At 36.6% G+C, this 57671-nt stretch carries 53 protein-coding genes (2 of these 53 running past the window's edge); 6 read left to right on the top strand and 47 right to left on the bottom strand.

The window, feature by feature from the left end; all coding sequences use genetic code 11:
* The 5 genes from QBE53_11145 to QBE53_11165 form a co-directional block, all read right to left on the bottom strand.
* A protein-coding gene (locus tag QBE53_11145; protein ID WZL80360.1) for an HD-GYP domain-containing protein crosses the window boundary here: on the bottom strand, window positions 1–827 show its 5' portion. Its footprint begins 256 nt before the window's first position; 827 of the gene's 1083 nt are visible here — the first part of the coding sequence; its start codon is at window positions 825–827; its stop codon lies off the left edge, out of view.
* A gap of 22 nt (window positions 828–849) precedes the next feature.
* Window positions 850–1368: a DUF6106 family protein gene (locus tag QBE53_11150; GenBank protein WZL80361.1), complete on the bottom strand. Its 519-nt coding sequence runs from the start codon at window positions 1366–1368 to the stop codon at window positions 850–852.
* A 121-nt stretch (window positions 1369–1489) separates the two neighbouring features.
* Entirely contained in the window at window positions 1490–3124 is a 1635-nt protein-coding gene (gene groL, locus QBE53_11155) for a chaperonin GroEL (GenBank protein WZL80362.1), read from the bottom strand.
* Between the two features lie 52 nt (window positions 3125–3176).
* Entirely contained in the window at window positions 3177–3461 is a 285-nt protein-coding gene (groES, locus tag QBE53_11160) for a co-chaperone GroES (protein WZL80363.1), read from the bottom strand.
* Between the two features lie 120 nt (window positions 3462–3581).
* The gene (locus QBE53_11165; protein WZL80364.1) at window positions 3582–4439 is read right to left on the bottom strand and encodes a DNA glycosylase; all 858 of its coding nucleotides are present in this window, start codon (window positions 4437–4439) and stop codon (window positions 3582–3584) included.
* 80 nt (window positions 4440–4519) lie between these two features.
* Here QBE53_11165 and QBE53_11170 point away from each other — a divergent pair, with 80 nt between their 5' ends.
* Window positions 4520–5239, top strand: a complete 720-nt coding sequence (locus tag QBE53_11170) for a DUF6062 family protein (protein WZL80365.1) — start codon at window positions 4520–4522, stop codon at window positions 5237–5239.
* Between the two features lie 16 nt (window positions 5240–5255).
* On the opposite strand, the gene QBE53_11175 is transcribed toward QBE53_11170, so the two are convergent.
* From QBE53_11175 to QBE53_11215, 9 genes are all read right to left on the bottom strand, one after another.
* A complete protein-coding gene (locus QBE53_11175; protein WZL80366.1) occupies window positions 5256–6119 on the bottom strand; it encodes a DUF2225 domain-containing protein in 864 nt (287 codons plus the stop codon).
* A 10-nt stretch (window positions 6120–6129) separates the two neighbouring features.
* Window positions 6130–7779, bottom strand: coding sequence for a glutamine--tRNA ligase/YqeY domain fusion protein (locus tag QBE53_11180; protein ID WZL80367.1), 1650 nt, complete (start codon window positions 7777–7779; stop codon window positions 6130–6132).
* Window positions 7780–7937: 158 nt separating this feature from the next.
* Window positions 7938–8171: a polya polymerase gene (locus tag QBE53_11185; protein WZL80368.1), complete on the bottom strand. Its 234-nt coding sequence runs from the start codon at window positions 8169–8171 to the stop codon at window positions 7938–7940.
* A 45-nt stretch (window positions 8172–8216) separates the two neighbouring features.
* Window positions 8217–9182, bottom strand: a complete 966-nt coding sequence (locus tag QBE53_11190) for a carbohydrate kinase (GenBank protein ID WZL80369.1) — start codon at window positions 9180–9182, stop codon at window positions 8217–8219.
* Between the two features lie 23 nt (window positions 9183–9205).
* Window positions 9206–10393: an MBL fold metallo-hydrolase gene (locus QBE53_11195; GenBank protein ID WZL80370.1), complete on the bottom strand. Its 1188-nt coding sequence runs from the start codon at window positions 10391–10393 to the stop codon at window positions 9206–9208.
* 66 nt (window positions 10394–10459) lie between these two features.
* A complete protein-coding gene (locus QBE53_11200) occupies window positions 10460–11944 on the bottom strand; it encodes a glycoside hydrolase family 32 protein (GenBank protein ID WZL80371.1) in 1485 nt (494 codons plus the stop codon).
* A 25-nt stretch (window positions 11945–11969) separates the two neighbouring features.
* Window positions 11970–12809, bottom strand: coding sequence for a carbohydrate ABC transporter permease (locus QBE53_11205; GenBank protein ID WZL80372.1), 840 nt, complete (start codon window positions 12807–12809; stop codon window positions 11970–11972).
* A gap of 2 nt (window positions 12810–12811) precedes the next feature.
* Window positions 12812–13702, bottom strand: coding sequence for a sugar ABC transporter permease (locus tag QBE53_11210; GenBank protein WZL80373.1), 891 nt, complete (start codon window positions 13700–13702; stop codon window positions 12812–12814).
* A gap of 68 nt (window positions 13703–13770) precedes the next feature.
* On the bottom strand, window positions 13771–15195 hold the full coding sequence (locus tag QBE53_11215) for an extracellular solute-binding protein (protein WZL80374.1): 1425 nt from the start codon (window positions 15193–15195) through the stop codon (window positions 13771–13773).
* 266 nt (window positions 15196–15461) lie between these two features.
* Here QBE53_11215 and QBE53_11220 point away from each other — a divergent pair, with 266 nt between their 5' ends.
* The gene (locus QBE53_11220; GenBank protein WZL80375.1) at window positions 15462–16448 is read left to right on the top strand and encodes a LacI family DNA-binding transcriptional regulator; all 987 of its coding nucleotides are present in this window, start codon (window positions 15462–15464) and stop codon (window positions 16446–16448) included.
* Between the two features lie 67 nt (window positions 16449–16515).
* Here QBE53_11220 and truA (QBE53_11225) read toward each other — a convergent pair whose 3' ends face one another.
* The 6 genes from truA (QBE53_11225) to QBE53_11250 all read right to left on the bottom strand — a co-directional run bounded on the left by truA (QBE53_11225) (window position 16516) and on the right by QBE53_11250 (window position 20213).
* Window positions 16516–17256 (bottom strand): tRNA pseudouridine(38-40) synthase TruA, encoded by a 741-nt coding sequence (gene truA, locus QBE53_11225; GenBank protein WZL80376.1) that lies wholly within the window; start codon window positions 17254–17256, stop codon window positions 16516–16518.
* Window positions 17257–17265: 9 nt separating this feature from the next.
* Window positions 17266–17715: a hypothetical protein gene (locus QBE53_11230; GenBank protein WZL80377.1), complete on the bottom strand. Its 450-nt coding sequence runs from the start codon at window positions 17713–17715 to the stop codon at window positions 17266–17268.
* Between the two features lie 138 nt (window positions 17716–17853).
* A complete protein-coding gene (locus tag QBE53_11235; protein WZL80378.1) occupies window positions 17854–18126 on the bottom strand; it encodes an HPr family phosphocarrier protein in 273 nt (90 codons plus the stop codon).
* Window positions 18127–18153: 27 nt separating this feature from the next.
* Complete coding sequence (locus QBE53_11240; GenBank protein ID WZL80379.1) at window positions 18154–19425, bottom strand: PTS ascorbate transporter subunit IIC; 1272 nt, start codon at window positions 19423–19425, stop codon at window positions 18154–18156.
* 28 nt (window positions 19426–19453) lie between these two features.
* Entirely contained in the window at window positions 19454–19735 is a 282-nt protein-coding gene (locus tag QBE53_11245) for a PTS sugar transporter subunit IIB (GenBank protein ID WZL80380.1), read from the bottom strand.
* A 28-nt stretch (window positions 19736–19763) separates the two neighbouring features.
* Complete coding sequence (locus tag QBE53_11250; protein WZL80381.1) at window positions 19764–20213, bottom strand: PTS sugar transporter subunit IIA; 450 nt, start codon at window positions 20211–20213, stop codon at window positions 19764–19766.
* A gap of 206 nt (window positions 20214–20419) precedes the next feature.
* On the opposite strand from QBE53_11250, the gene QBE53_11255 reads away from it, so the two are divergent.
* Both QBE53_11255 and QBE53_11260 read left to right on the top strand, forming a co-directional pair.
* A complete protein-coding gene (locus QBE53_11255) occupies window positions 20420–22513 on the top strand; it encodes a BglG family transcription antiterminator (protein ID WZL80382.1) in 2094 nt (697 codons plus the stop codon).
* Window positions 22514–22601: 88 nt separating this feature from the next.
* Window positions 22602–23123, top strand: coding sequence for a hypothetical protein (locus tag QBE53_11260; protein WZL80383.1), 522 nt, complete (start codon window positions 22602–22604; stop codon window positions 23121–23123).
* On the opposite strand, the gene QBE53_11265 is transcribed toward QBE53_11260, so the two are convergent.
* From QBE53_11265 to QBE53_11315, 11 genes are all read right to left on the bottom strand, one after another.
* Complete coding sequence (locus tag QBE53_11265; GenBank protein ID WZL80384.1) at window positions 23120–25114, bottom strand: HAMP domain-containing sensor histidine kinase; 1995 nt, start codon at window positions 25112–25114, stop codon at window positions 23120–23122. The two genes, QBE53_11260 and QBE53_11265, sit on opposite strands and share 4 nt — an antisense overlap.
* Window positions 25083–25775: a response regulator transcription factor gene (locus tag QBE53_11270; GenBank protein WZL83300.1), complete on the bottom strand. Its 693-nt coding sequence runs from the start codon at window positions 25773–25775 to the stop codon at window positions 25083–25085. The genes QBE53_11265 and QBE53_11270 overlap by 32 nt, the downstream gene beginning before the upstream one ends.
* 230 nt (window positions 25776–26005) lie before the next feature.
* Window positions 26006–26839 carry a carbohydrate ABC transporter permease gene (locus QBE53_11275; protein ID WZL80385.1) on the bottom strand — a complete coding sequence of 278 codons (834 nt, stop codon included), beginning with the start codon at window positions 26837–26839 and terminating at the stop codon, window positions 26006–26008.
* Window positions 26832–27734 (bottom strand): sugar ABC transporter permease, encoded by a 903-nt coding sequence (locus QBE53_11280; GenBank protein ID WZL80386.1) that lies wholly within the window; start codon window positions 27732–27734, stop codon window positions 26832–26834. The genes QBE53_11275 and QBE53_11280 overlap by 8 nt, the downstream gene beginning before the upstream one ends.
* 58 nt (window positions 27735–27792) lie before the next feature.
* Entirely contained in the window at window positions 27793–29100 is a 1308-nt protein-coding gene (locus QBE53_11285; protein WZL83301.1) for an ABC transporter substrate-binding protein, read from the bottom strand.
* Window positions 29101–29375: 275 nt separating this feature from the next.
* Complete coding sequence (locus tag QBE53_11290; GenBank protein WZL80387.1) at window positions 29376–31640, bottom strand: helix-turn-helix domain-containing protein; 2265 nt, start codon at window positions 31638–31640, stop codon at window positions 29376–29378.
* 19 nt (window positions 31641–31659) lie between these two features.
* Complete coding sequence (gene truA / locus QBE53_11295) at window positions 31660–32412, bottom strand: tRNA pseudouridine(38-40) synthase TruA (GenBank protein WZL80388.1); 753 nt, start codon at window positions 32410–32412, stop codon at window positions 31660–31662.
* Between the two features lie 124 nt (window positions 32413–32536).
* Window positions 32537–36010: a 5'-nucleotidase C-terminal domain-containing protein gene (locus tag QBE53_11300; protein WZL80389.1), complete on the bottom strand. Its 3474-nt coding sequence runs from the start codon at window positions 36008–36010 to the stop codon at window positions 32537–32539.
* Between the two features lie 233 nt (window positions 36011–36243).
* Entirely contained in the window at window positions 36244–37326 is a 1083-nt protein-coding gene (locus QBE53_11305; GenBank protein WZL80390.1) for a beta-eliminating lyase-related protein, read from the bottom strand.
* Complete coding sequence (locus tag QBE53_11310) at window positions 37314–38228, bottom strand: Gfo/Idh/MocA family oxidoreductase (GenBank protein ID WZL80391.1); 915 nt, start codon at window positions 38226–38228, stop codon at window positions 37314–37316. The genes QBE53_11305 and QBE53_11310 overlap by 13 nt, the downstream gene beginning before the upstream one ends.
* Before the next feature lie 23 nt (window positions 38229–38251).
* The gene (locus QBE53_11315) at window positions 38252–39142 is read right to left on the bottom strand and encodes an MYG1 family protein (protein ID WZL80392.1); all 891 of its coding nucleotides are present in this window, start codon (window positions 39140–39142) and stop codon (window positions 38252–38254) included.
* A 134-nt stretch (window positions 39143–39276) separates the two neighbouring features.
* Between QBE53_11315 and QBE53_11320 the strand changes: the two genes are divergently transcribed.
* Window positions 39277–40134, top strand: coding sequence for a DMT family transporter (locus QBE53_11320; protein ID WZL80393.1), 858 nt, complete (start codon window positions 39277–39279; stop codon window positions 40132–40134).
* Here QBE53_11320 and QBE53_11325 read toward each other — a convergent pair.
* The 10 genes from QBE53_11325 to QBE53_11370 all read right to left on the bottom strand — a co-directional run bounded on the left by QBE53_11325 (window position 40126) and on the right by QBE53_11370 (window position 49142).
* Complete coding sequence (locus QBE53_11325; GenBank protein ID WZL80394.1) at window positions 40126–40467, bottom strand: arsenate reductase family protein; 342 nt, start codon at window positions 40465–40467, stop codon at window positions 40126–40128. The two genes, QBE53_11320 and QBE53_11325, sit on opposite strands and share 9 nt — an antisense overlap.
* A gap of 26 nt (window positions 40468–40493) precedes the next feature.
* Window positions 40494–41045 (bottom strand): hypothetical protein, encoded by a 552-nt coding sequence (locus QBE53_11330; GenBank protein ID WZL80395.1) that lies wholly within the window; start codon window positions 41043–41045, stop codon window positions 40494–40496.
* 157 nt (window positions 41046–41202) lie between these two features.
* Window positions 41203–42144 carry a dihydrodipicolinate synthase family protein gene (locus QBE53_11335; GenBank protein ID WZL80396.1) on the bottom strand — a complete coding sequence of 314 codons (942 nt, stop codon included), beginning with the start codon at window positions 42142–42144 and terminating at the stop codon, window positions 41203–41205.
* A gap of 18 nt (window positions 42145–42162) precedes the next feature.
* Window positions 42163–43089, bottom strand: coding sequence for an ROK family protein (locus QBE53_11340; GenBank protein WZL80397.1), 927 nt, complete (start codon window positions 43087–43089; stop codon window positions 42163–42165).
* Between the two features lie 4 nt (window positions 43090–43093).
* Window positions 43094–43813: an N-acetylmannosamine-6-phosphate 2-epimerase gene (locus tag QBE53_11345; protein ID WZL80398.1), complete on the bottom strand. Its 720-nt coding sequence runs from the start codon at window positions 43811–43813 to the stop codon at window positions 43094–43096.
* Window positions 43806–44915: a Gfo/Idh/MocA family oxidoreductase gene (locus QBE53_11350; GenBank protein WZL80399.1), complete on the bottom strand. Its 1110-nt coding sequence runs from the start codon at window positions 44913–44915 to the stop codon at window positions 43806–43808. Before QBE53_11350 ends, QBE53_11345 begins: the two co-directional genes overlap by 8 nt.
* A 44-nt stretch (window positions 44916–44959) precedes the next feature.
* Window positions 44960–45796, bottom strand: a complete 837-nt coding sequence (locus QBE53_11355; protein ID WZL80400.1) for a carbohydrate ABC transporter permease — start codon at window positions 45794–45796, stop codon at window positions 44960–44962.
* 1 nt (window position 45797) lies between these two features.
* Window positions 45798–46685: a sugar ABC transporter permease gene (locus QBE53_11360; protein WZL80401.1), complete on the bottom strand. Its 888-nt coding sequence runs from the start codon at window positions 46683–46685 to the stop codon at window positions 45798–45800.
* A 64-nt stretch (window positions 46686–46749) separates the two neighbouring features.
* Window positions 46750–48132 carry a sugar ABC transporter substrate-binding protein gene (locus QBE53_11365; GenBank protein WZL80402.1) on the bottom strand — a complete coding sequence of 461 codons (1383 nt, stop codon included), beginning with the start codon at window positions 48130–48132 and terminating at the stop codon, window positions 46750–46752.
* A 128-nt stretch (window positions 48133–48260) separates the two neighbouring features.
* Window positions 48261–49142, bottom strand: coding sequence for an AraC family transcriptional regulator (locus QBE53_11370; protein WZL80403.1), 882 nt, complete (start codon window positions 49140–49142; stop codon window positions 48261–48263).
* A gap of 159 nt (window positions 49143–49301) precedes the next feature.
* Between QBE53_11370 and QBE53_11375 the strand changes: the two genes are divergently transcribed.
* Entirely contained in the window at window positions 49302–49751 is a 450-nt protein-coding gene (locus QBE53_11375; GenBank protein WZL80404.1) for a YhcH/YjgK/YiaL family protein, read from the top strand.
* A gap of 90 nt (window positions 49752–49841) precedes the next feature.
* On the opposite strand, the gene mglC is transcribed toward QBE53_11375, so the two are convergent.
* The 6 genes from mglC to QBE53_11405 all read right to left on the bottom strand — a co-directional run.
* A complete protein-coding gene (gene mglC / locus QBE53_11380; GenBank protein WZL80405.1) occupies window positions 49842–50936 on the bottom strand; it encodes a galactose/methyl galactoside ABC transporter permease MglC in 1095 nt (364 codons plus the stop codon).
* A gap of 15 nt (window positions 50937–50951) precedes the next feature.
* Complete coding sequence (locus QBE53_11385) at window positions 50952–52454, bottom strand: ATP-binding cassette domain-containing protein (GenBank protein WZL80406.1); 1503 nt, start codon at window positions 52452–52454, stop codon at window positions 50952–50954.
* A gap of 109 nt (window positions 52455–52563) precedes the next feature.
* The gene (gene mglB / locus QBE53_11390) at window positions 52564–53652 is read right to left on the bottom strand and encodes a galactose/glucose ABC transporter substrate-binding protein MglB (GenBank protein WZL80407.1); all 1089 of its coding nucleotides are present in this window, start codon (window positions 53650–53652) and stop codon (window positions 52564–52566) included.
* A gap of 177 nt (window positions 53653–53829) precedes the next feature.
* Window positions 53830–54834, bottom strand: coding sequence for a galactose ABC transporter substrate-binding protein (locus QBE53_11395; protein ID WZL80408.1), 1005 nt, complete (start codon window positions 54832–54834; stop codon window positions 53830–53832).
* Window positions 54831–56561: a sensor histidine kinase gene (locus QBE53_11400; protein WZL80409.1), complete on the bottom strand. Its 1731-nt coding sequence runs from the start codon at window positions 56559–56561 to the stop codon at window positions 54831–54833. Before QBE53_11400 ends, QBE53_11395 begins: the two co-directional genes overlap by 4 nt.
* 5 nt (window positions 56562–56566) lie before the next feature.
* On the bottom strand, window positions 56567–57671 hold the 3' portion of the coding sequence (locus QBE53_11405; GenBank protein WZL80410.1) for a response regulator. The gene runs 449 nt beyond the window's last position; the window shows 1105 of its 1554 coding nt (coding positions 450–1554); the start codon falls outside the window, past its right edge; the stop codon is at window positions 56567–56569.

A 57671-nucleotide genomic window follows, 5' to 3' on the forward strand; every position in this document is an offset into this window, starting at 1 on the left:
GTATATGCTCGTGAGACGATTAACTCAATAATCTCATAATGCTTCATACGTTGTGTTAACGAATTATTATATAATAAGTTATCATATTCATTTGCGATAGCAACAATTCTCGAAAATTCATGAATGTTCTCATTTTTTTTGCCTAATGGAAATCCGGTTCCATCAAACATCTCATGATGCGTTAATGCAACATTCGCCGCCAAAAGAGAGCTTCCCGGAATAGACTTTATCAGTTCATATCCTAACCGAACATGATCGCGGTAAAGGGCTAATTCTTGAGGCGTATATTGCTCTCGATATCTCGTGGCGTCAAACTCTTTAATCTGAGTTTTTCCTAAGTCATGTAAAAGGGCTCCTAGAGCCAAATGTTTGAGTTGTGTATTATTATAGCCCTTTTTTTTGGCAATAAACAACGCAATAATACATACATTGATTGAATGCATGTATAAATAATCACTTTTGTTGCGGATTTCTTGTAAACTAATCATTACCCTTGGATTTTCCAGGACTTCTGTAATAATTGTTTCAACATTATTTACGATCATTTCATTAACTGAAAAATGACCGTCTTCAATTTTTCGAATACTCTCTTGTAAGACACGTTTTGTTTCTGCTTTTGTTTCTTCAGATACAAGTTCATCAATCTCGATACCTTGAGATATCTCATCTTGAATATAAATGTATGCTAAATCAAGCTGTTTTATCTTTTCGATATAGTTTTGTGTCAGATTCGTCCCATCTCTTAATAAAATCACACCATTATTAGCATAGATAGGCTTTGCCAACTCCATGCCTGCTTTTAATCTGGAAACATTTATTCTTCTCATACGAATCTTCCTCTAAACCAATTTATTTTTTCACTTTACGAGGTATATACATTTTTATGCCATCAATCAAAGTGTCATTTGGTTCCATTAGTAGCATCGTTCGCTTACCTTCATGATCAAGTATGGCTGCATATAACTGGTCGCTTTCGACACCTGAACTAAAGTCTAACACTTTTTGTACATTGCTTGTCTCTTGCTTGTAGTCCGGATGCTTTGCATGAATCATTACATGAATAGAACGTACTTCAATTGAAATTGCACGTTTTCTTTTACTTTTATTAAATATTCGATCAATATCAAGTTCACCATTTGTAAAAATATATTCATATTCTAAGTTCAAGCGTCGAACCAAAACGATGGCTACCCATCCTATAAGAACAATTAGTGGTAACAATAATCCCAGGCCTGTTATAATCGGAATCATTGATGCGATAAACACAAGAACAATCGCACCTGCAATAATTCCTATTTTTTTCATCATATCTTTCCCATTATTTTCTCTCTTTACCAGTTGTTCCTTAAACACGTCATTATAAGCCATTCTTTTCCTCCTGTAGTATATTACCAAAACTTTAACTCTATTATAACGAATATCCTACGTTTAAACAAGTAAAAAAGAAGTTGTTGTATACAACAACTTCTTTTTATATATAATATTTGTCTTACATCATACCCATGCCAGGTGCGCCGCCCATACCTGCAGCTCCCATTGCCGGTTCAGCTTCTGGAATATCTGCTACAACAGATTCTGTTGTTAATAGTGTTGATGCTACAGAGTTTGCATTTTGAAGTGCGCTACGTGTTACTTTTGATGGGTCAATAATTCCAACTTCAACCATATCCACGTATTTTTCTGTTAGTGCATCAAAGCCTACTCCATTTTCAGATTCTTTGACTTTGTTAACAATAACCGAGCCTTCTAAACCTGCATTTGACACAATTTGACGTAACGGAGATTCAAGGGCTTTTAAAATCAATTTTGCTCCTGTACGTTCGTCTCCTTCTAAAGTTTCAATTAAGTTTTCTACTTCTTTAGATGCATGAACATAAGCTGTACCACCACCAGCGATAATTCCTTCTTCAACTGCCGCTCGCGTTGCAGCCAATGCATCTTCCATACGAAGCTTTTTCTCTTTCATTTCTGTCTCTGTTGCCGCTCCTACTTTAATGACAGCAACTCCACCAGCAAGTTTTGCTAGGCGTTCTTGTAGTTTTTCTTGGTCAAATTCTGACGTTGTTTCTTCAATTTGGCCTTTGATTTGAGCAATGCGGGCATCAATATCTGCTTTGTTACCTGCTCCATTGACAATTACTGTATTTTCTTTTTGTACTTTAACTGTTTTTGCTCGTCCAAGTTGTTCCATTGTTGTTTCTTTAAGGTCTAAGCCTAGTTCATCTGATATAACTGTTCCGCCAGTAAGCGTTGCAATATCCTCAAGCATTGCTTTACGACGATCGCCAAATCCTGGTGCTTTGACAGCAACACAGTTAAAGGTTCCACGAAGTTTGTTAACGATTAATGTTGTTAATGCTTCGCCTTCTACATCTTCTGCAATGATAAGAAGCTTTTCACCGGATTGAACAATTTGTTCAAGAATAGGTAGTATTTCTTGGATATTTGATATTTTCTTGTCAGTAATAAGAATATATGGATTTTCTAGGTTTGCTTCCATTTTTTCCATATCTGTTGACATATATGCGGATAAATATCCACGGTCAAACTGCATGCCTTCAACAACTTCAAGTTCTGTCATCATTGTTTTTGACTCTTCAATCGTAATAACACCATCTGTTGATGCTTTTTCCATTGCTTCCGCAATTAATTGACCAACTTCTTCATCACCTGCAGAAATTGCAGCAACTTTTGCAATTTGATCTTTTCCGTTGAGCGTTCGACTCATTGCCTTAATTGCATCTACAGTTACAGCTGTAGCTTTTTGCATACCTCGTCTTAAGATGATAGGGTTTGCTCCGGCTGCAACGTTTTTCATACCTTCTTGAATCATTGCTTGTGCTAAAACTGTTGCTGTCGTCGTACCGTCTCCTGCTACATCATTGGTTTTAGTTGCAACTTCTTTAACAAGTTGAGCACCCATATTTTCAAATGCATCTTCTAACTCAATATCTTTTGCAATTGTTACACCATCATTGGTGATTAATGGTGATCCAAATTTTTTGTCTAGTACCACATTACGTCCTTTTGGACCTAAGGTTACTTTTACAGTGTCCGCTAATTGGTCAACACCTTTTTCAAGTGCACTTCTTGCTTCAGCACCAAATAAAATTTGCTTTGCCATGTTATCTACCTCCATATATCGATTAATTAATCACATAAAATGTTATTAAATATTATTCTACAATAGCTAATATATCGTTTTGTCGAACGATAATATATTCTTCTCCTTGAAGTTTGACTTCTGTTCCAGCATACTTCGAATAGATAATCTTATCTCCGACTTTAACTTGCATTTGAACTTCTTTTCCATCAACAATTCCGCCTGGACCTACTGATACAACCTCTGCTTCTTGAGGTTTTTCTTTTGCAGCACCAGGTAATACAATTCCTGATTTTGTCGTTTCTTCTGCCTCCAATTGCTTAATAACCACTCTGTCTCCTAATGGCACCAATTTCATAATTAAACCTCCTTAATCATTAACAAATATTTTCTTTTGTTAGCACTCATCAAGTTTGAGTGCTAATCTATATATATAATATACGATTCTTTTTTATTTTGCAAGTCCATTTTTACATTTTTATAGAATTTTTATCATTTGTCGTCCATATTCAAAAATGTATTGTTGAGCTATGCCTGCATATACTCCAAACAGCTTTTCACCAAATTGCTGTATGTGGATATCCTTGGTTTTTGCATCAAGCGTGTCATACAAGTACACCATTGTTTTTCGCATCCATACATCCACCGGAAAAGCTTCCATATAGCCCAATCCAAATAATGCGACACACGATGCCACTTTATCGCCTACACCTTTAATCTGCTTTAACATTTCCATGGTTTGATTGGCGTCTAAACTTGCATTCAAATCAAGCACCACTTTACCTTCACATACCTGCTTAATGGCATCAACAAGATATGGCGCTCTATAGCCAAACTTCATAGCACGAAACTGTTCTTGTGTAATCTCTTGCAATGCATGGCTGGTTGGAAAAGCATATATCGGTCTAGATTCGACTTCACCTAGGTACTGTCCATATTGATCTGAGAGCGCATTAACGAGCTTACGAATCTGAGGAATCGCCTTTGATTGGGATATAATAAAGGTCAAAAGCATCTCAAATGGATCTTGGCGAAGGATTCTTAAGCCTTTTTGCTCCTGTATAACCGCTTCTAAACGTGGGTCGGCCTTAATAATTGCTTGATTAATCTCTTGATAATTTAAATCAAGCGCCAAATATAGCGACCATACTGTATAAAATTCTTGTTCCTCACAATAAAAGTGATAACCACCTTCGACTTTTTTTACATGCACATAATGATTTTGATAAATTAAGACATAGTCTTTTTCTGATATGACCTCATAACGAAAGACTTGACCGCTTTGCAAAATTTTATATATATCCAACTCCTCATAAGGAATTTTTAACACATACATTTTGGCCTCCTTATGTTATAATACTCATGACGCATGATAATCATAACATACATTAGACTTAAAATATAGAAGGAGTTCTTATGGCAAAGGAAGAAATATATACGATACCCTTATGGGACGCAGTTAAAGATGACGGCGAATGCCCTTTTTGTTTTCTTGAAAAAAAGCTAGAAAAAGATTTAATTGATTTTTGTTTAAGTGATGCTTATATGCAAAAAGATTTTCGTCAAACGACCAACAAGATTGGTTTTTGCCGCAACCACTTCACGCAGCTTTTCCAATCCCCAAATCGTCTTGGCTTGACCCTTGTAAATCAAAGCCATACAATGGAGATGCTAGAAACATTTAAGCAAGCTACTGAAAATTTGAAAAGCACAAAAAAACTATTCAAGAAAAAAGCAGACACGAATACATCTTTACACCATTTATACGATTTACTTACAAAAGATTGTTATATTTGCGGACGCATCGAGGAAACAATGACACGCTATTATGAAACCTTTTTTTATCTCTATAAAAAGGACGATTCTTTTAAAGCATTTATTCCCAACACAAAAAGTTTTTGTATGCCGCATTATATTAAGCTAATTGAAACTGGACAGGCAAGTATTTCTGCTTCTGTTTTTGAAGAGTTCATTAACGATACGCGCCCACATTTTATAAAAAATATGGAGCGTGTCCTTGACGATATGCAATGGTTTGTCAATAAATATGATTATCGTTATGAAAAAGAACCTTGGAAAGATGCAAAGGATGCTCCAAAGCGTTCTATACAAAAAATCAACGGAACCGTTCTATAAAGCAAAAATCACAGCACTAACTTGGCTGTGATTTTTTTTCTACTTGTTTTATATGTTCATTAATTAATTCTTTTACATCATATACTTTATCGCGTAATCGTTTAGACACATCTGGATGTCCTATAACTTTACCCAACCATTGCTTCGCTATTCGCACATCGCCTAAGCGCCGCGCAAGTTCTGCAATAATATACTCCATCGTCATATCATCAATGCCCATAATCGGAAGTGTTTCATTTGAATAAGCCAACTTAAAACCTTCATAAGCCTTTTCAACAAAAACAATTTCGTAGGTTTTAAGTTTTTTTAGCAGCGCTTCATTTTGATTCTCAGACGCTTTGATTGATTCTTGCCATCCTCGATATAACCAGCTTATCTTAAGACAGATATACGCTTTAATCCCATTACCATCTCCACCGACTGCACTGTTAAGCAACACCAGCTTGTAGCGTTCAACCGCCTCTTCATAGGTAAGAATTTCATTGTACTTATGTCCAATATAATTACGTGTAATATTTTCAATGATGGCTCTTTTCTTAGCGTCACTTACGGTTTTAAAATATTTATTAATCGCAGCATATCCACAATAGTTACATACTGTTACTTCATAAGGTATCGGATCAAATCCCATATATAACGGACGCAAATCTAACTCTGTTCCTTGAAATCTTACACGTCCGGTACGTACCGTTGATGTTTGAAAAGAATGCTTGCAGATAGGGCAGTCAACTTTACGTTGATAAATGTACATTTGCGTTGTTGATGCTTTTACTTTCTCTTTTTTTTCTATGCTCTTCTTTTTTGTCTCGTCTTTGAACAAGTCTGCATCCGAAATATTCTTGAAGCCTAAGCCTTCAAGATCCTTAAAAATATTATCCATTCTTTCCACCTTATTTGTAAGAACTTTTTAATGAAACCGCTAGATTTAGCACATATTTCTCGTCAGTTGTCTCTTTTGGATCAATATTAAAATATCCATGTCGAACAAATTGAAACTTGTCTTCCACGTTATATTCACGAATAATTGGCTCAACATACGCCTTTGGATAGATCACTTTTGAAAGCTCGTTAAACACAAGTGTATTCTCACCGTCGTTGTCTTGTTCAACAAATAATCGATCATACATATGAACTTCTGTTGCTACACCTTCTGTTGCAGAAACCCAATGAATAGTTCCTTTTGGTTTGCGTTCATTAAAGCCGCTTCCACTCTTGGTTGCCGGATCATAAGTACACTTTAATTCAATGACTTCGCCATTTTCATCTTTGACAATTTCTTCACATCGAATAAAATACGCATGCATCAGACGAACCTCAACTCCTGGAGAAAGGCGTCGATATTTTTTATTTGGAGGTGTCTCCATAAAGTCTTCACGTTCAATATATATCTCACGTGTGAACGGAATCTCATGCGAACCTAATTCTTCATTTTCTGTATTATTAACCGCCGGCAAGTATTCTACCTTACCTTCTTCATAATTGGTAATCGTAATCTTTAATGGATTGATGACAGCCATAATTCGAGGCACTTTAAGTTTCAAGTCTTCTCGAAGTGCATGTTCAAGCATTGCAATATCAACCTTTGACTTACTCTTAGACAATCCTACCATTTCAAAAAACTTGCGAATAGACTCCTTGGTATAACCACGACGTCTTAATCCTCTAATTGTTGCCAAACGGGGATCATCCCAACCATCAATTAATCCTTCTTCAACGAGTGGACGGATACGGCGCTTTCCAAGAATGGTATGAGATAAACTCAACTCAGCAAACTCCACTTGTCGTGGTGGGTTTTTCCATTCAAGAGCTTCAAGTACCCAATCATATAGCGGACGATGATCTTCAAATTCCAATCCACATAGAGAATGGCTTACGCCTTCAATCGCATCCTCAATTGGATGTGCAAAGTCATACAAAGGATAAACGCACCATTTATCTCCCGCTGCATAATGTTCCATATGGGATATACGGTATATACCCGGATCACGCATATTCATATTTGGTGAAGCCATATCAATTTTTGCACGTAGAATCTTGCTTCCATCTGGAAATTCACCATTTTTCATTCGCTCAAACAGATCTAGATTTTCTTCAACACTGCGGTTGCGATAGGGGCTCTCTTTACCTGCTTCTGTAAGGGTTCCTCGATACTCACGCATTTGTTCAGGCGTCAAGTCACATACATAGGCTTTACCCCTTTTAATTAATTCAATGGCTGCATCATATAATTGCTCGAAATAGCTAGACGCAAAAAAGATTCGATCTTCATAGTCTGCACCTAACCATGCCACATCTTCTTTTATACTTTCTACAAATTCGATTTTTTCTTTTGATGGATCCGTATCATCAAAACGAAGATTAAACTTTCCATTATATTTTTCTGCTATTGTATAATTAGTTGTAATCGCTTTTGCATGTCCAATATGCAAATAACCATTGGGTTCTGGCGGAAACCGCGTTATGACCGTAGAAGTTCTGCCCTCTTCAATATCTTTATCAATAATATGTTCAATAAAACTTTTTGAAATTGTTTCTTCCATTAAAGGCCTCCTAAGTTTAGTATACACTGTATACAAAGTAAGAATAATTGTATCACAGAGTTTGTTCGATATCAAGGTTTCTCCCACTCTTAAAAAAAGGATATATACATTTTGTATACATCCTTAGTCTTTTTTAATTGATTGTACTCGCCTGTCTGTTATCCTTGAACAAGATATTGCAATAATAACGCGATATCTTCCGGTTCTGACACAAGCAACTCAATTTCTTCTATTTTAGGATCTGAGAACATATTGGTCAGCGAAACATATTGAGACAATTTGGATTTTAAATTCAATCGGTCTCCTTGTTTTGTTACCAGTTCAACACGTCCTTTACATTGGTCAACAGTTTCAAAAAAACGATCTACATTTTTGATATTTTTTATAATCATAGCGCTCTTCCTTTCCTCATATATTTTATTGATTTAATGGTACACCTAATTAAGCTTTTCTGTCAAGCTGTAAATTTCTTGTACTTTTGCATAACTTGGCATGATAGCGGCACTTCCATATTGGGTTGTCACATAGGCTGCCATTGTATTTGCAAAACGTACAAATTCCTTGATTTTATCAAACTCAATATCCTCCGGGCGTCGACCATCTTCAATAATATGGTAAAGCATTGCACCTAAATGACTATCGCCTGCACCTGTGGTATCGACAGCTTGAACTTTTATACCAGCAATTACAGAAAATCTATCCGCTTGACGCACACCACAACCATTGGGTCCTAGTGTAACCAAGATAAGCGGTATCCTGTATTGTTCATACAGAAGCTTCGAACCCTGTTCAATATCTTGTTCTCCCGTTAAAAACAACAGTTCTTCCTCAGAAATTTTAAGGATATCCACTTGGTCCATAACCGATAGAATCGTTGTCTTTGCCACGTCCAACGATGACCATAATGGCGGACGTAGATTAGGGTCATAACTAATAATCATCTTCTTTTGCTTTGCCAGTTCAAGGCTCTTAAGCGTAGCCCCGCGAACAGGTTCATCCGTCAAGGAAAGGGAACCGAAATGAAAAATCGAAGCGTCCTCAAATATCTGGACATCTATATCTTCCTTGGAAAGCATTAAATCGGCGCCTGGGTTTCGATAAAAACTAAAGTCTCTATCACCATCATCTTTTAAGGCAACAAAGGCAAGTGTTGTTGGATATTCTGATGTCATCTTTAAGTACTGACTATCAATGTTACATGTCTCCAAAAAGCTTTTTAAATATGTACCAAACATATCTTGTCCGACACACCCTACAAATCGACTGCTGCGTCCTAGGCGTGTCACTGCTGCTAAAACATTTGCCGGTGCTCCTCCTGCATTGCGTTCAAAGGCTACCTTATCTGTCGCTTTAAGCGGCGTAAAATCTATAAGTAATTCTCCTAATGCTACAATATCTGCCATCATAACCTCCATCTTTTGAGCATTTATTTTAATAAACTTTCGACAAGATCTTTTGCCTTGACAAAATCATCTTCATCCGGATTCCAAAACGACTGAATTGATGCTTCTACGACTTCAAAACCAGCATCTGCCATACGTTCTTTGAGGACTTTAACCCCTTCTCCACTCCATCCATAACATCCAAAAGTGGCAGCTTTTTTATTTTTAAACTTTAGCGTTTTCAAAAAATGAATCCATCCATCCACACTTGATAGAATATCGTTCCCCATGGTTGGCGATCCGACAGCTACCGCACGGGACTTAAACACTTCGGTCATAATTTCATTTTTGTCTGCTTTGGCACAGTTAAATACTTTAACCACGGTATCTGGACTTAAATCTCTAGCGGCTTCGGCTATTTTATGGGCAATCTTTGTCGTTCCTTCCCACATGGTATCATAGACAATGGTCAATTGATTTTCTTGGTAATTATCCGACCACGCAACGTATTTTTCAACAATTTGCATCGGGTTGTCACGCCATATCGCACCATGACTAGGCGCAATAATATCAATAGGTATATTTAATGCCACAATTTCTTCTATTTTTCTAGCTACCAACGGGGAAAAAGGATTTAAAATATTGGCATAGTATTTCATTGCCTCTTTTTCCAATAAACACTGGTCAGCTCGATCATTAAACAGCTCTTCTACTGCAAAGTGTTGTCCAAAGGCATCATTGGAAAATAAAATATTATCCCCTGTCATGTATGTAGCCATACTATCTGGCCAGTGCAGCATGCGCATTTCAACAAAAATTAATTGCTTTCCATTACCTATATCAACAGAATCCCCCGTTTTAACGATATTTAAGTTCCAATCATGCTTACCATACTGTCCTTCCAAACTTTTAACCGCATTGGCTGTACAATAAATCGGAGTATCTGGTATTTCTTTCATTAAATCCACAAGAGCCCCTGAATGGTCTACCTCTCCATGATTAACCACAATAAAATCTATCTCCGACAAGTCAATCTCTTTTTTTAAGTTGTCAATAAACTCAAAGCGATGGGGAGCCCATACCGTATCAATAAGAACCGTTTTTTCCTCTTGAATCAAATATGCGTTTTGACTTGATCCATTATAAATCGAATAATCATCTCCATGAAAAGATTCAAGTTCCCAGTCGATATAACCAAGCCAGCTCACATTATTTTTCACCAATTGCTTCATAACGTCACTCCTTATTTACTCATCCTAAGTCATGCATCAAAAAAATGCTGTAACGCCTTTATTATATCATATCAAACTATAAAACTCTACATTGTACAGCGTGGATTTGCCTCGGCTTGAAAACACAATATTTTCTCCATCTTCGTGAGGATCTATCAATGCTGTAAAGACACGTCTACCTCCATCAGCAAATATCTCTACACTATATCTATCCATTAGCACACGAACGTCCATGGTTTTTATAACACGCTCTTGACGGATTGTTCTTAGTCCATACCACTGGTTGTTGGCCGTCATGGGCAACATGTTTTTTTCTCCATTATTACGACGGTCAAATATCCATTCTTGTCCTACCACATCATAAGTCAACGATGTCGTGCAGGCTTTTCCTTTGGCTATCTCTATACAAAATTCTCTAGCTTCGCTTATATCTACGGTAAAACTCAAATCAAAGTGTTGGCCGTTCATTGTGTCAAATGCTTTGGATTCATTATAAAGCATTGCTTCTTGAATCCGAATTCCATCATCCTTACGAAGGTCCTTGATTGCTTCAACCGGCTGTTGTATCAACCATCCTTGATCTACACTTAATACTCTTGGAATAGACATTAATCCAGCCCATCCATTGTCAATACGAACCTCTTCGTCGCCGTCCCATGGACTAATCCAACCAATCATAATACGTTCTCCTGACGGATCAACAAAGGTTTGAGGTGCATAAAAATTAAAACCACAGTCTAAGTCTCTTGTTGTATGCCAATCACCATGCGCCTCTTCCAAGTCCACTTTTCCAAGCTTGTATTCGGTCGGATGCATATTGGGGCGAACTGTTTTCCCATCATCCTTGGCCAATTCAATAATTGAATAGATAAGAACCTCTTCTTGATTTAACGTCATTAAATCCGGACACTCCCATATCTCTTGCTTTCCTTGGTCACTTTTGGCAAGAACTCCTACATAGTCCCAATGTAACATATCTTCGGAGCGATAGAGTAAAACAGCGCCTCCGACTTCTTCGGGTCGCCCAACAATCACCGACCAATAGGTATCCTTATATTTGAAGACTTTGGGGTCTCTAAAATCTTGAGCCAAAGCACCCTGAGGCAAATCCTTGGCATCTAAGACCGGATTGTCCGTATGTTTTTCAAAGGTTATTCCATCGTGACTGATGGCGATGTTTTGATTTTGTAAGACCACACCCTCTCGGTCTAAGTGCCCTGTATACATAAGATATAGCTTATCGTCAATCTCGATTGCACTTCCGGAAAAACATCCATCCAGCTCATATGCTTCCTCTGGTGCCAAAGCCACCGGGTGGTCTTGCCACTGAAGAAGGTCTCGAGACGTTGCATGTCCCCAATACATAAGGTCCCAATGAATTTTATAAGGATTATGTTGATAGTATAGATGATATTCTCCATTGTAGTAACAAAGACCATTGGGGTCATTCATCCATCCAATAGGTGGGCTATAGTGAAATTTGGGATGGTTTTTTGTTCTGTCCTTGTTTTTTTGTATATATGCATTCGCATTATCTAGTAACTTACTCATGATAATTCCTTTCTCGTACGTTTATTTATTTTATACCTGAACGCGCAACACCTTCGACAATCTGTTTTTGGAAAAACATATATAAGATGACAACCGGTAAGGTAACCAATGTTAAGGCAGCCATCGTATGGCTTGTGAATATATTGTAGGTATCACTAAAAATCGCATTAAGTGCCACTTGAACCGGCATCAATTCTGAATTGGACAACGCCATGACCGGCCATAAAAAGTCATTCCATGATGCTAAAAAGGTAATAATCCCAATGGTTACATATATGGGCTTGCTAATAGGAAAGACAATCTTATAGAACAATTTGAAGTGTCCCAACCCATCAATTCGAGCTGCTTCAGATAGTTCTTCAGGAAATGACAAGAAATATTGTCGAAACAAGAAAATATTCATCACATTCGCAATAAAGGGTAATAAATATCCTGCGATGGTATTAATCAGTTTTATTCGAAAGACAACCATATATAAAGGTAAGATAGTTGCCTCTACCGGTACAATCATTAGCGCGATAATCAACATCAACACTGCATTTTTAAACGGAAATTCAAACTTGGCTAAAGCATAACCTGCAAGGGAATTGACCATCAGGCCAAAAATGACTGTTAAGCTTGCATAGATCAGGCTGTTACCCATGTTTTTAAAGACATTGTACATACTTAGAAGCTCTCTATAGGGCTTTAAAGTCATATCACCCATTCGAGGTATAAAGGCAAAGATGGTCCCTATATCTCGATAAATATGCTCATCGATTTTAAAAGACGATACAATCATCCACAACATTGGGAATATAAAAAGTAAGGACACGCAAGTAATAAGTATATAAAAAAGTAGCCTTGTTATTTTTTTCTTCGCCATGATTATTCCTCCTTAAGTACTTTTTTTATGAGTATGGATACAACGACCAAAAACAGGGTAAAAACAAGCGTAATGGCACTTACATAACCGACATTACGGTGCCTAAATCCATATTCATAAATGTATTGTAAAATTGTCATTGTCGAATAATCCGGACCGCCTCCAGTCATAACCATAGGTTGTACGATAAGTTTAAACGCTTGAATTGTTGTCGTAATAATCAAAAACATCGTCACCGGTCGTAATGAAGGTATGGTAATATGTAAAAATTTACTCCAATTATTGGCACCGTCGATTTCTGCTGCTTCATACAAACTATGCTCAATGTTTTTTAGCCCTGCCAAGAAGATAAGCATCTGATATCCGCATCCTGACCATGCTGAGATGGCCACAATTGTTGGCATCGCTTGGGTGGTACTGGTTAAGAATTTTTGTCTGGGTATCCCAATCATTGTTAATAGTTCGTTGGCAAGTCCCGAAGATGGATTTAAAAGCACTGACCACAGAATCGAGATAACAACAAGTGACAAGACCGCTGGCGCAAAATAGGCCATACGAAAATATCCGTTAAACTTTAATTTTTTGTTGACGATAAGTGCCAACACCAAGGCCATTCCCAGCTGAAGTGGAACAACAAGGACCACAAAATAAACTGTGTTTTTAAAAGTCTTTAATAGCAATGTATCTGATGTCATTCGAACAAAATTATCAATTCCAATGAACGTTTTTTCATCTGGTTTTAATAGGTAGTAATCTGTAAATCCGTTAATAAATGCTGAAAATATCGGCAAAATGACAAATGTAAAGGCAAGAATTAATGCAGGCAATAAAAACGCATAGGCAGTTATGGATTCTTTGAATGAATATTTAGGTTTTTGTTTTACTATTTCCATAGGTTTCACTTCCTTGTCTAAATAATCAGCTGCTGCAGCTATACTACAGCAGCTATTTTATTTATAGTTTATTTTCTATATTTTTCAAATTCAAAATCAATTTTTTTCATTGCATCATCGACATATTGTTCGATGGTCTCTGTATCGTTGATTTGGTTTTGAGCGATGCGCATAATAATATCTCGGGCAAAGGTCTCTGAAAGATATGGATAGCCTACACTTATCGGACGCGCTTTATTGGTATTTTCCACTTGATATTTTAATACATGCCACGCTTCGTTATGATATGGATTGTCTGTGTTCGTATCAATAACAGATACAGCATCGGTACGCCCTGGGATGGCGCCAATTGCATGATAATATTCCTTCGCCGCTTCATCATTAGTTAACCATGCCAAGACCTCTCCTACTTGCTCTGCTTTTTCGCTGCCAGCTTCTACCGTATCAGATGCAACAAAAGCCCAACTTCCTGATGGTGTATAGTTCCCTTCAAATTCTGCATCTATTTTTGGATAGCGCACGGAACGGAATTTTGTATTTGGATAGTTGCTGGTTAAATCATTAATAAACCAAAATCCACCAATCGCCATCGCTGCTTTTCCTGTATGAAAGCTTTTTTCAGGTTCTATGGCAAGAGCCAGTTCATCGGCGAAAAAGTCACCGAATACTTTTAAGGATTCTATTGTCTCTGGACTATTCATATAACCATCGAGTGTCAAACCGTCCTCTGCAACAACATTTGCTCCATTAGACCAAAGCATTGGCAACAAGAAATACATAGCAATCTCATACGCACCTTTTGGAATATCACTGGTTAAAAAGTCTACTGTCAATTCAAGCTTACTGATATGCTCATTATCTTCAAGACTAGGATCATCGCGAAGCGCATCTATTGCTTGTGCGACTTGATAGAATTCAGCCCATGTCCAGTCTTCATCTGGTCCAGGAATCAAAGCCTTCACCTCGTCATCCAGTTCATTAATGACGTCTTCGTTATACATAACGACAACACCGGAGTCTTGATAACCTAGCGCATATAACTTTCCATCAACTGTTCCTTGACCTAACATAGCATCTGTAAATCCATTAATAAACTCTTCGTCTAAGATATCATCTAAACTGCGAACAACACCTGCTTCGACATAGGACGCTACATCTGGGCCATCTAATGTAAAGATGTCTGGCATTTGATACGACGTAATAGCTGCATTAAGTTTATCAATATACCCTGAACCTGAACCTGCGCGAGTGAAGTTTTGTATCTCCACTTGCATCGCATCTGGATTCGCCGCATTATAGGCCTCAATTCGGTCGGCAAACATTTTACCTTCTGGATGGTCTGGTGCTGCCTGTGTCCAAATCACAATAGTTTCTTTGTCTTTGTTGTCATTGGACCCTTTTTCCCCTGTGTTCTCTTGTGTACCACTATTCCCGCAAGCTGTTGTCGATAAAATCAAAGCAAAAACTAAAAGCAACGATACAATTTTTTTCATAACTTGACTCCTTTTCATTTTGAATTATAGCTTCTTGTGAATACGTATTCTCAATTGCATTATATTCTTCCTTTAGTCATTTGTCAATATAAAAACGAAAATATTTCCTGTATTTTTGTATGTTATGGCATATTTATTGGGCAAATATACAATAACACTTCCTTTTTTTTATGTTTTGTAGTATGCTTTAAATGTAAAAGACACCTAATTAAGAATTCGTATTCTTATGCGTCGGTGTTTATAATCAAATTGAGGGAGATGATCTGATGAAAATGACAATGAAAGATATAGCCCGCTTGGCAAATGTATCTCAACCTACCGTATCCCGGGTGATAAATGGCAATCCTAATGTAGATAAAACGTTAGCTAAACGTGTTATGAAAGTGATTGAAGAATCTAATTTTACTGTAAACAAGGCTGCACAAACCCTAAAAAGCAGCCAATCATTCCTCGTCGGCGTGTGTGTGACCGATCTTGCAAACCCCTACTTTATGGAAGTGATTCAGGCTATGGAGCAAGAAGCTAGGGAAGATGGCTATAATATCATTATTCACAACAGTATGCATAACCCCATCAAAGAGTGGGAAAACGTGCAAAATTTTTTATCCAGGCAAGTGGATGGTATATTGCTCGTCCCTTTTGGTGATTATAATATAGAAAAACTTAAAAAGCTCAATGTCCCCATCGTTATTACCACACAAATCAAAGACGCATTTGACAGTGTATCCGTATGTCATCGTGAAGGCGTTAAACTCGTTGCCGATCACCTTGTTTCACAAGGTCATCAAAAAATGGGCTATGTAGGCCCCCTTCATGATGAAAAACTCCGTTTTTTCAAAGAAGCACTCTACAACAACGGTATTCCATTTGATGACAAACGAATTATACCTTTAACTGCAGGTCAAGAGTCTGCTTTTGATATTCATCAAAATATTGAACATTATCTGAATACACATAAGCATTTGGATATGTCTGCTGTATTTTGTTACAACGATGTCACGGCGCTTGAATTTATTCGACTTATCAATAAAAAAGGGATACATGTTCCTAATGACATCGCTGTGATTGGCTTTGATGATTCGCTTATCTCAAAAATTTTTGAAATATCAAGTATTCATCAGCCCATTGAAGAAATGACAAAGACGGCTTTTAAGCTTCTCCTTGCACGTATAAAAGACCCGTCCATTGAACAAACATCTATCGAGTTGCCTCCAAAGCTTATTGTTCGAAAAAGTTCCATACAAAAACTCTAGAAAAAAACAAGAAAAAAAAGAGACCGAAATCTTCGTGTCTCTTTTTCGCCTTTCACGATATGTTTTTTTAGTAAAACACTTCCTCTAAGGCTAATCCACTCGGTTCTACTAAAAATCCTGCTTCTGCACGTTCTTTATTTTCAAAAACTTGCACTATAGATGAAAGTTCGCGGGTATCTCTACCAACTTCAATAAGGGTTCCCATCAATATACGAATCATGTGATATAAAAAACCATCCCCAGTAAATATAAATTTTGTATAGTCTTCCTCGTCAATAATTTTAATGGATTCAATTGTTCGTACAGTCGATTTTTTCGTTTTGTCCGAAGAAAATCCGGCAAAGTCATGTGTTCCTTGTATTAGCTCAATTGCCTGACGTACTTTTTCCATATTTAACCGCTCATGAAGTGCTGTCATATATTGGCGCCCAAAAATAGGCTTCACACCTTTATACGCTTTGTAAAATGTATACGAATATGTTTTTTTTACCGCATTAAATCGGCTATGAAACTGCTCAAAAACTTCTTCCATATATACAATTGCAATATCTTCCGGTAAAAAAACATTAAGTTCTTGCCTACATTTTTGCAAATTTATCTTCTTGTCTTGAAGATGAAAGTTAGCAACCATTCCTTTTGCATGAACACCTTTGTCCGTTCTTCCGGCACCAATTACTTGTACTTTTTCTTCAAAGTATTTGCTTAAAGTTTCATCTAACTTATGCTGAATTGTTTTTGATGCATTTTTGTTCCGTTGCCAGCCGCTGTATCTTGTTCCATCATAGGCTATACGCATTTTTATATTCATAATAGCTCCTTACCCTCGGTGGGGTTCTTTTGCATACAAAATTGATAAGAATATTATAAGCACAACATTAATCACGAAGGAGATTCCTGAACTTATATAGCTTACATACATCAGAACTTCGCCTAAAGTTAGCGCCCCAAATATCGCCGGAATACCTGAATTAATAATTCTTTGTGTAAAGAACATTATTCCAAAGTCAAGTCCAATTTGAAGGATAACTAAGATTAAACTAATAACGCTTAAGATTTCGCGTCCCTTGGTCAGTGCCATTATAATTCCTATAACGATTCCAAGTGTTAATATCCAATAGACAATTTGACTAAATTGCATGACCGGTACAATGTTATCATAAGCGATAACTCGAATAAGTAACTGCATTCCAAAATACTTTATAACAGAATAAATTACTCGAACAATGATTAGTATTAATACCATCCTATATGCTTTTTTTCTAGACATCTTTCTCTCCTTACATATCATAACTCTTGTGTCGCTTGTTTAACCTCTTCATTATCTATGATAACTCATGCTTCGTCAAGGAAGCTTTGAATAATAACACAATAAAGCAAGGAGTTTTATAAGACTCCTTGCTTTATCCTACGCTTCATCAAAATCACATGCTATTAATCTACTTAAGGCATCAATCGCCTCAGATTCATCGTCTCCATCTGCTTCGACCTCTATCTTCATCCCTGAACGAACGCTAAGCATAAGGACCGAGACAACATTTTTTGCATCCACCCTCAGCGTACTATCCATACGTTTTACCGTAACTTTCGCACCGAATTTTGCCGCCTCATGGCTAAATAGTGCTGCTGGACGAGCATGTAATCCATGCTTGTTTTTTATGATAAATTCTTTTGCAATCATACATCATCGCCTTTATCTATCACTAACCTACATAAATAGTTTAACAATATTACCTATAATGATACCGATAATCCCAAAATCAGAGTCTCCAAAGGTTGTATTCGCATATCCCAATGCGCCAAGAACAGGTAAGAGCAATATCGGTAGGATGGTAATAATAAGCCCATTAACAAATGCTCCTATGACTGCACCGCGTCTACCACCGGTAGAGTTTCCAAAAACACCTGCTGTTGCTCCGGTAAAAAAGTGAGGAATAACCCCTGGAATAATTACTGTGGCACCCACGAGTGACAAAAGAAACATTCCTACAATTCCTGCTGCAAAACTAGCAATAAATCCAACAATAACTGCTACAGGAGCAAATGGGAAAACCACTGGACAATCTAGCGCTGGTTTAGCATTGGGTACAATTTTATCTGCAATTCCTTTAAACGCAGGCACGATTTCACTAATAATCATACGAACACCTGCAAGAACAATATAAACACCTGCTGCAAAAACCAAACTTTGCATAATTGCAAACATAATAAAATTCTGTCCGCCACTGACTTGACTTTCTACAAATTCAGAACCAGCAAATAATACGGTTATCAAAAATAATATAAGCATTGTTAATCCAGTAGCAATCGTAGTATCTCTTAAGAACATCAATCCTTTAGGGAATTTCATGTTTTCTGTTGAATGTTCTTTGTTACCGACAAGTTTTCCTGTAAGGGCTGCTGCAACATAACCTGTGGTACCAAAGTGTCCAAGCGCAACATCATCAGATCCTGTAATCTCTTTCATAAAAGGTTGTGCCATTGCAGGGAAGATTACCATAACTATTCCCAATACCACCGAACCGATAATGACAAGAGGTACACCTTTTACACCTCCACCAACTAGAATTGCTGATAGCATTGCCGCCATAAACATTGTATGGTGCCCTGTCAAGAAAATATACTTAAACGGGGTAAATCTGGCAAGCAAGATATTCATTAACATACCAAAAACCATAATCATTGCGGTCTCCGCACCAACAACTTCTTGAGCTAATGAAACAATCGCCTCATTGTTTGGAATAACTCCTGTAATACTAAAAGCTTCCGTAAAAATCACACTAAAATGATTTAGCGCTCCAACTAAGGTTCCGGCACCTGCACCCAGAATCAAAAAGCCAATTGTTGCTTTAATGGATCCAGACACAACGTCTGCAGCTGATTTTTTCTGAGCCAACAATCCAACTAGTGCAAATAGTCCAATAAGAACTGCTGGTTGACTAAGTACCTCTGTCATTAAAAATTGTAATACGTTCATCATCTTCCTCCTTAAATATATATATTATTTTTTACCCTTCAAAGTTAGCTAATGCTTCTACAATTTTTTTCTTCATATCCTCCATATCCAAAATATTATTAAGTTCAACCAATTCTTTTGCATATCCGTTTAGTTGCCCCGTAATGTCTTTTGTCCCTACAATAATATCTGCCTTGTAACCTTTTGCCGAAGTCAAGTCGCAATGTTCCACTTCAACTTCTGCCCCAATCTCTTTAAGAACTTTTTTAATATTCATTTCCATTAAAAAGCTACTACCTAATCCATTACCACACACCACAAGAATTTTTAACATATTGTTTTCCTCCTTTAATCTATCCCTTTTATGAATGCTTGTTAATTATATCCACAATTTCATCAACATCATTTGTTGTAAATAAAACACTTAGGTCTTCTTTATTGGTCATAACACTCATCAATTGTTGAAGTGCGTTAAGATGACTTTGGCTATCTGTCGTTGCTAATGTAAAAACTAGAGAAACAGGGTCATTGTCTTCATGACCAAAAGCAACCGGTTCTTTAAGGCGAATCAAGCTCATCGATGTGTGGTTCACTCCATTTTCAGGTCTTGCATGAGAAAGTGCAATTCCAGGTGCAATGACAATATATGGACCCAGTTCATTTTTTGTTCTTTTGACTGCTTCAATATAGGATTGTTCAATCAGATTTTCTTGAAGTAAAATATCGCCACCAAGGTCAATTGCCTTTTCCCAATCTTTTGCTTCGACATTGACCTGTATATGACTTTTTGTAAGCATTTCATTTAATAACATATCTAACCACCTTTAATTTTTCAAATCTTCAGCAACTGTTCTATATCTATTGTATCCTACCTTTATTTTTTGTGCTATCTTTAAACGATGCAATGTTTTTCCAAATCAATTCTGCACTTTTGTACAATTGGAATATTATTTCCTTGAATAAATATGTGAGTTATGTTTAAATATAGAGAGTTATCATAAAGAATGGAGGACTTGATATGTCATTAAGCAAACGTTGCAAAAGTATACTGATACAATTTGTCACCTCTGCTGATCCCAAATCAATTGAAACCCTAACTTCACATTACAAAGTCTCTGAACGAACAATTCGCTATGATATCAAGGATATAGAATATTGGTTAAAACAGCATCAATTGGGTTCCATAAGCACTGTATATGGGAAGGGTTTTTTGCTTTCTAGTTCCAAATCACAGAAAAAAATATTACTCGACCAGCTTCAAGAATATAAACCAATGGAAAACTATTATTCCAGCGAAGAACGCCAAAAAATACTACTTCTTGAATTGCTTAATTCTGAAGAACCGATAAAATCTGAATATCTACAAAACAAAGTCAAAGTTAGCCGTGGAACTATCTTAAAGGAATTAAAATTTGTCGAACAGTGGCTTGATAAATATAAACTCACTTTAATCAAAAAGCCAAATTATGGAATTAAAATCGAGGGAAATGAGTCATCAAAAAGAAATGCATTAATCGGACTTGCTAGAGATTATATGTCCACCGAACAAATACTTGGTGTCATCAAGTCTATAGAATCTAACACGAAACGACCGAATCCCTCCTATAACTATTTGTATCGCGATATGCTAATGTCCACAGTCGATTTAGAACTCCTCGAAAAATCTCTATACCAATTACAAGATTTACTCGGTGTTCAATTAGGTGACAACTCATTTGCAAGCCTTTTTACTCATCTTGCTATCGCTATACAGCGCATACAAATGGGAAAAAACATCTTCTTTCCACCAGAAGATTTAATTCTTTTAGAAAAAACAGATGCGTTTAAAACCTGTGAAGTTTTTGCCCAAATATTAAACGATACTTTTAATGTCACTATCCCAAAGCCTGAAATAGGCTATATTACACTGCATATCCTCGCAGCCCAGCTCCATAAAAAAAGTATCGCAGATATTAAAAATGCCTCACCTTCACTTACGCGTGCCAATCTTCTTATAAATGCCACGAATTTATTACTTAATGATGAACAGATTAATTTTATGGAAATGGCTGTGGATATCACGAATTCTATTAAGACTCAACTAGGCATCGAATTTGAAAATGAAGATCAGATGCTTCTTGACTTGTGTATTCATCTTAAGCCCGCCATACATCGGTGTAAGTACAAAATGTTTTTAACCAATCCATTGTTAGATGATATTAAAAAAAATTACTATCGTCTATTTCTTATTGTTAAAGAAGCCTTGTTGCTTTTACACTTTAAATACCCTATTGAAATGGATGATCACGAGATTTCTTATATTACTTTACATTTTGCCGCTGAGATTGAAAAAGGAAAGGTCCTTTTTTCAAAAAAACTCAATGTGTTATTGGTCTGTGCCAGCGGATTAGGTACTGCCAAAATGCTTCATAATCGAATTCTCACCAATTTTAGCGATTTAAATATTATTGATTCTATCTCCTACCTTGACTATTTTAAGCAATCCTCTTTGTCGGTGGATTTGGTTATAAGTACCATTCCCCTTAAACAGTCCCAACACCCATGTATTGTCGTCAATCCTTTATTAAAAAAAGAGGATATTGAGCGTATTGAAACCTTTATCTTTGAGCATCATGCACCTACAACCCATTCACCGGTTAAGGATACCTCTTTATCTATAGCCTCTAAAGCCGAGACTAGTCTAGCACAGCTATTGACGCCGGAACATATTCGTCTTGATGTTAGTGCCTCTTCTTGGCAAGAAGCCTTACATTTAGGTGCTGATATTTTACTCGAAAACGATTACATTACACCGGAGTATACAAAACAGATCATCGAAAACATTCATAAGCTTGGTCCATATATCGTCATTGCACCGGGAATAGCTTTTTCACATGCATCCTATAAAGTCGGGGTCAAAAAGCTGGGTATGAGTCTAATTCGCTTACAAGAAGCCGTTGAATTTGGTCACGAGAAAAACGACCCTGTAAAACTGATTTTTACACTTGCCCCTTCCGATAAAACAAGTCACTATGATGCACTGACAACATTGATGAATATACTCTTAGACCCTCGTGAACTTAATATTCTCTTCAATTCAAAAAACATGGATGAAATCCTTAAAATACTGTGATGCTATTTTAAGGCTTTTGCCTTATTCCTTTTCCCTTTTACAAGGCTTATAATTAAAAGGAAGACAACGTTTTTTTAGGAGGGATCTTATGGAGATTACAACGACACTTCCCACCATTGACCTTACAGATAATGAAACCGGTTGTTGTCCACGCTTTCACCCTGAACTATGGGATGAAAAGATTTTCACCTTTAGCGACATACAATTTGCACGAACCACTTCCAAGAATATACTTCATATCCCCATAAACCTAGGCAAGGTCATGGCTCAATCTATGGAGCGCATTGACGGTGTCGGAGCAATGAAAAAAGAACAGTACTTGATACTTTCTAGAGATTTAAGCCCATGGAAAAGCGAGCATTTATTTGCTGTCACAAAAAAAGTTCCTGGCATGAAAATGGTTTCACTCACCGGAACTTTTTATGCTAAAGTCTATGATGGTCCTTATAAAGACATGCCAAAACTCATGAAAGATTTTCAGTTACATGCTAAAAGCAAGGGGATGGCAATCTCAAAAAACATTTATGTTTTTTATACAACATGTCCAAAATGTGCCAAATACTATAAACATAACTATATGGTTCTTTTTAGCAAAAACAAGCCTTACTAAGTTGTAAGGCTTGTTTTAAATAAATCTCCGTCAATTTCAATTTCTAATTTTAATCCTAGTGCTTTTGCCAAGCTTCCAGCAATTGAAAGGCCTAAGCCGCTTCCTTCTGTATTTCTTGAAGTATCTCCTCGTACAAATCTCTCCATCAACGAAGCTGAATCAATATTTAGAGGCTCTTTTGATATGTTCTTCATCTCAATAATAACGCGTTCTTGGTCATGACCTAAATTAATATAAACCCTTGAACCGTTCATACTATATTTATATATATTCGTCACCAGATTCTCAATGATACGATACATAATTTTACTATCGGTCTCAATAGTAATTGGTTCTTTATCTATTTGTGTAATCACTTCCAAGTTGGATGCATGAAACTCATCTTCATACTCAGCTAAAATCTGTTGCATCAATTGGCGCACATCAATAGTTTCTTTTGTGATTTCAATATTGCCACTGCTTGCTTTTGATGCCTCCACCACATGACTTATCAGATCCTTTAACCGTATTGACTTATCCTCTAACACTGCGATATATTTTTTTGCTTCTTCACTCGCCATCTCTTCTTTTTTTAATAAGTCCACATAATTGATAATAGATGTTAAAGGGTTTTTTAAATCATGAGTAACATTTGTAATCAATTCCGTCTTCATTCGTTCTCCTCGCATTGCTTCGTCCAAGGCAGACTTTAGCCCTGACTGCATGGCATTTAAGTCTGCACCAAAGTCACGAAAAGCTTCCGGCAGTTCTTCAATATTAAGTGGATATTCAAGGCTTCCTCTTGCTCTTGCTCGAGCAGCATCCATAAGACTTTGTAGTCCTCGCAAATACTTCACTAATACTTTTAGAACCAATAAGTTAAACAAAACAAATACAGCGAAAATTGAAAAGGGTCCCGAAGGAACAATAAGTACAAAAATCATATTAATCAAGCAAACACCAAAAAAAGCAATAATCAACCATGGCTTATAACTTTTAATCATGTTTTTAAACAGATTAACAATCTCCATACCTATGCGAATACATAATATGTTATATACAAACCGATGATTTCTAATATTACGTATAACCGATAGCAATATATGTATGGCCAGTAGTACCCAGATATTCATACTGATACATAGAAGAACCAACAGAACAGTATTTTCCTCCGGATTATATATTGAAGAGGTTATTCCCATAGGCACAAGGGATGTTAAGAGTAAAAACAAGATTTGAAACTCATAAAAGACCCGATCAAGCCAACAAAGCTTTATATTATTTCTATTTGGTCCTTTTCCCGTATGCATCCCCAGGTAAACAACCTCTCCTACGCCTAATACCAAGGAAGCAATCAATATGGAATAATAGATTTTTTCCATTTCTTTTGCCTGCTGATAATTTTTATAGGGTATCGTAAAAAACGGATCTTGAATATTCTCATCAAATCCAGTTAGCAGACGGTATGGTCCCGTCTTAAGCATTGAAAAAATCCCTTCACTGGTATATGAATATCCCCATTCAATATCTCTGCCAAAAGAGGTTGCTTCTAAGAGACTTTTTCCTGGAAAGGCAATCTGTTCTGGATTCCATTGAATTGCCGTCTCATAATTATTAAACATGCTCTCTTTTGCATTAGAAAAATTGCTCTTAGTTTCCATTGTTTGGGTATTAATCAATAAAAAGCGAAAACTTTTTGCCTTATCTAGATTACGGTTGATTTGTCGTAACCGACTAAGTTTTTCTATTTTTTCCTTTTCATCTTCAACTGTTTTTTCTATGTGCGCTTCATCAATTAATTCCAATTCTTTTTCTAATATATTATGCACTAATCGTGTATAATTGCTTTCAAACTCCCATGTGTCATAATAGCTTTCTTGTGTCAAATATTCCCACGCCGTACCGATTTGATATCCTGACCATAAGAATCCCGTACCGGCAAGAAGGATTATTATGTGTGCAATAAATTTAAATTGCCATTTACTCATTGTATTTTTCGATTTTGTAGCCAATGCCCCACACCACCTTTAAGTATTTTGGATTTTTAGGGTCAATCTCTATTTTTTCCCGCATACGTCGAATATGTACTGCTACAGTGTTTTCTGCACCATAGGCTTCTTCTTCCCACACATATTCATAAATCTCTTGGATTGAATAGACCTTGCCCATATGTTGCATAAGTAAAGTTAGTATTTTAAGCTCTGTGGGTGTTAATGCAATATTCTCTCCATCGATACTCGTCTCTTTAGTATCTAGATTCAAGACTAAGCCTCCCGTTACACAAAGATGCTTTTTTTTCTCTAGACTTCCAAGCATCGTATATCTTCGGAGTTGAGATTTCACTCTGGCAATAAGCTCCAATGGATTAAAAGGCTTTGTCAAATAATCGTCTGCACCAAAGTTTAGACCAATAATCTTATCCGTATCTTCGGACTTTGCAGAGACCAAAATAATTGGAATATTATAATCATTGCGGATTTTTAACGTTGATTGCAATCCATCTAGCTTTGGCATCATAATATCTAAAATGACTAAGTGCACCTTTTGGCGCTCCAACATTTCAAGCACCTGCAATCCGTCATACGCTTTAAATATATTATACCCTTCCTGCGATAAAAAAATACTAATCGCTTCAACGATATCAACGTCATCATCACATACAAGAATATTCATTTCATTTTCCTTCAACATGTTCACCACCTTTCACCATTCTCTATGCATTTTATGAACATCTCTTGGATTGTTCTTTCTGCTTCCATTATTATACACATTTTTCCCACATATACATAACTTTTATTACAAAAACTACTATAACAAACAAAAAGAAAGAACTTCTTATTGAAATTCTTTCTTTTTTCTTACAATGCACCAAGTGCGCTTGACACTATGGACTTTTGTATACATTACTCTTTAACCGCCCCAGCTGCTACACCCGATAAAATATATTTTTGGAAAAAAATGTATAATAGTATAGTCGGAATCATTACAACAATGATTCCCGCTGCCAGCACTTGCCATGATCCTTGTTGTGCATTGGCAAAATTCATTAAGTATGTTGTCAATGTTCTCAAACTATTTTTGGGCATATATAAGTATGGGATGTACATGTCATTAATGATTACAATTGACTTGATAATACACACTGTTGCTGTTGCCGGCGCCAGTAGTGGAAAAATAATTTGTCCAAAAAGCTTAAAATATGAACATCCATCAATAAGCGCCGCTTCATCTAATGCCACAGGAATCCTTGAAATAAACTGGCGATAAATATATAGTTGCATCAAATCCGACGCCACATAGATAACAATTGGCGCACCGATTGTATTATACAACCCTAATCCTTGTATAATTTTAAATCTTGCAATTTCTGTCACAAAAGTTGGAATCAACATGCCTAGAAAAAACAAACCTACAACAATTTTCTTTCCACGAAAAGTAAAGCGTTCAATAATATAAGCCGTTATTGTTCCAAATAAAACATTAAAGATGAGTGACATTATCAGAATAAATCCTGTATTCTTGAAACCAATATATAAGTACTTATCACCTAATACATGACGAAAGTTCTCCAGTGTAATACGCTGAAATTCAGGTAGCCACAATGGTGACGTATTGGCCATATCTCCTCGTGTTTTTAGCGCCGCAAAAAAAGTCAATAGTATAGGTGCAAGAACAATGAAAACCATAGCAATACACAATACTTGCTTAACTAGTTGTCCACATATTCGCTTAAACATTTTTCTCACCCCTATCTTTAAAAATCAATTTATGTATAATATTATTTTGAACCATATAAATAATTACAATCATCACCATAATTGCAATGGCCATGGTCGAAGCCAAACCAAAATTTGAAAACGAAAATGCCGTCTTTATTGTATACAACGTAAACGTCGACGATGCATATCCAGGCCCACCTGCAGTCATAACAAATGGAATATCAAACACTTGTAACGCCCCACGAATATTATCAAACAGAACGAAATCAACCATTAACATAATACTTGGAATTTGAATATATCTAAACAGATGCCACCCATTTGCTCCATCAACTTTTGCAGCTTCTTCTATATCCTTTGGAATCGATTGTAAGGCCGCTAAAAAGAGGATGACATGATAGCCGCTGAATCTCCAAACGGAAACCGATGCTAAGACATAGTTGACAATCTTAGGGTCTGAAAGCCAGCTTCGTATCCATGATTCAAGCTGGAGTAATTCAAGAATTGAATTAAAAGCACCATTGATAGGTGAATAAAAATATGAAAACGCATATGCAATAGCCACACCATTGATAATATATGGCATAAATACCATGGTCTTATAGAATTTTGCCCCTTTTAATTTGCTGTTTAATAATACAGCAAAGCCTAATTCCACAAAAATCATAATAAAATGTACCACAAAATAGACGGAGTTATTCTTCAGCGAAAGCCATAAGTCTTTGTTTTTAAACATGGAGATGTAATTTGCAAATCCTATAAACCGACTATCTGCAGAATATCCATCCCATTCGATAAAGCTCATTCTAAAAAGATCGACTGCCGGCAATACAACAAATCCGATAAGCAATAACATCGGCACAATTAGTGATGCTCCTATAAATATTTTTCTTTTTTTATTTAGTGACTGCATTCTTTACCTCCGATATAATAATGGGGATGTTTATGTCCACCCCCATTAATCCTACATTCTAGTCAACGTTCAGTTTTTTTCTAGCTTCTGTCCATCGTTGGTTTAAATCTTCAAATACTGTATCAACGTCAAATCCGTCAATAAGCATCTCCGCACCAAGTTTTTTATAGTCAAATGTTGTCTCATTTTGAATTGAAGAAAAATCATCGTTACCGCCATTGTACATAACCCATTGAATCTCTGAAGCCGTTTGGTCTGCTTGAGCTAAAACCGGATCTTTTTCTTTTGGAAAATTCTTCATTGATGAATCTGAGGACACATAATTAATATAGTCCGGATACCACTCATCTGAGTAGAACCACTCCACAAAAGCAACTGCTGCTTCTGGAATTTTTGAATGTGTTGTTACGCCCATAAACGAGTCTCCTTGTACAATCACGTTATAAGGATCATCAACACTATTGCGTGTTGGTAAATAAAACGTTCCAAGTTCCGAGATATCTTCTGCACCTGCAACAATATTTTGCAATCCCCAATCTCCTAATGCAATCATTGCTGCACCTTTTGTTGCAAAAATCGACGTTGCTTGATCATTACCTATACCCAGTGGATCTCTTCCTAGAACACCTGAGTTAAAAAATGTATAAATCTTTGTATAGGCTTCATAGATATCTTGTCCTTTTTCAAATGGACGATCTTGGGTTGCCATATGGTTCCAGTTTTCGCCATTGCCTGATTCTAATGCCGGCATAAATTCCATAAATGGATAGTTGGGCCATTCATCTTTAAGCCCCATCGCTAACGCCATAAAATCCGGGTTATCTTTTCCATAATATGCTTGCAACGATAAACTTGCCTGTTCAAGTTCTTCCCATGTTGTAGGAACTTCAACATTTGCTTCCTCAAACAAGTCCTTCCAATAGTATACATACTCATAACCTGATGTCATAGGAACGCCAAGGATTTTACCTTCAACGGCGTATCCTTCGGCAAGCAGATTGTTCTTTGCCGCTGTCGTATCACTAATATCTAATAGGAAATCTTTAAATCTTGATAGTGTAAACGGTTTGTTGAACATAATATCCGGAAGCTGATTTGCCGAAGCACGCATCTTCATCGCATTCCAATATTCTGAGTCATCTTTAATCTTTTCTACTTCAATGTCTACATCTGGATAATGTTTTTGAAATTTTCCTACCATATCATTTTCTTCAATGAATGTATTCAAATTATTATCCCATATTGCAAATGTTAATGTACCACTTAATTCACTTTCTTTCCCTGCGCCTGCGCCTGTGTCTGTTTCTTCTTTAACCATGTTCTCATCATTAGGTTCTTGCTTTGTACATCCCCCGACAAATAACATTAATACAATAAGTAATCCTGTGAAAATGATACTACTTTTTTGTTTCATTTTATTTCCTCCTTTTATTTAGTATTGTGCCCTCATCATAGCATCCTCTCCTGACATTTTTCCATCTCATAAAACTATTTTCCTTGATAATATGTTATATTAACCTGTAATCACATTTGATATATTGTTATTTTTCATGTTACAAAGTTATTATTCACATATATTTTTGCCCAATACACTAGAAAAAGAACAGTACAAATAGCTTGTACTGTTCTTTAATATATACCTTATTGTTTTCGATATTGCATCGGACTGATTCCCACATGCTTTTTAAATACGCGGCTAAAGTGCTCTGCATTTTGATAGCCTACCATCTCTGCGATTTCATATACTTTAAATGTTGTTGATTTTAATAGCTCTTTTGCTTTTTCAATTCGGAGTGAAGTAATATATGCTGTGATTGTTTCTCCGGCTTCTTTACTAAAGCGATGGGTAAAATACTTTTCATTAAGCCCCACTTCATTGGCTATATCCAATAAGTTTAAGTTCGGATTTTCGTAGTGTTCAACGATATATCGTTTTGCCCTTATAATCGGATTGTTCTCTGTCACATGTAATCGTGATGCAGAGTAGTCCATAATCCATGACAAAAAGTTTGTTACCCATAATTTTAGGCTACGCACATCCTGAATCCGCATGATTTTTTCACTATAGCTATACTCTTTTCCAAATATATCAACAAGCGAAGCATTGTCACGTTCAAAATATCTCCCTATGGCAATAATCATCGCACATATATCTTTCTGACTCTCTCGGAGTTTTTCAAACTGAAAAGTATTTAATAGTTCTTCACGTAAATGCAAAATATTTTTTTCATCTGCAATATAAAGTGCCTGAGCCAATTCATCATATGATGTAACCCTCTCCAGAATTTCATTCATAACTGTTTCTCTTTTTGACCAATCAATAATTGCTTGACTACCTTCCAAACGTCTGAACTCAATTCCCTTAGTTACTTGCTCAAAACACGCATTGAATTGTTCTGCTTGTGTAGCTAATTCACTAATACACACCGCTACATCCACACCATAATCTTTTCGAATATGCTGTTGTATCTCACTGATTAAAAACTGTAGCGAGCTTTCACTATTTTCTTGACGATGTAATTGATAGAATCCATAGAAGCTATTAATTGTATCTTTTGCAAGAATACAATGGGATGCAAAGCGAGGATTCGACAAAAAGCCTTGCACTATTTGATCATGCATTTTATTTTGATCTTGATGCGCTTTTGATAAATCAAGAAAAAAGCATATGACTTTATACGGTCCAATAAAAAAATCATTTGTACGGCTATGAATTTCTTGAGCTGTCATCCTTTTTTTCACAAGTAAGCTCAAATATTCTTCCGGACGCTTTTCTAGGCTACGAACACGTTTTTCATAATCCCCAATCAATGTTCTTTGTTGCCTCACCATTGCGTTAAACTGGGTTGTAACCATCTGAAGTTCTTGTTGACCGCCCGGTTTAATATATACATCCAAGTTGCCTTCTCGTATTTGATACAAACCACTATTTATCGCTTCAATCGGCTGAATAATCCGCTTCATAAAGACGCCAAAATATATTGCACCAAGGATAAGGATAACCCCTGCACTTGCAAGAACCCAAATAGCTTGCTTCCAAAACTCAGTGGTAAGCTCTCTTGTCTCTATCAAACTCTCAATATACCATGTTGTCCCACCAATATGTACGGGAGTTTTAACAACTGTATATCGATCCATCTGATTATTTGCCGTTTCCCAATACCGCGGATTCACATCAAACACTGTTACTCCAAAGGTATCAACGATTCGCGTTAATCCTAATTTATTGCCTTGTTTTAAAAAAGTTTCATTATATTTTTTTATACGTTCTGCCGCATCTGTTGATTGGAACAAGGTGACCATCTCAACGGTTTGAGAACGATCTGTTGACACATCCGGCGCCAATGCAAATATAAGGATAAGCATGTCCTGCATACCTCCAGAATATAAGTCATTGATCTGTTGATTTTGATAGGCACCTAACTCAACTGTATTTGGATTTTTCAAGGCTTCTTGATACCACAGTTGGCTACGAATTTCTTCTCCACTTCTATGAATATTCATTTTTACGTATACATCTTGTCCTTGTTTCATGTAAAAGCCAACCGAAACGACTTCTTTAACTGGTTCCAAAGCAATATTAACAACTTTTGCCAGTTGCTGTTCAAATTGATATCGCGCTGTGATATCTTCGTTATTTGTTTTAGCTGCATTTTTTAGTATTTCATTATCATTTGTATAGATTAAATGTGATAAGCGCATCGACATCATACTAATGTCTGTTTCCAAGTCTGTCACAATATTTTCTTGTGCTCGTTCAATATTTTCAATAGCTTGGCGACGAAATTGTACATTCATTACGGATAAAGCTACAAAAAGCACAATGAAGATAGGAATAACAATAAGTATTAAGAACATCGTATAATAACTTGTTTTTAATGTCACATTTTTTTGTTTCCACAACATTTTGTAGCCTCCATACACTTTATTCGAATTCTACATCGACAAGGGTTAATGCACTTGCCATTGCCTTATGTCCAGCATCCTTATTATTCATTGATTTAAATGCACGCTTTATTGTTTCTTCGTGGCGTTCTCCCAGTCCTATCTGAATCAACGTTCCAACTATAATTCTTTCCATATTTAGTAAAAATCCATCTGCGCTTATGGCAATGATGATTTCTTCTTCAGTCTCATATATATCTAGGGCTGTCACTGTTTTCACAGAACTCTTCACCTTTGCCTTGGTTGAAAAAGCCATAAACTCATGTTCGCCCAAAAAAAGTTTTGCCCCATGGCGCATAGCCTCAACATCAAGAACACCTTCTACCAGATTAACTCGCTGGCGTTCATAAAGCGGGCGTGTTGGAGCGTCCTTCTTCCATATGCGATATTCATAAGTAAGTTCTTTAACGTTATAGCGACTATGAAACCGATCATCAACTACTTCAACATCATAAGTAATAATATCATCCGGTAGATATTCTTCAAAATATTGTCGAATAGAAGAAGGATCTGCTTTTTGTTCTGGTACTTTAAAGTTAACCACTTGACATGTCGCATTGACCCCTGCATCTGTATTTACTGCACTGATGACCTCAATATCTTCTTCGTATTTCTTTTTTAATATTGCCTCTAACTTTCCCTGTATTGTTTTGTCTGCATTTGCCTTTGTTTTTCGATATCCTTTGTAGCGTCTTCCATCATATCCGATGGTCATCTTATAATTGATCATCATCTGCCTCCAATATTCTTAAAAATGATTTCATTAAATTACTATATCACTAAATAACAAAAATGTATATATATTTACTTAAGCCTAAAAAAAGAGAGATACCGAAGTATCTCTCAATATCTTAAGCTTAGGATGCGATTTTGAATACATCAACAAGCATCGACATTGCTTGACCTGCAATATCTTTGATACGACCTGTTAAAGCACCTTTTTCAGTACCATTGGCATTGATATAGTCTGTCAAGACTTCATCCATTGCACCAAATTCTGCAACAACTTTTTTGTCAGTAAACATTGTATATCCATCGCCACCAGCAACCAGATAGTCATTCGTTGCAAGGGTATATGTTGCATTATCAACAATTTGCACACCATCAATCATCGCACTAACGACACGATCTCCAGCCATCTTTGATGAATCAAACTCAACTGTCATCCCTGCGATGTGCGGGAATGCTCCTTTGGCTTCTGGATAATCGGATATACCATTTTCAATTGCAGCAACAAGGTCTGCACCTGTCACTTCGATAACTCTTACAGTATTGCCATAAGGTAGTACGGTAAGGATTTCTCCTTTTGTAATCTCTCCTGCATCAATAGATGCTCTGATTCCTCCTCCATTTGTTAAGGCTACATCAGCCCCACTAATATCAAGAAGTGATTCCACAATTAAGTTTCCTAAGTTTGTTTCGCCTGTACGCACATCACCACGTTCTCCAACAAGAATTTCTGGAGTGGTTGCTACGACCTCTTGCTCAATAATTGCATTAGCTTCCTGAATCGCTTCTACAATAGCCATGACTTCGGCATCAGCTTCTATATTCATCGACTCTGCTTTGGTAAATAGATGCGCATCTGTTGAGATAACGTCACCATCCATTAATGAAAATTCAACAACACCGACATTTTTTGTTTTTTCACCTGTGCTTACAATAAGTGTGTCATTAACTTTACTTCCATATGGATACATTGAATGGCTATGTCCATCAATAATCAAGTCAAGACCTTCAACTTCATTTGCTAAATCAATACTTGTTGCTGCTGCCGTTCCTTCATCTCCAAGATGCACAAGCGCAATAACAACATCTGCTTCATCATGAAGCATCGGCACTAAATCTGCTGCAACAGCAATTGGATCTTCAAAAACCAACCCTTTTGAGTTGTCCGGATGACTTAAGAATGTTGTATCTGGCGTTAACAATCCAAAAATTGCAACTTCCATACCATCAACTTCTTTAATAACATAAGGCGTTAAAAAATCTGTTCCATCTTCATATTTTACATTGGCTGCCATAATTGGAAACTTAGCCATCTCTGCATTGTTCAATAACGGTTCTTGACCATAATCAAACTCATGATTACCTGTAGTCATTGCATCATAACCTAGCGCATTCATAACTTCAATAGCTTTTTCACCTTCTGATAACGTAACCAAATTTGCACCTTGTGTTGCATCACCAGCGTCCAATACCAACGTGCTGTCATTCATTGAACGATACATGTCAAACACAGTTTTTAACTTTGCTGCACCCATACCATCATAGGCACCTTCAACAAAAAATCCATGCATATCATTCGTATGAAGAACAGTCAGTGCATCATAGTCTGGGAAATACCCATCCTTAATTAAATCATAGACATTAATAGATTTTACATTTGGTGTACGACCATCTTCACTTGTCGCAATTTCAACCTCACCCGAAACCACTAAATCCAATGCTGCATCTTTTAATGGATGTTCAAATGTATTTCCAACAATTTTCCAATTATTGTCTACTGTTGGGGTTGCTACGCCACCTTTTTCTTCATTAATGTATTTGATGATTAAATCACGTATACGCCCTGCATCTTGCATTTGGGCATAGGAATCATAGTACTTGTCTTCTTCTGTCACAAGCTCAAGTCCAAGCAATGTTCCAAAGCGATAATTATTGACTGCCAGCTTATATTCTTTTTCATCTTCTATCGCCATTCCATCCATAAGTAGGTTCGTAATACGGCTACCCACCGGCTGACTTATATCTATATCGTAAGTGACGCCTGAGAACATATCATAGTTATATCCACGAATATTTTCATCAAAACTAACGGTCACATCGCCTGGCACATATGTGTTATAATATGCTGCAGACCACTCCATATAAGCTTTTAGGTTTGCACCTGTAATATGAACACCTACAAGTGTATTTGGATATTTATAAATATTGGCTACATCTTTTTTCTTAAAGTCTCCTGCTACTAAATTCATATCATTTTTGAATGTTGCCGCTGAACTAATCTCTGACTCTGTATAGAACATTTGAACATCATTAATGAGATCAATCAACGCAGTATCCATAACTTGTGATGTAGGCATTGTTGTAACATTTGCTTCACCGGTAATATAGTCAACGCCCTCGATATAGTCGCTTGTAACTTCTCCAACAACCGTATTTGCATCTTCTAAGGAAGCCTCATGAACGTATTTGAATTCTTCAAGCATATCTGCATCGGCTTCAACTTCATACGTTTCAATATTTGCTGTAGTTACGGATGCTACATCAAATCCATCTGCAGTTTTCGTCAACTCAACTGTAGCTTTTGACAATGCCCATCCATAACTTCCCGGTTCAACCAACTTAACTCCATTGACTTCTGCTTCACTAACTTTTGAGTGTGCATGTCCCATAAAAATAACATCAAACTCAGGGAGTGCATTCGCTATTGCTGCTGCTCCTTCATAAGCATGGTCATCGTCTTGCCCTAAGTGAAATGCACCTACAAGAACATCATATTTTCCAGCAAGATCAGCCACAGCTTTTTTTGCACCTTCAACTGTTCCACCAAAAGTAAGCCCTTCAAAGTGCTCCGGTGATGAAGCTTCCCACGTTGGAATGTGTGGTGGTAATAGACCTACAATAGCTACGCGGATGCCATTTTTCTCAATAACCGTATACGGTTTTACAAAATAACTTCCGTCCGTTTTGTAGGTATTGGCAGATAAGACATCCCCTTCAAACGTCGCAATATTTTTTTCTAAGAATGCTTTTTCGAAGTTGAACTCATGGTTACCAATAGTCCATGTATCATAATTCATATAGTTGAGCGCTTTGATCATTGGATGGATTGGGTCTGAATTAAAAAGTTCAGCACTGTTGTCTTGCACCGTGTCTCCAAGGTCCATCAAAATCACATTGTCACTTGCCGCTCTTTCGGCTTTGACCAAGGTCTGAATTTTTGCAATTCCAGCATCCATATCTTCTGAATCAATGGCATATTCATATGGATAAATACGTCCATGCAAATCACTCGTTGCTAACAAGGTAAGTGACATATCCGTCATTGGTGTGACGTTACCATCATCCTTGTCCTTATCTGTCTCATCAACAACGACATCGCCTGTCATCGGAATTTTTAATTGTTGTCCAACATAAATCAAATTTGGATTATCGAGTTGATTATACTCTGCGAGTTGTTCCCATTCAAGGTCATATTGTTCAGCTATTTGCCACAACACATCCCCTGCTTTAACCGTATACACAGATTCGGCAGATACCCCCACTTGCAATACCATCGTCATCAGTAGTACAAATGTAATCAAAATACTTAGTCTTTTTTTCACTTGTTACTCCTCCTTTATCTGATGTTATTTTTCCTTGCATTCAAGCTCCCAGTAAAGACCGAGAGCTCGAATACGCATCCCACTATTTAAGTGTATCACATACATCCATTGATATGCATGGGACATTGTAAAATCATGTTATAGTAGATTCATATACAAGGCGTAAACACCTGATTTTAAAGGGTTTTCTTTTTATTTCTAGGGTGAAATAGGACTAAATGACTATATGCTCCTCACGCATCGTTCAATAATTTTTCTAATTGTTGAACAAAACCGTCAATTTCTTGTTGTTTAAGTTGCAATATTGCGTCGCCAATAGATACTTCAAAATTACACACATTCTCATTTTTTTCTTTAACATAACCGGTCAGCCCTATTCCTGTCGAATGATATACGTTCTGTAAAATCTTAGTAAGTTTTTTACTTGAACACTCTACCGATACATGGAACATATTTGACACGGGAATATGTGGGTGTGTATTAATTTTCGGAACTTTATTCAATAGGCCAGCCATCTCTTTAGCTTTTTCATAATACATCCCCATACGCGGACGTCGACGTTCCATATGGTATTTTGCCGGAATAATATATGGGTACAAACTAATTAGGTCTCCACCATAACGACGTTTCCAGACTTTGGCTTCCTTGCAAAAGAATTCATCCGCCAAAAGGATAGCTCCTGCAACCGCTCCAATACCTTTGTAAAATGATAGATACACGCTATCAAACAAATCACATATTTCTTTAAGCGTTTTTTGATAATAAGGAAGCACTTCAAACAATCTAGCACCATCAAGATGAAGGTGAATACCTTGCTGTTTACAATATGTGGATATTTCAACCAGTTCTTTAAATTCAGGAAGGTATCCTCCCATCTCGCGTTGGGGCAGTTCTAAAAGCAAGGAGCCGATGGGTTCTTTAACAGATACAATATCGTCGAAGTTCAACAAATGCTCCTGGTCTCCTAATAAAATAGTTTTTATGTGATGCAGTTTCTTTAGGCCATCTTGCTCATGAATCTCCAGATGTGCCAATGGGTGATATGCAACTGTATATATATTTTTTTGATCACATGCGATACGAAGGGCAATCTGCTGCGCCATGGTTCCACTCGGAAAAAAAATCCCCGCTTCTTTACCTGCCTCTAGCGCCAACTCTTCTTGAAATATATCAATCCATGCACCTTCTCCATATATATCACTCATTGTATGTATATCCACATTTTCAAAGGCCTCCATTAGAATGGATACCTCTCTAGGACCATGCCCGCCAATATACTTTTTACACTCTAAATAGGCTTTTTTTAATTCATCCATGTACTCTCCTCAAATTCCATCACTAAATATTCACACACTTCATGGGTACGAAGTGATAATTCAAGGGCTTCTAATGACGCATCCGGGGTATTCGTCCATGCTAAAAATTGATGTATTAATTCTTCAAATCCTCTTTTATTAAGCGTCGGCGTCCAATCATCATAGTCTACAAGCGTCTTTTTATTGTCCGTATAGACCCACTCATAATCCAGATTCTCAATACAATGCTTTTCATTAGCACTAATATATTCAATCTTTTCTTCTTTTATACCCGACATCCGGTTCATACTTCCAAAGGCTGTGGCACCTTCTCCTTGCAAAATCAATGCTAAACTTTGTAATTGATTATCTATAATACGCCCATTATAATCGAATTCCTTTTCTTGATTTTGGAAAAGGTATAACAACGTATCAACTACATGAATAAAGTCATCATAGATAAACTGACGAATATCTCCCGGAAGATTATGACGATTTTTTTGTATAATCAGTGTAGAAGGCTTTTCTAGTTCCAGCAAATTCTTGACCTTTGGGCTATACCTTCGATTAAATCCAACCATTAATACCAGCCCTTTGTCTTTGGCCAATTCATAAACTTCCATAGTTTCTTCTAAATACCAAGAGATCGGCTTATCGACAAACACATGGATATTATGTTCTAGGAAAAACTTTATCATACTATAGTGACTCGACGATGCTGCATGGATAAACACTGCATCCACAGCATGCTCTAAAAGCTCCTTATAGTCAAAACAATACTCTTTAATTCTATATTGTTTTGCTATGGCTATGGTAACGTCTTGCGTACGACTACACAAAACAATTTCATGTGACATCGATGTAATAATGGGTAAATATGCCTTTGTTGCAATATCTCCCAAGCCGATAATTCCTACTTTCATGGTACCACCTTGACCCTTTCTTCTTAATATATTAATGCAAGTTCAGCCATTTTTATTGCACTTGACAAGGACTTGGTCCCGGCTATGAAGCCGCCTGGATGCACAAAAATCGCATCATCAATCTCCACCAAATCATTAATTGTCTCTGGGGATTTTCCAGCCCATTCTCTTGGAAATTCTTTAATTGTCACTTGCGAATCTGGTTCCGAGACCGCCTGAACCCGATATCCATTGACCAAATCTTTGAAAATCACATAGATAATACTTCCTTCTTCGTCATAGGTTTGAAGGTGACGCTTCCATGGACAAAATTTGTCTAACACAAGAATATTTTCTATTTCGCGCCGTTCATACGCCTCTTTTACAATCTTTTCTGCTTCAATGGATGCAACCGAACCTTGTATTGCATTTAAAAGTATTGGTGTAGTAAACTCCACTGCTTTATGAAACTGCTCATCCGGGTCTTCATCGGAGTTCCAGTTTGGATTAAAACTCTTAACGATTTGATTTAGGGTCGGCATATGTACCTCAGCTTTTTCGATAAAATAGCCATTATCAATGGCGTCAATGCTTTCAATAATTGATTTGTCCACACTATAAAAAACTTCCTCTACCTGTTCCTTTGTAAACGATGGCTTTATCTTTTGAATGAGCTTTGGACCATACACTCGCCAAATCAAGCCACATGCTGCATAGGGTACTCCACTATCCCTGTATTCTTTATAATCACTGTGATGATCAAACTCGCCACCACCAACATCAAAAACAATATCTGCCTTATCAAAATCTTCTTGGCTTCGACTACGAATAATAGTCACTTCATCATATAGCTGGATTAATATTGCAGATGCCATTACTTCGTCCGCATGAAAAAACCCACTATGGGTAACGGCTACTATTTTTTCACTTCTCATTGTTTTTCCTTCCACTTCTTTATTTTATACCTTTGCTATTATGCCATACTTCTTTTAAAAAAACTAGATGTATGCCCCTTGACATTCCCTAAAATATAAAATAAAATGAACAAATTATGTTTTGAGAGGTGTCGATGATGCATTATTGGTTATTATTCGCTTTATTGTCTGGAATTATTCTAGGTTTTTTTGATATTTTTAAAAAGATGGCCACGCAAAAACTTTCTGTCATTAACGTGCTATCTTTTTATTCTCTGTTCAGTTTTCTACTCTTGGCCTATGACTACAAAAACGCTTTTAGTATAGACTTTCAATGGTTTCCAATCATTGTCTTAAAGTCTGTAATTATTTACTTTTGTTGGATCTTAGGCTTTGTGGCTTTTAAGTACTTACCAATTAGTTTGGTTAGCCCTTTAAAAACCTTGACGCCACTTTTCACCTTAATCTTTGGTGTACTGCTTCTTGGCGAAAGCCTCAGCTTTTTACAAGTTCTTGGGTTTGCTATCATCCTTGGCGCTTATTATTTTATCGGAAAATCAGGTACTCATGACCTTCTTGCCTTTTTGAAGAACAAATACCTGTATCTCATGCTCTTAAGCGCCTTTCTAAGTGCGTTAAGCGGACTTATCGACAAGGTTGCACTGCGTCATATTAACGCCGGTCAAATGCAGTTTTGGTTTATGTTCTTGTTAACGATTTTTTATACACTGACTTTTTTCATAACAAGTTACCGTAAGCAGCAACGTTTTGCCCCAGGATTTCATTACACTATCCTACTCACTAGCTTGGCAATTGTTCTATCCGACCGATTATACTTTATGGCTGTTGCAATGCCCCAAAGTCAAATCTCTGTCATCATGCCTATACGCTTTGTCTCCGTTTTTGTATCTGTCATTCTCGGCGGATATATTTTTAAAGAGTCGCACCTACGTGGCAAACTTATCGGTACGTGCAATATGCTTATCGGTGTCATCTTAATCTTTTTAGGATGATGCCAGCCATGCTTTCCATGTCTCAGGAGCATAGCCTATGGTTGCTTTTTTTCCATTCCGCACAATCGGTGTTTTATACACTGACGGTGTATCTAAAAGTTTTTCCTCACGATGAGAGGCAACCAAATATTTTATCATCGCATACTCTTTCGCCTCTTCATCAAGAAGGGCTTCTAAGCTTCCTACCGAACTAACCACTGAGCGTAGCTCGCCCTTACTCAGCCCTTTATCCAGTATATCGACCCGTTGATATTTCACCCCGCGCTCTTTAAAAAAACGCTCCGCTTTTTTAGTATCAAAACACTTCTTTTTTCCAAATATTTGAATTGTCAAATCTATATACCTCCTCTTTATCGCTGTTATGAATACGCCAAGACTTGTTTAATTAGACTTTGAATTTCCTCTGGTAACTCCTGTTCCAGCGCACGGTTTAATAGAAGCCTATTTGCCCCTCCTTGCCTTTCAAAATACGACCGAATCATCTCAACCTTTGCCTGGCGTCCTTCCATTAAGGCATAAGCTACCAGCCAGTCTTCAAGGCGTGTATAGGCGAGCATCGGCTGTCCTTCTTCTTGACTTTTCACAATCGAATGCTTATCAAAAATAAAGTCATAGTTCCCCTTATGATGGCGAATACGAAAATTCACCATGATATCGATACTTATGTTCTCCATGGCATACACATAAAAGTGTTCTGTCAGATATTCTTTTTTTTCAGGGATAGCTTGTCGCTCTGCCATCATATCTAAGAGATTAAGTGCTTTATCAATGTCTTTTTTATCAATGATAATATCAATATCTCTGGCTTGTTTGACAAGATCATAATGCTTAAGCAGTAAGGAGCCGCCAATCCCCCATTGTATGTTTTCTTGAGCAAAAACCTGTGCAATTTTAAATAACACCTGTTCCATGATTAACCTCATACTTTCCTCGGCTTTTGATTGTTAATTATAGATATTATCACACACACGTCTTAAAATTGCAAAAAAAATCCTATATATAAACTCAAACTTATTTGTTCAAGTTATATGTAGGACTTAAAATGATTTTATGGCATACGAATATGTTTTACATATTTTTTAGACTTTCTTTTGCTGTTTGAATATCCGAATATAATTTTATCAATTCAAGGTTTTCTGTACTAACAGGTAAGAAAGGTAGACGTGGATTTCCTATATCACACCCATCTAGCTTCAAAATAGCCTTTACTGCACCATAAAGAGATTCGAAACTACATAATCGATACACAAAATCCGTTATTATTTTTTGCGCTTCAATCGCCTTATCAATTTCACCCTTTCGAATCAACTTTTCAAGTGCTATGTATAGTTCTGGCATTGCTCCATAGGTTCCTCCTATTCCAGCATCCGCTCCCATAACACGACCGGCCAAATACTGTTCATCTGGTCCGTTAAATACTAGAAACTCTTTTCCGCCAGCCTGTTTAAAACGCATAATGTCGTGGGCAGGTTCTGATGAACATTTGATGCCAATCACTTTTTCATTTTCAATTAAACGTTGAAAAAGTGGCATTGATAAATTAAAGCCTGTCAATTGAGGTATGTTATAGATAATAAAAGGCAAGTCTGAAGCCTCCATAATCTTGGTCCAGTGTTGAAAAACACTTTCTTCGCCTAAGCGGTAATACACTGATGGAACCGCTGAAATTGCATCGGCACCAACGGACTGTGCATGTTCTGCCAAGTGTGCAGATAACTTTGTCGACGCTGTTCCCACATGGACAATAATTTTCATATCATCGCCCGCAGCTTCTATAGCCGCTTCAACAATTTGTTTGCGTTCTTCTATACTTAAAAGAAAACCTTCTCCAGTGCTCCCACAGACATACAGGCTCTTAACGCCTTTATTTTTCATATACCTTACAAGTTTTTTGGTTCCTTCAACATCAATCTCTTCATTCGCCATAAATGGTGTATTTAATGCAACAGTAATTTCTTTAAACGGTTCAATATCGTATTTTAGCATATGTTTTTTATGCTCATTACCCAATGAGCATCTTCCTTTCACCTATGATATATTTATATAATTTTTTACGGCTCCAATCATACCTGCATTATTATCCAATTGGACCGATTGAATCACTAACTTTTTTGCAAATGCAGGCATTAGCTTCTGCATTGTTTGTTTTCGTATCGGTTCTATTAAGGCACGGTCTTGGGAAGAGACACCTCCACCGATAAGTATTGCTTCTGGATTTAGAACGTGCACCAAATTAGTAATACCCGTGGCATGAAAATCAACAAACTGTTTCAAGAGTTTTTCTAAAGGCTCTTCATGATAATTTACGCGTTCAAAAAACTCAAGACCGCTACCGACCTCCTTGCTAATCATTTGCATATGATTCGCCTGTTTGAGCAATGCTGTCGTCGATCCATACTGCTCAAAACATCCCCGGTTGCCGCATGTACAGCTTTTTCCATGCATATCGATAATCATATGACCAATTTCTCCCGCAATCCCCAAATGTCCAGAGTATATTTGACCGTTAAGAATAATACCTGCCCCAATACCCGTTCCGATTGTATAGACAATCAGGTTGTCATATCCTCTCCCACGACCAATCCAGTGCTCTGCAATAGCCGCACAGTTTGCATCATTTTCAACAGTAACACTTTTATCAAATATCGCTTCAAGAGTCTTTTTTAAATTCGCCCCAATCCAACCGGGAATATTGCCACAGGTACCAATGATTGTACCCGTCGCTTTATCGACTTGCCCTGTTGCCGAAACTCCAACACCTTCAATATAATGGTGGTTTTCCTTTGCATATACATCAATCAATTTCGCAACTTTTTTCACCTGGTCAAGCAAAGGGACTTTATAGTCATCAATATTTGCTTTTTCTACATTACAATAGAGTATTTGGCCCTTTTCATCAAAAATTCCATATTTTATGGATGTCCCACCAATATCCATACCAATATATTTTTTCATCGTCTTACGCCTCTTTTTCCTTAATCGCTGTCCAAAATCGATAGGTGATTTCTTGCGGACGCGTAATAGCGCCGCCTACAACTACGGCATACGCTCCTGCTTTAATGGCCTCTTTGGCCTGTTCGGGGTAATGAATTTTTCCTTCGGCAATAATGGGAATATGCATTGATTGAGATAACTTTCTAATTAAGTTCATGTCCGGCCCCTGGTCCTGCCTGGAATAATCGGTATAACCGCTTAAAGTGGTCCCCACAAAATCGACCCCTGCTTTATAAGCATTGACGCCTTCTTCCAATGTTGATATATCCGCCATTAACAATTGATCAGGATATTTTTCTTTGATCTGACGAATATATTCATTCACTGTGTATCCATCGCCTCTTGGGCGCAAAGTCGCGTCAAATGCGATGATATCTGTCCCAACACTCACCAATTGATCCACTTCATCCATGGTTGCCGTAATGTATTGAGCAAAATTTTCATAGCTTTTTTTTATAATACCGATGATTGGCAGGTCAACTTTTTTCTTAATCTGCAGGATGTCGCGCACCCCATTGGCACGTATCCCTACTGCATGCGATTGTCTTGCCGCTTCTGCCATCAAAGGCATAATACCACCTTCTTCTAGGTATAAAGGTTCAGTTTCTAACGCTTGGCAAGATACAATCAAACCATTTTTTAAACACTCAATTATTTTCTGGTTTATCTGCTTATTGTTATCCATGATATATTTCCGTTAAAGCCACCTTTCGATTTTCTTGCAACGATAGTGTCAGTGCATCAGCTGTTGCTATCGCCATCCTTGCCGCTTCTCCTGTTAAGAGCGGTTTAAACTCGTCGTCAACTTCTTTTCCATGCATCAGTTCATTAAAAAATTTCATTTCATTTTTCATTATTCCATGTAACCACATTGGAGGTTTTTTGCCCGGTTGACCATACATAATGGCTCCATCCATTTCTAATCCTTTATAAATACGAGTCCGATCATCATCTTCTTCCTGCGTTTCATGAACCAAGAAATATTCTTCTGAATCCCCTATTTTCAAGGTCATCTTTACATCTTGCATATCAATGCGTATTGCTCCTTTTGTCCCTTGAATCAACACATAGTGTTCACTCCATCGAAATGCCGAACCATATTCCAGCAAAGCATATCGCTTATTTTCAAATTCTAAGTTGATAAATAACATATCATCCTCATCACCATAACCTTCACCATGATGGGCAACATTCCCACCGGTCATAACCACATTTTGAGGTTGTCCCATTATAAATTGAATACAATCAAGTTCATGAATGTGATGGTATAAATGTCCTCCTGATTTTTCTCGGTTTTTTTTCCAGCTGATATTCGGTTGCTTTTCTTCCCAGCCATTACGTGCTGCGTGACAATATAGAATATCTCCTATAACTCCATCATTAATAAGTTTTTTGGCATGCCTTACACCTCGAAAAAAGTTCATCACATGTCCTGCCATAAAAATCACATTATGTTCATCACACGCATTAACCATGGAATCACAGTCACTATATGAGAGTGCAATAGGTTTTTCACAAAATACATGCACACCATGCTTTGCCGCTTTAATAACCGGCTCTTTATGCAAATAATTTGGAGAGGCTACAATAACGGCTTCTACATCTTGACGTGAAAAGAGACAATCCAGATCCGTTTCCACATCACATTGTAGCTCTTTGGCTACTACGTCGCCATTATCAGGATCATACACCGCCACAATTTTTGCTCCTTCTAAGCTTTCCATAATTCTTCCTAATTCTGCTCCAAAATATCCTGTTCCTACAATTGCATATCCAATAGTTTTCATTTTATTCACTCCAAACATTTATAGTATTGTTATATTTGTTAATATTATTTTACTGATCCTTCTGCTAATCCTCCTGCAATCCTTTTTTGAATAATACTAAAGAAAATTACGGAAGGTATAACAACTAGAGCCGAGGCCGCCATCATATCGCCCCAAACTAATATTTCTGCACCTTCAAGTGATTTTAAAGCTACTGCGACTGTCATTTTATCAGTGCTATTAATTAAAATCAGTGCATATAAGAACTCATTCCACACATTGATAAAGGTATAGATAGCCGTTGCAACAATCCCTGGTGCAACCAATGGCAATACAATGCGAATAAACACTTCGAATTTGTTGGCGCCGTCGACGCGAGCTGCTTCTTCAATACCAATAGGCACTGTTTTAAAAAAACCAACCAATATCCACACGGCATAGGGTACACTGAAGGATAAATATACAATGATAAGCCCTAAGCGTGTATTAACCAATCCAGCTTTTGCCATTACCAACGAATACGGGATCGCTAATAAAATAGGCGGAAACATATAAGTCATAATGAGCGCTTTAGACATTAGGTTCCCAAATTTTGGAAAGAATCGTACGATTCCATAAGCCGCCATGGCAGAAATTGTAATGGCAATAACAGTTGTTGCTAAGGCAATCAAAATACTATTGCTAATATTTCGAGCAAATCCTAAATCATTTAACACATGTATATAATTGCTTAATGTAAAAGATTTTGGCCAAAACGATGTTGGATTGGAAGTTAATTCTCCTGTTTCTTTAACGGACGACAATATTATCCAAACCAAAGGAAAACCTGCAATAATCGTTAAGAAAATGAGATATATATGACACATAAAATTCCCAAGGATAGTTTTTTTGTTTTTTTCCATTTTAACTTTCCTCCTTTTCCCATTTTCGTATAACTGTAAAATAAACACCTGTGACTACAAGTAAAAACAGCAAAAGTAATATTGTAACCGCTGATGAACGTCCTAAGAATTTAGTTCCCCATCCCATATTGTATGCGTAAATCGGAAGTGTCGTTGTTAGATTTGCCGGTCCACCTCCTGTTAGCAAGTAAATAATATCAAAATTATTAAATACCCAAATTGTTCGCAAAACGACAAGTAATCCAACAACTATTTTAATATGAGGTAAAGTAATATGTACAAAAGACTGCCACCGTTTTGCTCCATCAATTTTCGCTGCTTCGTACTGATCTTTAGGAATTGTTTGCAGTGCTGATAATATATTGACCATAATCATCGGAGCTCCAAACCACACATTAATAAAAACCAAAGTCATAAATACGAGATTTGCGTCGCTAAAAAACTGCAATCGTTCTGTCGTTAATCCTAGATCAAATAAGAGATTAGGTACATATCCATATACACCATTCAAAATCCATTTCCATGAAAGTGCAATTACAATCGATGGAAATGCCCATGGAATAATCAATAACGTCCTATATATTCCTTTAAATTTAACAACTCGATGTAACGCTAATGCTGCTGAAAACCCTATCAATATTTGTCCAGTCAAGGATAAAACAGTCCATTTTATGGAATTTAATAAAGCAACATAAAATGCTGAGTCTTGTAGAACATATATATAGTTCTTAAATCCAATAAATGAATAACTTTGTTTTATTAAATGCTTTGATGTCAAACTATAATATATGCTGGAAAATACTGGATATATTAATAACATTCCAACAACTAGTAAAGCCGGAAGGACAAATATCCATCTCGTTAAATTACGTTCTTTTTTCACAAACATTCCTAACCACCTATCATTCTATTTTTTATAGAAGGGATAGAATCCATCCCTTCTATAAAATAAATTATTGCATCATTTCAAATGATTCATTAAGTTCATCTTCCGCTTTTTGAGCCGCCGTCTCAACGTCTACTCCTCCAACTAAAATGGATTGAAACATATTTTCTATAATTGATTGTGAAGCCAGTAAGCCCGCTTCAACACTTGGTCCATGTTCAAAACCGATTGCTGTTCCTTTTCCAACAGCCTCACTAATAACATCAACTTCATCTGCAAATTGTTGTATTGTCTCATTTTCCATATATTTTTCACTGTCTTTAATTCCCGCAATAGCAGGTAACATTCCAACAGGAACAGATTCTAAGAATTCAATATAAATATCTTCATTATAAATATACTCAATAAATGCTTTTGCAATTTCAGGATACTCTGTATTTTTCCACAAAACAATTGGAATATTTGATGTTTCAATTCCATACTCTGGATCATTTGCATTTATTTTTGGAATCGGAGCACATGAAATATCATCTAATAAATCTGGTGAGTTATTAGCTATACCTCCAACGTGAAATCCACTGTTGAAATCAAATGCCATTTTACCCTGATAAAATAAATTTGCTTGATCTAAAACTTTATAGTTAACTGAATCTTTTGGTGATGTTTCATTATAGAGTTTTGCCCAATACTTTATCCCGTCTATAGCTAAATCACTGGTTAAATTTGCTTTTAAATCTTCTGTTAATAAACTACCGCCACCACTACGTACATAAAAATTCAAAAAACGCGTTCCCATCAAGTCACCGGATCCAGTAGGAACTGAAATACCATAAACATCATCTGTTGTTAATTTTACAGCCGCTTCATAAAATTCATCCCATGTTGTCGGAACCTCTATCCCTGCTTCATCTAATAAATCTTTTCTATACCACATTACCTGTGCATGTGAATATAATGGAACCGAATAATTATTCCCATCTAAAGTTCCTTCACCAAGTGTCGCTTCTGCAAATTTATTTCTACCTATAGCATCGACGACATCATTTAAAGGCATTAAAGCTTCTGCATCAATCATTTCTACTACATGTCCAGGAAGCGCTGTACTTATATCCGGAATATTTCCAGAAGCAAGTCCAGTTGTCCACTTAGTATAAAAATCCCCCCAAGAATAAGTTTCAATAATAATATTGACTTTTGGGTTCTGTTGCATAAATTCATCCGCCGCTTTTTGTATAACGTCTAGTCTTTGCCCCTGTGTAAACGAGTGCCAAAAAGTAATCTCTCCTTCAAGCTCTTGAATCTCTTCACTACCTGTATTTTCTGTTTGTGCGGTCTCTGTGTTTTCGGAACTATCTTGACTCTGCGTCTCTGGTTCTTCGTTCAAACTACATCCCATTAATGTTATCCCCATCATAACAACAATTAGTACACTGCTTAAGAACTTTTTCATAACACATTTCCTCCTAATTTTGATATGGCATTTTTTGCTTCCCATACACGTATTATAAGATGATTTTTTATGCATTTATACATAAATTCCAACTAATAGTAGCATATTACGACCATTAATCAGTCATTTCATCTAAATTCATGTGCTGTAAATCTATACTGTCTCGGGGTCATCCCAAATGCTTTTTTAAAGAGACGTATAAAATAATTAGCATCTTCAAATCCAACTTCATAGGCAATATCATTTATATTATCATCAGTCACTAAGAGAAGGCGTGCCGCTGTTGTCAAACGAATCTCTTTAATAAATTGTATGGGTGACTTTCCTGTCTGTTTTTTAAAGAGCCGACGAAAGGTAGTTTCCGCTAGTCCAGACATGATACTTAGCTGGTTAGATGTATATTTTTCTGTCGGATGGGACACGATATAATCAATAACCACCCGAATCCTAGGATCTTCCATTAGATCTTGAGTCTTTGCTCGTCGTCGAATCTCTTCTAAAGAAAACACATTTTTTTCATAGGTACGAATATTACGTTCAACTTCCGGCTTTTGACGAGATGTTTTTTCAATAATGCTTGCAATAATTAATTCTAAGTTTCCATGCATTCTTAACATTCTTGACATATCCTGTTTTTGTATACTTTCATAGGTTTCATAAAAGTAGTGTTTTAACTGCTGATCTCCCTCAATAATTTTAGGAATCCCATAATATTGAGTTAAAAAATCTGCACCTTCAAAAAAAACAGATGTAGAAAAACGTATACTAATAAATGTAAAATTATCTTCAAGCGCCTTGCAGGACATAAGGCTTCGTTCCGGTATATAGGCAATTTGTCCCTTTTTTATAATGTACTTTTCGCCTGCAATATCAAACTCACCACTTCCTTCTACAATATATCTCAACAAACTATATGGAATCACACTTTCTTGATACACCCAAGTTCGTCCAAATCGATATTTATCAACATACAAAAAATTAAATTTTACTGAATCTTCAAATGCACCCATTTTTTTACCTCCAATCAATTATATGAACATATTTTACGCGAAAACTTACTGATTCACAATAAAAAAAGTCGTATTATGCTATTATCGGTCTTTTATCACATTTAATAGTTGCATAGCATTTTATATAATGAGGCTATTAATTTTTGGAGGTCATCATATATGCTATACGATTCAATCTATACTACGAATTATTCCACTAGTTTGGAAAAGATAAGTCAAGTCCTTAAATATTTGTACACATTATCAACCAACGACCTACCCCTAAATCCTATTGTATTAATCGATAACGAAGTTTATGGGAATATCGTGGAACTTGAAACAAGACCTGAAAATCAATGTATATTTGAAGCACATGAAACCCATATTGATATTCACTATATTCTAGAAGGTATCGAGGGGATTGCCCTTGCTCATAAAGAAAAACTTCAAAGACGCACAGCATATGATTGTAAAAAAGACATCGCCTTTTTTGATGGTTCTGAGGATGAAACCCTATTTCTTGGTCCTGGTGACTTTATAGTATGTTGGCCAAATGATGCCCATAAAGTTGGTATTATGGATCAAACCCCTTCTTTCGTCAAAAAAATCGTCTTTAAAATCAAACTATAACACTTATGTTTACATCAAGAATATGCAAAAAAAATCGCCCGATTAGTCGGGCGATTTTTATAAATCATACACTTAATTTCTATAAGATGATCAAGTTTTCTTAAGGTATTTTCGTGTATCAAGGGCTACCGCAAAGACAATGATAAAACCTTTGATAATGTTTTGGTATTCGAAGGAAATATTGGCAAAAATCATTCCATAACTCATAACGGTAAACAGTAATACCCCGGCAATGGCTCCAGATACTTTACCGACACCACCACTAAAAGAAATCCCACCAACAACACAGGCCGCGATTGCATCAAGCTCATAGTTAAACCCTGAACTGTTATTGGCACTACCGATTCGACCGGCTTCTAAGAAACCACCTAATCCATAGAGCGCACCGGCTAACATATACACAAGTACAAATGTCTTAACAACGTTAACACCAGACACAGCCGCAGCTTCCGGATTACCACCGACTGCAAACATATTCTTACCAAAAACGGTTTTGTTCCATAAAACCCATACAATCACACTGACAATAATCGCATAGATGACCAACCATGGAATATAAAATCCTCCGGTAAATTCGATGGGACCAAGGGATGTAATACGTCCTTGTACAAAGCCTGAATACGCTTTATCCAAACCTCCAATCGGTTGTCCACCTTGTTCTGGCGAGTTATAGTAAAGTGTTAATACTCCATATAGGAAAACGCTCATTCCTAAGGTAACAATAAATGGATGCACCTTAAATATCGCAGCAACTAAACCGTTGATAATACTAAACACAGCACACACAGCCATTGCAATCAAAAGTGGAATGGCAAGACGCACGACAACATGCGTATTCGTTAACCAAAGCTCTGGATAAAATCTTGATGCATAATTTGTTGCTTGTAAGAGAGAAGCCGAGATAACCATGGCAAAACCAACAGAGCGTCCAAGGGACAAGTCGGTACCTTGAAGGATAATAATCCCTCCAACCCCAAAGGCTAAAATAAGCTTAACTGATGATTGACTTAATACATTAATTAATGTACTGATAGATAAGAAATTGGGTTCACGAACAATAACAATGGCAATCAGAACGGTCATTACCAAGTATATTGCATTGTTAATCAAGAAGTTCAACCAATCGCGACCACTCATTTTTTTAAATCGTTCAATTCTGGTATTTACTCTTTTTGTAAAATTCATATCATAACCACCCTACTATAAAAATTTTGCTGATAGCTTCAACAAATCATTTTGAGCCGCTTCTTTTGTATCCACAATGCCTGCCACATACCCTCGACTCATAATCATGATTCGATTAGTTACACCAAGAAGTTCTGGCATCTCTGAAGATACCATGATAATTGACTTCCCTTTATTGGCTAACTCAATCATCAAATTGTAAATATCATACTTCGCTCCAACATCAATACCTCGTGTTGGTTCGTCCAGTAGCAAAATATCCGGTTCTGTAACCAACCATCTTCCGATAATAACCTTCTGTTGATTTCCTCCGCTAAGTTCACGAATCAACGATTCTTGACTAAAGGTTTTAATGCTCATATTTTTAATCTGTTCATCTGTATCTTTGAACATTTTCTTTTCGCTAAGTAAGCCAAATTTTCCAACATAGCTTCGAATATGGGCGCTACAGGTATTAAAGCGAATATTGGCTATATCAAAGATACCCGTTGCTCGGCGTTCTTCGGTAACCAGGGCTAACTTGCTTTCAATAGTCTTATGCGGGCTTGAATTGTTTAAGGGTTTTCCGTCAACAAAGATTTCTCCACTTTCAATCGTTCGCAGACCAAAAATAGCTTCCAACAATTCGGTACGCCTTGCGCCAACTAGACCATAGATTCCAAGTATCTCACCTTTTCGAAGTTCAAAACTGGCATCATAGACCTTGGGCTCATACCTCGTTTTTAATTTCTTAACCTCCATCTTCACTTCTCCGGGTACATTTGTAACCGGTGGAAAACGGTGGCTGAGGTCGCGACCGACCATCATGTTTATTATCTTATCCATATCCAATTCTTCAATATTTTTGGTTCCAATATATTGACCATCTCGTAATACAGTAACTTCATCAGATATAGCAAATATCTCATCCATTTTGTGTGAAATATAGATGATTCCACATCCTTGTTCTTTAAGTGTTGCAATAATTTCAAATAACTTGTTAACTTCTTGTTCTGTGAGTGAGCTGGTAGGTTCGTCTAATACAATAACGTTCGCATCATAGCTTATGGCTTTGACAATCTCAACCATCTGACGCTTGGATACGGACAGTTCACTGAGCCTTGTATCCGGGTCAATATCATTAATTTTGATTCGATCAAAAAGGGCTTTGGTATCTTCATACATTTTTTTCTCATCAATAAACCCTCTTTTGGTTGGATATCTTCCCAGCCAAATATTTTCACTAACTGTTCGTGCAATAACTTGGTTGAGCTCTTGATGTACCATCGAAACACCATTTTCCAATGCGTGTTTTGGATCAGTAAAATCCACTTGGTTTCCTTTTAGATAAAAAGTACCTTCATCCTGCTTATATATTCCGAACAGGCATTTCATTAACGTTGATTTTCCTGCACCATTCTCACCCATTAATGAATGTACAGTCCCGGGTTTAACCTCAAGACATATTTTATCTAATACTTTTACACCCGAAAAAGATTTAGATACATTTTCAATTGATAATATACTTTGCTTGTCCATTTTTTCACCTAACCTTAGACTATATTGTTACAGACTATGCATCTTTTTTACAAAATGCTACCAATGCCTTATCGGCATTGGCGCATATATTTACACTTCGTATAATTATTTATTGAAAGTCTTGATAATTATCTTTTGTTACTGCAACATAAGGAACACGAACCGCTTTGACTTCATCAAGTGTCCACTCTGTATCTGCAATAGGATCCTTACCGTTTGCAATATTTGCCGCTAAATCGATAACAGCTTTTGCTTGGTTATTACCATCATTAAGAACAGTACCATTCATTTCATCATCTGCAACGTGGTTAAGTGCTTGCGCAAGCGCATCAACACCATATACAGGAATCTCTACCCCTTGTTCTTTCATGGCATTAATCGCACCAAATGCCATTCCATCGTTGTTACAGATAACTAATTCAATGCTATCGCCATAAGATGCTAACCATGTTGTCATCTTGTCATAACCACCATCCGTTGACCACTTTGGATCTGGTTGCATTGCAAGTTCTTCTACCGCAATCCCTGCTTCATCAAATGCTTTTACAGAATATTCTGTTCTTGCTTCAGCATCTGGATGTCCTGGTTCTCCTTTTAGTAAAACGTATTGAACCGTTCCATCACCATTTTTATCCCACTCTGGGTTTGCTTGCCAGTCCGAAACCATCATTTCACCTTGAATAATTCCGGCGTCTTTTGAAGCTGTTCCTACATACCATACTTTGTCATATGTATCCATAATGCCTTCTTCTGTTGCTTCTTTGTTAAAAAGAATCAAAGGAATATCCGCATCTTTTGCTTTTTGAATAATTGTTCCTGCAGATGCCGGATCCACTAAGTTAATTGCCAAAATATCTACGCCTTGACCGATGAAGATATCTACCTGGTCATTTAATTTATTTTGTTGATTCTCTGAGTCAACAATATTAATGGTAATGCCTGCTGCGCCTGCGTGCTCTTTTAATGCTGGCGATACAACACCATTCATAAAGTTATCAGCAAAGTTATAAATATTCGCTCCAATAGTTATTTCTTTCATTTCAGAGCTGTCTTGCTCAGTCTCATCACTTCCTGAAGCCTCTTGATTGGTTGACGTATCGTCATTTGTCGTTGTGTCATCAGCTGCTTCATCACTTGAACATGCTGCTAAAGATAAAACCATCACTAATACAAGAATCATACTTAATAATTTTCTCATTTTCTCTTCCTTCCCCGTGTATTATATACACTTATATGATATTTTGTTATTTTGCACAATTTTTTGTGCTATCTACTACGTTTTTTAGTATATCATATGGGTTTTTTAAGAAAATGTGAATTTTCACAGTCCTTTTTGTGTTTTCTTACACAGTTTGGTTTTTTTGCATATATTTATTCAATCAAACACAAAGTTTTTATACGGAATCCATATATACTTATCGTCTTCAAGATTATAATTCAGTTTTTTATCAGGATTTTCAATAATATATTCTGTGAGTTCCAAGATTGCATTAGCCATATTATTCCCGTCATTAAGAATCGTTCCATACATATAGCCATTTTTGATAAAGTCAATCGCTTCACTTAATCCATCAATTCCGACAATGACAAAAGGGACTTCGATAACCGTCCCGCGCATCTGCTGTCCAAAGTATCCATTATCCATTAAGTATTTTGTCGCTCCGATAGCCATGGCATCGTTATTTGAAATAAGTAATTCAATGGCGTCTCCATATTGAAGCATGATTTCTTCCATGTCCCGGTAGGCCTCATTTTCATTCCAATTTGCCACTTGGGTCATTAATACTTCGACTTGATATCCCTCACGTTCAAGTGCATCAATAACGACTGTCGTTCGCTCTTCCGCATCCTGATGTCCCTGCTCTCCCTTGAAGATAACACATTGAATAATATTATCCCCATTGGTATCATACGCATTAAGATTCTCTGTCGAGCCCCCAAATGCTTCAGCAATCATTTCCGCCTGCATGGCACCTGATTCTGTCGCATTGGCTCCGACATAATAGACATCATCCATGGCATCAAGGTCTTCTTTTAAGGGCTCTCGGTTAAAAAAGATAATAGGCACATCTTCCTGGATGGATTTTTCCACAAAAATATATGAACTTAAACGTTCAACCGGATTGATGATTAAAAGGTCTATCCCTTCATCATATAGTTGTTCTGCGATTTCATTTTGTACAATTTGCGATTTTTTACTATCATAAATTCGGATGTTTATTTCATCGTTTTGATATTCTTGTAAATATTGTCCCACAGAATAAATAAACGGATCACTATTATCATAAAGTAATACGGCAACTTCTGTCTCGCCTTTTTCACATCCAACAAGGGTTATGCTACATACGAATAGAGCTACAACTAACATGATTTTTTTCATTCTTGTTCCTCCAACTTTGCCTTTGCAATGATAATGCTTATGGTTGTACTTTCATCCAATTCACTTTCAATATGTATGCGTGCTTGATCACCATAAAAAAGTTTGATGCGCTGATATACATTTTTCATCCCAATACTGCCTTTAGCATTTCCCTCTTCCATTCCTTTATAGATTTCTTGAATTTTAGACGCACTGATGCCATATCCATTGTTCGTTACACTAAGAAATACATTTTCATTTTGTTCATAAATATTGACATGGATATAGCCATCGTCCTCATCTTTGTCAATACCATGATAGATTGCATTTTCTACCAGGGGCTGGAGTAATAGTTTCATAATCTTTAATTTTTCAAGTTGTGCTTCACAAGTAATAGTATATTCAAATATATCATTATAACGCATCGTCTGGATGAGCATATAACTTTCAATATGCTTTAATTCTTCCGATATGGGAATAAACTGTTTTCCCTTAGAAAGGCTCACTCTAAAATATGTCGATAGCGCATTCACTGTACTAACTAGGTCATCATTGCGCTTTTTTTCTGCCAACCAAATAATACAATCCAACGTATTGTATAGAAAGTGCGGATTGATTTGATTTTGTAAAACGCTGATTTCTGTATGGCGCTTTCCTTCTTGCTCTTTGACCACTTCATCCATGAGGCGTTGAATTTCATCAATCATATCATTAAACCCCTGACTGACAATCTTGACTTCTTTTTGTCCTTCAATAGCAACTTTGGTCGTGTAATTCCCATGTTGAAAATCGATAATCGCATTGTCCAGCTTTGTAAGTGGATCTGTTATTTTTCTAGCGACAAAAGAAGCGATTAAAATTGTACTAATAATAGCAACAATCCCCAGTCCAACCACCATCAAAAGCGCTTGATTCATTCCATCATTAACTGAATCAATGTTTTGAAATGTTGCGATTCTCCACCTTGTTGAACTAATGGTATTAATGTTCATCGCCATACTTGTCCCATTAATCGTCGCCGTAGCACGTCCAAATATTTTTTCTTTTATCAACGTATAACTTTTACTTTTTGTATTATGGTTTTGCCTGTCTGAAGAATAGATGAGATTATCATTATCATCAACGATAAGTATATGCCCGGTCTCGCCTAGATTCGTAATCTTTGATAAGGAGTCCAGACTTTCAAAGTTCATATCAATAAGCAATACACCATTTTTCGTCATACCTTCATCTACATATTTAATTTCTTTTGACGCAGTAATTACCTCATCGCTTTGTATTTCAAAAATATCCTGTTCATGAGGTGCACTAAAATGAATAATATCATCTTCGTAAATAGCATTTCGAAACCAGTTTTTAACAGCAATTTTTTTACTATCTTTTCCAATGGTCTGGGTTGAGACAATAACTTCACCGGAATTATCAAATAATGCGATAGCTTCTATATCCGGCTCAATTTCCTCTAAGTTTAGAAAAAACTCGCGTAATGTAGTATATTCATTCTTAGCGTCGATCATAATTACACGTTTTTGTATGCGGGTCATAATATCTTTAACCCCGTTGGTATAATTTTCATAATTGAGAACAATTTGCTTATTAATTTCACTGGCTTGATCATAAACTAATGCTTTGGTCTTTGATGTAATGATATTAAAGATAATAAATACAGACAAACACACCGCTATGACTAATATGATCGATATGGTTGTAATGATTGTTGTACGTATGGAAAATTCTTTAATTTTCATATGTATTATACCTCTTGAGATTTTCTATATCTTCGGGGGGTGCTTCCTGTCACCCGCTTAAAACTATGGCTAAAATAATACACATCTTTATACCCACATTGTTCTGCAATCATTACCATTTTATCTTCTGTTGTGGCTAATAGATGCTTTGCATGGTCAATACGTTTACTGACAAGGTATTTATTAAAGGTAGTGTCTGTTTCTTTTTTAAACAATGTGCTTAAGTATGAGACGCTAATATGAAACTTTTCACAAACCAAGTCCATACTCATCTGTGGATTATTAAATTCATTTTCAATATAATCAAGGATATTGGTCAAAATCTCGTTGGATTTAGTTGTCTTACGTGAGATGACATCACACTTGATTTGGGCGGTTAGTTGAACAATCAACTTCATAAAACCATCAATATTGCGATCATCAATATAGGTTTTGATACGATTTATATCCAAGGCTTCACTAATGTTTACTTCAACCGCATTTGCATATTCCAATAATAGTCCACTTAGGGTCATAACGATCCCAAAAATATCATAACGGCTATCCTCATTTATTTTTTTTGCACACTGTTTTGTATACTCTACAAACAGTTTTTCATCCATATACCGCATATTTTTTTTAAATTCAATAACATCTTCTAAATCCAAAAAAAGTTTTTCCGAAGATTTTTCCAGCTTTTCATAATAATTTATGGGAATTCTATCTGTAATCTCACTCTCTTCCAGCGCTCTTTTTGACTGTTTATATAAAGCTGAGAGACTTTTAAATGGGGCTTTGGCACTAACTGCAATGGCTATCTCTACGTTCAAATACTTTCGCAGGTAATTATATATTTTGTATAATAAGCTATCGAGTTCCTTCTCAAATGCCTCCCCTTTTACTTCTATGATACTGATGATTTTTTTGCCAAAAACAAAATGATAGGTTGTAAACACCTCGGATATTAAATCATACGTTAATAAAGAACACTGATTTTTTTTCTTCTCTATTGCCACAATATCCCCATCGCTATTTTTAATTTCGCTAGAGACCAAGACAAACTCACTCGATACGTTAATGCCTAATTCTTCGAGTGAATAGTGCTCTATATGGCTTAAATCTTCTTCCGTA

This window comes from Vallitaleaceae bacterium 9-2 (assembly GCA_038396585.1).
Classification (GTDB): domain Bacteria; phylum Bacillota; class Clostridia; order Lachnospirales; family Vallitaleaceae; genus UBA1351.

Coding starts and splice junctions, on each gene's coding strand:
- QBE53_11355 (WZL80400.1), bottom strand. CDS start 45,796: ATGGAAAAAAACAAAAAAACTATCCTTGGGAATTTTATGTGTCATATA.
- QBE53_11190 (WZL80369.1), bottom strand. CDS start 9,182: ATGGCAGATATTGTAGCATTAGGAGAATTACTTATAGATTTTACGCCG.
- QBE53_11180 (WZL80367.1), bottom strand. CDS start 7,779: ATGGAAGAAACAATTTCAAAAAGTTTTATTGAACATATTATTGATAAA.
- QBE53_11270 (WZL83300.1), bottom strand. CDS start 25,775: ATGAATATTCTTGTATGTGATGATGACGTTGATATCGTTGAAGCGATT.
- QBE53_11175 (WZL80366.1), bottom strand. CDS start 6,119: ATGGATAATATTTTTAAGGATCTTGAAGGCTTAGGCTTCAAGAATATT.
- QBE53_11185 (WZL80368.1), bottom strand. CDS start 8,171: ATGATTATAAAAAATATCAAAAATGTAGATCGTTTTTTTGAAACTGTT.
- QBE53_11395 (WZL80408.1), bottom strand. CDS start 54,834: ATGAAAAAAATCATGTTAGTTGTAGCTCTATTCGTATGTAGCATAACC.
- QBE53_11260 (WZL80383.1), top strand. CDS start 22,602: ATGGAGATTACAACGACACTTCCCACCATTGACCTTACAGATAATGAA.
- QBE53_11350 (WZL80399.1), bottom strand. CDS start 44,915: ATGAAAACTATTGGATATGCAATTGTAGGAACAGGATATTTTGGAGCA.
- QBE53_11215 (WZL80374.1), bottom strand. CDS start 15,195: ATGAAAAAAATTGTATCGTTGCTTTTAGTTTTTGCTTTGATTTTATCG.
- QBE53_11285 (WZL83301.1), bottom strand. CDS start 29,100: ATGTTATTTGTCGGGGGATGTACAAAGCAAGAACCTAATGATGAGAAC.
- QBE53_11370 (WZL80403.1), bottom strand. CDS start 49,142: ATGGGTGCATTTGAAGATTCAGTAAAATTTAATTTTTTGTATGTTGAT.
- QBE53_11220 (WZL80375.1), top strand. CDS start 15,462: ATGAAAATGACAATGAAAGATATAGCCCGCTTGGCAAATGTATCTCAA.
- truA (WZL80376.1), bottom strand. CDS start 17,256: ATGAATATAAAAATGCGTATAGCCTATGATGGAACAAGATACAGCGGC.
- QBE53_11345 (WZL80398.1), bottom strand. CDS start 43,813: ATGGATAACAATAAGCAGATAAACCAGAAAATAATTGAGTGTTTAAAA.
- QBE53_11255 (WZL80382.1), top strand. CDS start 20,420: ATGTCATTAAGCAAACGTTGCAAAAGTATACTGATACAATTTGTCACC.
- groES (WZL80363.1), bottom strand. CDS start 3,461: ATGAAATTGGTGCCATTAGGAGACAGAGTGGTTATTAAGCAATTGGAG.
- truA (WZL80388.1), bottom strand. CDS start 32,412: ATGATGATCAATTATAAGATGACCATCGGATATGATGGAAGACGCTAC.
- groL (WZL80362.1), bottom strand. CDS start 3,124: ATGGCAAAGCAAATTTTATTTGGTGCTGAAGCAAGAAGTGCACTTGAA.
- QBE53_11230 (WZL80377.1), bottom strand. CDS start 17,715: ATGTCTAGAAAAAAAGCATATAGGATGGTATTAATACTAATCATTGTT.
- QBE53_11170 (WZL80365.1), top strand. CDS start 4,520: ATGGCAAAGGAAGAAATATATACGATACCCTTATGGGACGCAGTTAAA.
- QBE53_11205 (WZL80372.1), bottom strand. CDS start 12,809: ATGGCGAAGAAAAAAATAACAAGGCTACTTTTTTATATACTTATTACT.
- QBE53_11210 (WZL80373.1), bottom strand. CDS start 13,702: ATGGAAATAGTAAAACAAAAACCTAAATATTCATTCAAAGAATCCATA.
- QBE53_11365 (WZL80402.1), bottom strand. CDS start 48,132: ATGAAAAAGTTCTTAAGCAGTGTACTAATTGTTGTTATGATGGGGATA.
- QBE53_11235 (WZL80378.1), bottom strand. CDS start 18,126: ATGATTGCAAAAGAATTTATCATAAAAAACAAGCATGGATTACATGCT.
- QBE53_11305 (WZL80390.1), bottom strand. CDS start 37,326: ATGGATGAATTAAAAAAAGCCTATTTAGAGTGTAAAAAGTATATTGGC.
- QBE53_11310 (WZL80391.1), bottom strand. CDS start 38,228: ATGAAAGTAGGAATTATCGGCTTGGGAGATATTGCAACAAAGGCATAT.
- QBE53_11360 (WZL80401.1), bottom strand. CDS start 46,685: ATGTTTGTGAAAAAAGAACGTAATTTAACGAGATGGATATTTGTCCTT.
- QBE53_11290 (WZL80387.1), bottom strand. CDS start 31,640: ATGTTGTGGAAACAAAAAAATGTGACATTAAAAACAAGTTATTATACG.
- mglB (WZL80407.1), bottom strand. CDS start 53,652: ATGAGAAAATTATTAAGTATGATTCTTGTATTAGTGATGGTTTTATCT.
- QBE53_11280 (WZL80386.1), bottom strand. CDS start 27,734: ATGCAGTCACTAAATAAAAAAAGAAAAATATTTATAGGAGCATCACTA.
- QBE53_11340 (WZL80397.1), bottom strand. CDS start 43,089: ATGAAAAAATATATTGGTATGGATATTGGTGGGACATCCATAAAATAT.
- QBE53_11150 (WZL80361.1), bottom strand. CDS start 1,368: ATGGCTTATAATGACGTGTTTAAGGAACAACTGGTAAAGAGAGAAAAT.
- QBE53_11245 (WZL80380.1), bottom strand. CDS start 19,735: ATGTTAAAAATTCTTGTGGTGTGTGGTAATGGATTAGGTAGTAGCTTT.
- QBE53_11275 (WZL80385.1), bottom strand. CDS start 26,839: ATGTTTAAGCGAATATGTGGACAACTAGTTAAGCAAGTATTGTGTATT.
- QBE53_11250 (WZL80381.1), bottom strand. CDS start 20,213: ATGTTATTAAATGAAATGCTTACAAAAAGTCATATACAGGTCAATGTC.
- QBE53_11200 (WZL80371.1), bottom strand. CDS start 11,944: ATGAGTAAGTTACTAGATAATGCGAATGCATATATACAAAAAAACAAG.
- QBE53_11385 (WZL80406.1), bottom strand. CDS start 52,454: ATGGACAAGCAAAGTATATTATCAATTGAAAATGTATCTAAATCTTTT.
- QBE53_11315 (WZL80392.1), bottom strand. CDS start 39,142: ATGAGAAGTGAAAAAATAGTAGCCGTTACCCATAGTGGGTTTTTTCAT.
- QBE53_11195 (WZL80370.1), bottom strand. CDS start 10,393: ATGAAGCAATTGGTGAAAAATAATGTGAGCTGGCTTGGTTATATCGAC.
- QBE53_11330 (WZL80395.1), bottom strand. CDS start 41,045: ATGGAACAGGTGTTATTTAAAATTGCACAGGTTTTTGCTCAAGAAAAC.
- QBE53_11375 (WZL80404.1), top strand. CDS start 49,302: ATGCTATACGATTCAATCTATACTACGAATTATTCCACTAGTTTGGAA.
- QBE53_11320 (WZL80393.1), top strand. CDS start 39,277: ATGATGCATTATTGGTTATTATTCGCTTTATTGTCTGGAATTATTCTA.
- QBE53_11165 (WZL80364.1), bottom strand. CDS start 4,439: ATGTATGTGTTAAAAATTCCTTATGAGGAGTTGGATATATATAAAATT.
- QBE53_11400 (WZL80409.1), bottom strand. CDS start 56,561: ATGAAAATTAAAGAATTTTCCATACGTACAACAATCATTACAACCATA.
- QBE53_11240 (WZL80379.1), bottom strand. CDS start 19,425: ATGATGAACGTATTACAATTTTTAATGACAGAGGTACTTAGTCAACCA.
- mglC (WZL80405.1), bottom strand. CDS start 50,936: ATGAATTTTACAAAAAGAGTAAATACCAGAATTGAACGATTTAAAAAA.